General features: G+C 44.3%; 45 protein-coding genes (1 of these 45 running past the window's edge). 31 read left to right on the top strand and 14 right to left on the bottom strand.

Translation table 11 applies throughout. The features are described 5' to 3' along the window. The 3 genes in view from AC0J2X_RS12570 to AC0J2X_RS12560 are tightly spaced (at most 19 nt apart) and all read right to left on the bottom strand, a layout consistent with a single transcriptional unit that may run on beyond the window. Nucleotides 1–526, bottom strand: the 5' portion of a protein-coding gene (locus AC0J2X_RS12570) for a serine protease (RefSeq protein ID WP_278711994.1). Its footprint begins 386 nt before the window's first position; only the first 526 of its 912 coding nucleotides appear in the window; the start codon lies at nucleotides 524–526; its stop codon lies off the left edge, out of view. Between the two features lie 12 nt (nucleotides 527–538). Beyond that, nucleotides 539–2,269, bottom strand: coding sequence for a caspase family protein (locus AC0J2X_RS12565; RefSeq protein ID WP_278711993.1), 1,731 nt, complete (start codon nucleotides 2,267–2,269; stop codon nucleotides 539–541). Between the two features lie 19 nt (nucleotides 2,270–2,288). Continuing rightward, nucleotides 2,289–3,572 (bottom strand): hypothetical protein, encoded by a 1,284-nt coding sequence (locus AC0J2X_RS12560; protein ID WP_278711992.1) that lies wholly within the window; start codon nucleotides 3,570–3,572, stop codon nucleotides 2,289–2,291. A gap of 299 nt (nucleotides 3,573–3,871) precedes the next feature. Between AC0J2X_RS12560 and AC0J2X_RS12555 the strand changes: the two genes are divergently transcribed. Then, a complete protein-coding gene (locus AC0J2X_RS12555) occupies nucleotides 3,872–4,333 on the top strand; it encodes a helix-turn-helix domain-containing protein (RefSeq protein ID WP_278711991.1) in 462 nt (153 codons plus the stop codon). 897 nt (nucleotides 4,334–5,230) lie between these two features. On the opposite strand, the gene AC0J2X_RS12550 is transcribed toward AC0J2X_RS12555, so the two are convergent. Then, on the bottom strand, nucleotides 5,231–6,676 hold the full coding sequence (locus AC0J2X_RS12550; RefSeq protein ID WP_278711990.1) for a tyrosine-type recombinase/integrase: 1,446 nt from the start codon (nucleotides 6,674–6,676) through the stop codon (nucleotides 5,231–5,233). Nucleotides 6,677–6,747: 71 nt separating this feature from the next. Then, nucleotides 6,748–7,557 carry an HAD family hydrolase gene (locus AC0J2X_RS12545; protein ID WP_472996069.1) on the bottom strand — a complete coding sequence of 270 codons (810 nt, stop codon included), beginning with the start codon at nucleotides 7,555–7,557 and terminating at the stop codon, nucleotides 6,748–6,750. A 539-nt stretch (nucleotides 7,558–8,096) separates the two neighbouring features. On the opposite strand from AC0J2X_RS12545, the gene AC0J2X_RS12540 reads away from it, so the two are divergent. The 18 genes from AC0J2X_RS12540 (at nucleotide 8,097) to AC0J2X_RS12455 (ending at nucleotide 30,412) form a co-directional block, all read left to right on the top strand. Continuing rightward, nucleotides 8,097–9,059, top strand: a complete 963-nt coding sequence (locus tag AC0J2X_RS12540) for a methyl-accepting chemotaxis protein (protein ID WP_472996115.1) — start codon at nucleotides 8,097–8,099, stop codon at nucleotides 9,057–9,059. Nucleotides 9,060–9,115: 56 nt separating this feature from the next. Further along, on the top strand, nucleotides 9,116–9,481 hold the full coding sequence (locus tag AC0J2X_RS12535) for a response regulator (protein ID WP_014947933.1): 366 nt from the start codon (nucleotides 9,116–9,118) through the stop codon (nucleotides 9,479–9,481). 37 nt (nucleotides 9,482–9,518) lie between these two features. Continuing rightward, nucleotides 9,519–11,612: a chemotaxis protein CheA gene (locus AC0J2X_RS12530; protein WP_069943581.1), complete on the top strand. Its 2,094-nt coding sequence runs from the start codon at nucleotides 9,519–9,521 to the stop codon at nucleotides 11,610–11,612. Further along, on the top strand, nucleotides 11,609–12,112 hold the full coding sequence (locus tag AC0J2X_RS12525; protein WP_014947935.1) for a chemotaxis protein CheW: 504 nt from the start codon (nucleotides 11,609–11,611) through the stop codon (nucleotides 12,110–12,112). Before AC0J2X_RS12530 ends, AC0J2X_RS12525 begins: the two co-directional genes overlap by 4 nt. Nucleotides 12,113–12,163: 51 nt before the next feature. Beyond that, nucleotides 12,164–15,064, top strand: a complete 2,901-nt coding sequence (locus AC0J2X_RS12520; RefSeq protein WP_069943582.1) for a methyl-accepting chemotaxis protein — start codon at nucleotides 12,164–12,166, stop codon at nucleotides 15,062–15,064. Nucleotides 15,065–15,067: 3 nt separating this feature from the next. Beyond that, the gene (locus AC0J2X_RS12515) at nucleotides 15,068–15,898 is read left to right on the top strand and encodes a CheR family methyltransferase (RefSeq protein ID WP_472996067.1); all 831 of its coding nucleotides are present in this window, start codon (nucleotides 15,068–15,070) and stop codon (nucleotides 15,896–15,898) included. A gap of 14 nt (nucleotides 15,899–15,912) precedes the next feature. Further along, nucleotides 15,913–16,542 carry a chemoreceptor glutamine deamidase CheD gene (cheD, locus tag AC0J2X_RS12510; protein WP_014947938.1) on the top strand — a complete coding sequence of 210 codons (630 nt, stop codon included), beginning with the start codon at nucleotides 15,913–15,915 and terminating at the stop codon, nucleotides 16,540–16,542. Beyond that, on the top strand, nucleotides 16,517–17,563 hold the full coding sequence (locus AC0J2X_RS12505; protein ID WP_069943584.1) for a protein-glutamate methylesterase/protein-glutamine glutaminase: 1,047 nt from the start codon (nucleotides 16,517–16,519) through the stop codon (nucleotides 17,561–17,563). Before cheD (AC0J2X_RS12510) ends, AC0J2X_RS12505 begins: the two co-directional genes overlap by 26 nt. Before the next feature lie 201 nt (nucleotides 17,564–17,764). Further along, nucleotides 17,765–18,976: a methyl-accepting chemotaxis protein gene (locus AC0J2X_RS12500; protein WP_069943585.1), complete on the top strand. Its 1,212-nt coding sequence runs from the start codon at nucleotides 17,765–17,767 to the stop codon at nucleotides 18,974–18,976. A 66-nt stretch (nucleotides 18,977–19,042) separates the two neighbouring features. Further along, nucleotides 19,043–19,408 carry a response regulator gene (locus AC0J2X_RS12495; protein ID WP_014947941.1) on the top strand — a complete coding sequence of 122 codons (366 nt, stop codon included), beginning with the start codon at nucleotides 19,043–19,045 and terminating at the stop codon, nucleotides 19,406–19,408. 36 nt (nucleotides 19,409–19,444) lie between these two features. Continuing rightward, nucleotides 19,445–21,388, top strand: a complete 1,944-nt coding sequence (locus AC0J2X_RS12490; protein ID WP_472996066.1) for a chemotaxis protein CheA — start codon at nucleotides 19,445–19,447, stop codon at nucleotides 21,386–21,388. Then, nucleotides 21,385–21,888 (top strand): chemotaxis protein CheW, encoded by a 504-nt coding sequence (locus AC0J2X_RS12485; RefSeq protein ID WP_014947943.1) that lies wholly within the window; start codon nucleotides 21,385–21,387, stop codon nucleotides 21,886–21,888. Before AC0J2X_RS12490 ends, AC0J2X_RS12485 begins: the two co-directional genes overlap by 4 nt. 4 nt (nucleotides 21,889–21,892) lie before the next feature. Beyond that, nucleotides 21,893–24,199 (top strand): methyl-accepting chemotaxis protein, encoded by a 2,307-nt coding sequence (locus tag AC0J2X_RS12480; protein WP_069943587.1) that lies wholly within the window; start codon nucleotides 21,893–21,895, stop codon nucleotides 24,197–24,199. A 103-nt stretch (nucleotides 24,200–24,302) separates the two neighbouring features. Further along, nucleotides 24,303–27,212, top strand: a complete 2,910-nt coding sequence (locus AC0J2X_RS12475; RefSeq protein ID WP_472996114.1) for a methyl-accepting chemotaxis protein — start codon at nucleotides 24,303–24,305, stop codon at nucleotides 27,210–27,212. Then, the gene (locus AC0J2X_RS12470; RefSeq protein ID WP_061439173.1) at nucleotides 27,212–28,045 is read left to right on the top strand and encodes a CheR family methyltransferase; all 834 of its coding nucleotides are present in this window, start codon (nucleotides 27,212–27,214) and stop codon (nucleotides 28,043–28,045) included. The genes AC0J2X_RS12475 and AC0J2X_RS12470 overlap by 1 nt, the downstream gene beginning before the upstream one ends. An 8-nt stretch (nucleotides 28,046–28,053) precedes the next feature. Next, nucleotides 28,054–28,671, top strand: coding sequence for a chemoreceptor glutamine deamidase CheD (cheD, locus tag AC0J2X_RS12465; protein WP_014947947.1), 618 nt, complete (start codon nucleotides 28,054–28,056; stop codon nucleotides 28,669–28,671). Nucleotides 28,672–28,673: 2 nt separating this feature from the next. After that, on the top strand, nucleotides 28,674–29,720 hold the full coding sequence (locus tag AC0J2X_RS12460) for a protein-glutamate methylesterase/protein-glutamine glutaminase (RefSeq protein ID WP_014947948.1): 1,047 nt from the start codon (nucleotides 28,674–28,676) through the stop codon (nucleotides 29,718–29,720). Between the two features lie 431 nt (nucleotides 29,721–30,151). After that, nucleotides 30,152–30,412, top strand: coding sequence for a hypothetical protein (locus AC0J2X_RS12455; protein ID WP_014947949.1), 261 nt, complete (start codon nucleotides 30,152–30,154; stop codon nucleotides 30,410–30,412). A gap of 133 nt (nucleotides 30,413–30,545) precedes the next feature. Here AC0J2X_RS12455 and AC0J2X_RS12450 read toward each other — a convergent pair whose 3' ends face one another. Both AC0J2X_RS12450 and AC0J2X_RS12445 read right to left on the bottom strand, forming a co-directional pair. Beyond that, entirely contained in the window at nucleotides 30,546–31,217 is a 672-nt protein-coding gene (locus AC0J2X_RS12450; RefSeq protein WP_472996063.1) for a haloacid dehalogenase type II, read from the bottom strand. Nucleotides 31,218–31,497: 280 nt separating this feature from the next. Further along, a complete protein-coding gene (locus AC0J2X_RS12445) occupies nucleotides 31,498–33,756 on the bottom strand; it encodes a TonB-dependent receptor (protein WP_069943590.1) in 2,259 nt (752 codons plus the stop codon). A 306-nt stretch (nucleotides 33,757–34,062) separates the two neighbouring features. On the opposite strand from AC0J2X_RS12445, the gene AC0J2X_RS12440 reads away from it, so the two are divergent. The 3 genes from AC0J2X_RS12440 to AC0J2X_RS12430 all read left to right on the top strand — a co-directional run bounded on the left by AC0J2X_RS12440 (nucleotide 34,063) and on the right by AC0J2X_RS12430 (nucleotide 38,029). After that, nucleotides 34,063–35,097, top strand: coding sequence for a LacI family DNA-binding transcriptional regulator (locus AC0J2X_RS12440; protein ID WP_069943591.1), 1,035 nt, complete (start codon nucleotides 34,063–34,065; stop codon nucleotides 35,095–35,097). A 167-nt stretch (nucleotides 35,098–35,264) separates the two neighbouring features. After that, nucleotides 35,265–36,503, top strand: a complete 1,239-nt coding sequence (locus AC0J2X_RS12435) for an MFS transporter (protein ID WP_231513025.1) — start codon at nucleotides 35,265–35,267, stop codon at nucleotides 36,501–36,503. 2 nt (nucleotides 36,504–36,505) lie between these two features. Continuing rightward, the gene (locus tag AC0J2X_RS12430; protein WP_069943593.1) at nucleotides 36,506–38,029 is read left to right on the top strand and encodes a trehalase family glycosidase; all 1,524 of its coding nucleotides are present in this window, start codon (nucleotides 36,506–36,508) and stop codon (nucleotides 38,027–38,029) included. A 70-nt stretch (nucleotides 38,030–38,099) separates the two neighbouring features. Here AC0J2X_RS12430 and AC0J2X_RS12425 read toward each other — a convergent pair whose 3' ends face one another. Continuing rightward, entirely contained in the window at nucleotides 38,100–39,899 is a 1,800-nt protein-coding gene (locus AC0J2X_RS12425; protein WP_069943594.1) for a GGDEF domain-containing protein, read from the bottom strand. Nucleotides 39,900–40,058: 159 nt separating this feature from the next. Then, a complete protein-coding gene (locus tag AC0J2X_RS12420) occupies nucleotides 40,059–40,952 on the bottom strand; it encodes a DMT family transporter (protein WP_014947956.1) in 894 nt (297 codons plus the stop codon). A gap of 281 nt (nucleotides 40,953–41,233) precedes the next feature. Here AC0J2X_RS12420 and AC0J2X_RS12415 point away from each other — a divergent pair, with 281 nt between their 5' ends. Beyond that, on the top strand, nucleotides 41,234–41,752 hold the full coding sequence (locus AC0J2X_RS12415) for an HAD family hydrolase (RefSeq protein WP_069943595.1): 519 nt from the start codon (nucleotides 41,234–41,236) through the stop codon (nucleotides 41,750–41,752). Nucleotides 41,753–41,755: 3 nt separating this feature from the next. Here AC0J2X_RS12415 and AC0J2X_RS12410 read toward each other — a convergent pair whose 3' ends face one another. Further along, the gene (locus AC0J2X_RS12410) at nucleotides 41,756–41,911 is read right to left on the bottom strand and encodes a hypothetical protein (protein ID WP_014947958.1); all 156 of its coding nucleotides are present in this window, start codon (nucleotides 41,909–41,911) and stop codon (nucleotides 41,756–41,758) included. Nucleotides 41,912–41,988: 77 nt separating this feature from the next. Between AC0J2X_RS12410 and AC0J2X_RS12405 the strand changes: the two genes are divergently transcribed. Next, nucleotides 41,989–45,831 (top strand): hybrid sensor histidine kinase/response regulator transcription factor, encoded by a 3,843-nt coding sequence (locus AC0J2X_RS12405; protein ID WP_014975432.1) that lies wholly within the window; start codon nucleotides 41,989–41,991, stop codon nucleotides 45,829–45,831. An 18-nt stretch (nucleotides 45,832–45,849) separates the two neighbouring features. Here the strand turns inward: AC0J2X_RS12405 and AC0J2X_RS12400 are convergent, their stop codons facing one another. The 3 genes from AC0J2X_RS12400 to AC0J2X_RS12390 form a co-directional block, all read right to left on the bottom strand. Beyond that, nucleotides 45,850–46,173 (bottom strand): DUF3392 family protein, encoded by a 324-nt coding sequence (locus AC0J2X_RS12400; RefSeq protein WP_014947959.1) that lies wholly within the window; start codon nucleotides 46,171–46,173, stop codon nucleotides 45,850–45,852. Nucleotides 46,174–46,237: 64 nt separating this feature from the next. Beyond that, entirely contained in the window at nucleotides 46,238–47,176 is a 939-nt protein-coding gene (locus tag AC0J2X_RS12395; RefSeq protein WP_069943596.1) for a sugar phosphate isomerase/epimerase family protein, read from the bottom strand. 54 nt (nucleotides 47,177–47,230) lie between these two features. Continuing rightward, the gene (locus AC0J2X_RS12390) at nucleotides 47,231–48,235 is read right to left on the bottom strand and encodes a LacI family DNA-binding transcriptional regulator (protein WP_012516940.1); all 1,005 of its coding nucleotides are present in this window, start codon (nucleotides 48,233–48,235) and stop codon (nucleotides 47,231–47,233) included. A 376-nt stretch (nucleotides 48,236–48,611) separates the two neighbouring features. Between AC0J2X_RS12390 and AC0J2X_RS12385 the strand changes: the two genes are divergently transcribed. From AC0J2X_RS12385 to AC0J2X_RS12355, 7 genes are all read left to right on the top strand, one after another. After that, nucleotides 48,612–49,766: a Gfo/Idh/MocA family protein gene (locus AC0J2X_RS12385; RefSeq protein WP_069943597.1), complete on the top strand. Its 1,155-nt coding sequence runs from the start codon at nucleotides 48,612–48,614 to the stop codon at nucleotides 49,764–49,766. A 36-nt stretch (nucleotides 49,767–49,802) separates the two neighbouring features. Further along, nucleotides 49,803–50,870: a sugar phosphate isomerase/epimerase family protein gene (locus tag AC0J2X_RS12380; protein ID WP_069943598.1), complete on the top strand. Its 1,068-nt coding sequence runs from the start codon at nucleotides 49,803–49,805 to the stop codon at nucleotides 50,868–50,870. Between the two features lie 26 nt (nucleotides 50,871–50,896). After that, nucleotides 50,897–52,114, top strand: coding sequence for a nucleoside permease (locus AC0J2X_RS12375; protein WP_020745223.1), 1,218 nt, complete (start codon nucleotides 50,897–50,899; stop codon nucleotides 52,112–52,114). Continuing rightward, on the top strand, nucleotides 52,107–53,036 hold the full coding sequence (locus AC0J2X_RS12370) for a hydroxypyruvate isomerase family protein (protein WP_014947964.1): 930 nt from the start codon (nucleotides 52,107–52,109) through the stop codon (nucleotides 53,034–53,036). Before AC0J2X_RS12375 ends, AC0J2X_RS12370 begins: the two co-directional genes overlap by 8 nt. 44 nt (nucleotides 53,037–53,080) lie before the next feature. Further along, entirely contained in the window at nucleotides 53,081–54,766 is a 1,686-nt protein-coding gene (locus tag AC0J2X_RS12365) for a GMC oxidoreductase (RefSeq protein ID WP_014975438.1), read from the top strand. Beyond that, entirely contained in the window at nucleotides 54,766–55,383 is a 618-nt protein-coding gene (locus AC0J2X_RS12360; RefSeq protein ID WP_014947966.1) for a gluconate 2-dehydrogenase subunit 3 family protein, read from the top strand. The genes AC0J2X_RS12365 and AC0J2X_RS12360 overlap by 1 nt, the downstream gene beginning before the upstream one ends. Nucleotides 55,384–55,448: 65 nt before the next feature. Next, nucleotides 55,449–56,216 (top strand): 3-keto-disaccharide hydrolase, encoded by a 768-nt coding sequence (locus AC0J2X_RS12355; protein ID WP_014975439.1) that lies wholly within the window; start codon nucleotides 55,449–55,451, stop codon nucleotides 56,214–56,216. Here AC0J2X_RS12355 and AC0J2X_RS12350 read toward each other — a convergent pair. Next, nucleotides 56,213–57,361 (bottom strand): iron-containing alcohol dehydrogenase, encoded by a 1,149-nt coding sequence (locus tag AC0J2X_RS12350; protein ID WP_014975440.1) that lies wholly within the window; start codon nucleotides 57,359–57,361, stop codon nucleotides 56,213–56,215. The genes AC0J2X_RS12355 and AC0J2X_RS12350 overlap by 4 nt on opposite strands. Nucleotides 57,362–57,671: the final 310 nt, after the last annotated feature.

The raw sequence follows: 57,671 nt of genomic DNA, 5'->3' as shown, positions 1-57,671 counted from the left end.
GTATTAAGTTAGGATCATCATTCAGAACTATATGACTTATATACTTGTGTCTCTTCAATGGGCGCTCAAGCTTTAACAAAGCGATGTCTTTTCCATCTGTGGCATTTTTATAATCTTTTGCTATGTGTATAGAGCTCACGTTGACCTTGTCAGCCGGTCTATCGATGTCTACAGCTCCCGCCAGTACGTGAATATCTATTGGGTTCGCGTCATCCACACAGTGGGCTGCAGTTAAGACCCATTGTTGTTCTTCATCGATTATTGAACCGCCGCAAAAATGAGCATAGTAGGGGTCAGCAATCCATGAAAGGCTTAATGACACTTGCCATGGGAATTGGTTTAAGTTGGCGTCCTTTCCACCAACAATTTTTTCACCATTTTTTAATTGCCAATTCTTAATAGCCTCTTTCATCTTATCAGAGCCTTCAAAGTTGCCAACGTCAAGATTAGCTGCATCAGTTTGATAACTCGATAACAAAAAGGCTGAAAAAAGGATGTGTTGAATCAGCTTGTAATTAATTTTCATATTAGTCCCTATTTAATTTAATAGTTTGTATCCGAATATACGAGCTTTCATAGAGTCTTCCTCAACTGTGGGAGACTCTAATATCGATGTGATTCTCTTCGAATCTATGTTTAGTTGACTTAAAACTAATCTGGCGTGAATAGACTTTTCTGCAAGTTCATCAGGAGAAGTTTCTAAGGCTCTACCTGAAGAAATGCTCACCCAAGTTATTCTATACCCGTCAGATTTAACTTTATTAACGTCATTCTCTAACTTTTCCCTATTAATAAGACCTGGAAAGTTGTCTGGGTTATCTAGTATGTCTAATTCGAGAATCGGCGTACCGATTGATAATTCATCAACATAGTTATTGTCGGGAAAAGGGATGAATGAACTCCTATTACCAAACAAGTCATGATGATCTGTGTGTGTTGACCCCATTAACCAAAGCTGTTCTTTTTTTATAATTGGCTTGAGATTATCAACAGCAAATGTCGTATTTGGTTTAGCAAGTTTTGATGGGCTATGTTTGTGACTAGGCTTATCTCTCAAGTAGGCCTCAGATGTGAATACTGTTTTATCTACACTAGCTATTAAAGAAGCCATTTCGCAAAGTTCATTATTATCTCCACTTCTGTCTGCGTGACATGTAATAGGAGATCTATCATTTCTAGCAGTAAGTAAGCGTGGGAAAGCTATCGGCGAACCAGACTGAACAGCTTTGACATAAGCATTTTTTGAAGTGTCATGATTTAAAACCCAAGCTTTATCGACTTCCAAAGGAGATAACCGTGAAAAGGAAGTCGGAGAGCGCAAAGACTTTGCATCTTTTAGCCATCGCTTTGCAGCGTCCAAGTATGGACTTAGAGGATTCATTTTGACAAACAACCTTACAGCGTCGACGGAATTTGAATGCAATGCACCCGTCCATTTTTCCCTTTGCAATTTCCGTGTTTTATCTGTGGGGTTTAGATAGAGAGTAAGTAAGGTCCAGTCAAAAGTTGTGGGTTGTTGTTTATCCTCAGTCTCAAGTAGCACCATTGCAGAAGTCTGCTTGTGCACATCCTCAAATCGCAAATCTTCATGTGTGATGTGTTGAGCTAGGTGTTTGGTGTAGAAGCTGGGTTCATCTTGAAGTGAGCGAGTTAAAGCAGCCTGGCCAGGTCTCGATGCAAAACCAGCAATTAAATTTATTTGAAGGTCCACACTATTACTTGAATTATAAGGACCCTTTTGAGTAATTGTGGAGTTTCTTCGACCATCTTGTTGGATGATTCCAGGAAAAGAGCGACAAGCGTCTACTAGCATTAGTATTGCAGCAGGTTTTCTTTGTGAAATAGAAAGCGCGACTGATTCAAGAAGTAGAGCATCTAAAGGTACTCTAGATTCAGGAATTGGGCTATTCATATCGGCGGGAACAAAGAAATTGTAGCCGGAATGAGAAAATCCGTGCCCTGAAAAGTATAAAAGAACTAAATCACCTTCTTTGATTTTACTTCTGAAGGGGCTAATTCCTAAATCCTCAATATCCAAGATGTTTGTGAAATCACTGTCTGAATATATGTCAACTTTAAAACCCAGTCCTTCAAGAGATGATTTCATTCTTTCGCCATCCACTTGCGATGAAGGAAGTGGAGTAAAATTAACGTAATTGGACTGGGTTACAATTAGAGCTAGTTTATTAGGATGAGTCATTTCCATGTAGTCTGATGCGGTGGCATGTAAAGGAAATATCAATAGATAAAACACCAGTACTATTTTCATAACAAGTTCCCTCTACTAACTATAGACTTTTGCAATTTTCGAAAGCAGTTTTGCTCTCAATGAATTTAAAATTCGGGGGGAGTTGATCTAGACCATTTTGTATGAGGACCTTTTCTAATTTCATACTTTCAATATGAGCCAGATTGAATTTGGTCCTAATAGATAGTCTGTTTGCGTCAGGATCGGCAGAAGTAGCTTTTTTGCATTCCTCAAAAACTGCGGCTTCTGTTTCATAGACTTTCGCTCTAGCCTCATCGACTGCTATATTTGAATCAAGAGCTTCTGTTTTGGCGGTCGCTAGTGCTCGTTCCTTTTTACTTGGTACAAGAGTTTCCTGAACTTTTCGTTTTAATTCCTCCTCATTATCAGAAATATAGCTTGCGATAAACTGTAGAAATTTATTGGGGTCGCCCACTTCTCTGAGCTCAATATTTAGATTAACTGGCTGAAAGGGTGTACCAGCAGAAGCCTGAGGAAGTTTTTCAGGAGCTTTGGCGAGTGTAACCCAGCTAGAAATAGGAGTTGTATCTAATGCTGGGGTAAAATCATCAAAACTTCGAATAATCATATTTTTATCTGGTATAAATTTAAATAATGGGACGTGTATCGTACTCATCGCGGCCGAGCCGTCTAATGCAGTAACATCTATTTTAATAGACAAGTCTATTTTTTCTGCATTGCGAAATTTTTTGCTATTGTGAATAGTTCTTGGGTAATAAATTGATTTAAGCAGAGGAATTGCGGCAATTTTGTCGTTAGAAACATTTAATTCTATTTCTGCGAAAAAGCGTGGTGAACCAGTCTTCGCGGGGTATTTAATCCCCTTGGGAGATTTGAGTGCTTGAAGGAGCGGACTGCCAGACACTGTACACATCTTAGTGCTCTTTAATGGCTCGGCATCACACCACTTTTCTGGATCGGAATCTGAAATGGCAACAATAACACAGCCAGGTGTATTATAACTCGCTGATTTTACGTTTTTTATTGAGAATAAATATGCTGGAACTGATCCTTTTGTTGAGAGCCCTTCGATGTCTTTTTTAGCTGCTTCTTTTATGGCGCTGGTTGCTTTGTCAAAGACAAAATCGACGGTCCCTAACAAGAGGTCATCTAAAAATTTGGTCAACTTTTGGTATTCAATGCTTCTTTTACTTCCAGCTTTCTCAATCAGCTCAGCTTCAGTTGAAGGACAACGTTTAGCTAACCATGCATTAACCCGTTCACCCTCAATGTTAGCTAATGAACCTGATGAAGCGCAGCTGGTTATTAAAAGCGCAAATACCACACAAATATAGTTTTTCATAATCCTCATCCCTGAATATTATTACGCGAACATTTATTTTTCTTAGCGGCGCTAGAATGTACCGAAAGTGATGGCTGTTTGTTTTTTGACCAACTTTGTAACAATAGCACATAGTTGGTAATAATCAATGGAACCATATTCCAACTTTTTGTATAGCCATATGTGAACTTATTAAGCGCAAAACTTAACCATGGGCGGTTAAATATTGAACAGTTTCTTGTTTTGTACTAATATCCATATGTCAGTTACATAACATTTATTTTATTACCTTTTAACTTATTGAAATTTGAAAAGAAGATATGAAGTACTTTTCCAGTAAGCAGGTCATAGCAATTACAGGCACTACTCAAACAAGACTTTCTTACTGGGTGAGAGAAGGAGTCATAGTGCCAGCGGAAGTATCAGGCACCGGAAGAGGAAAACCTAAGCTTTACGGTTTTAAAGAGTTGGTAAATATTAGGGTTGTAAATGAATTAGTAGAAGCTGGTGTTAGCGTGCGTAAAATAAAAGAAGCTATTTTTCACTTACGCATGCTATTACCGCAGGCTATTGAATCGTCGTTAGCCTCAAAAAGAGTTTTTACCGACGGAAAAAAGATCTACATAGCTAATGAGAATGGTACTTTAGAGGAAGCATTCGCCACTAGGCAGTTAGCATTTCATTTTGAACTTTCTAAGTGCATTAAATATATCAAAGACAATATAGAGGACTTCAACTACCCTCAGCGGTACGAAAGGGATGTTGATAAAATTGTTGGTTAAATGGGTAGTATCTGTTTCAAAGGAATTCGAGATGCGTGCTAGTAAGCAAATACCACTGCAATACATTGCACTGGTAGCAATACTTGGTTTTTACTCAACGTATTTAATAAATAATGAGATATTTAGTGCACAATTGGCTATTACTCTTACATTGCTGTTAAATTTAATGTTGATATATGTCGAAAAATTAAACAAGATAAAAGAAAAAGTAAGAGCACTACTCGCGAGCTTCGTGATTGGAGTTTTTTTCGGGGTTTTGCTTCTTTAAAAGTATAATGAGTGACCGAGCGAAGATTATTTCATGGAAAGATACAATTACCAGAAAAACAAAGTCGAGAAGTATGTCAATTTGGTTTTTTCTCGAGATGCGTTACTAAAAGCCTCTCCCAGTATTATAAGGAAAAAACGTAGCCCGTTAGCTAGGGCTATAGCAAACCGAAATCTCAGTGCAATTACAAAAGCTGCATGTGACAGGATTCGCGGGTCATTACCACCAGAAAAGCTTAAACAGTTTTGCTCCTTGCTCTGCGAGTTCAGGCGAAAACTAAAAGACAAGGACAGTAAGGGTAGCAAGCGGGAAGTTGTTGCATGGATGGTATCTGGACTCATAGGTTTGGTTGATGCAGCATCTGGTCTTATGATAAGTTTCTTATGGATAATAAGAAAAAACCTGTTTGAATTTCTGTGTGGGTGTAAACTTGATGGAATTTGTGAATCGCTAGCGAAATAGTTTTTTACTAGCACTTATTGCTACGGTCTATTTCACGCAGATAAAGCTTAAGGCATTCAATCGAAATTGCTATGCTCATTTTGCTTAATGCCTTTCTAATTATTTTTGTTTATTTCAATGATCTCTTTTTTACCCTATGTCCTTATTAAATAGAGCTTTACTGCTACTCAAATACATCCCCGCTTCTTATACTCTTCTGCCCATTCCTTGAAGCGTTTTTCGTCGCGCTCTGCGGTCTTTGCGCGTCTATGTAAGGTTTTCTTAGACAATGCTTTTGGTTCTTCTTTATCAAAAGTAACTCCAGATAATGCATCTGCAAACATCTCGGGTTTTACATGACTGTAATGCTGCTCGATCATTTCTGTACTGGTTCCACATTGACGCGTAATTACGTCTATGCTGGTTCTGTTGAGAAGCTGCCACGTAATGTAAGTATGTCGGAGAGAGTATAGGGTTCGAGGTCCTCTGGGTGACTCTTTTAATCCCGAACTTTGAAGTGCTTTCTCAAATGCTTTACCTAGTTGCTTTGTGGGTTCACCATTTGCTAGTAAGAAAAGCTTTTGATTGGGTGTGCGCAATGGAAAGCGTTTTCGTAGATTCGTTAGGGCTCCTATCACATCACGTTTGCAAACTACTTTACGTGGTCCCGTATATTTTGTTGTCTTACCCTTGGAGACATTGATAAAAAACTGAGCCTTTGAACCTTGAGTTTTAATTTCAATATCTTTCCAAGTTAGGTGTTCCATCTCCGTGCCTGGTCTAATGCCAGTATTAACTGCTATTTCACAGTAATCGTAAAGTAACTCACGAATTTGACGGGTCTTTTCACTATGAGCGTTTTGCTCACCTTCATATATTTGGTTGAGGATAACGTCATATTCCTCTTCAGAAAAAGCCGCACGACGTGTGCCTGTTCCACCTTTCGAGGAAAGAACAGGTACTTGAGCGGCGATCATCCATTTTTGCTCAATAGCTTCTTTAAAAACGAGCTGAAGAGCAGCATTGTGAGTTAATAATGTAGAGGAGGCTGGAGACTTCTTCATTCGCCCCTTACGCCACTCATCAAACTTAGATATTTCTTCTTGGTCAATTGAGGTGATAAACGTACGCGAAAAGTAGGGGATGTGGTAGTTTTCTAACGCTCGAATATAGTCTTTATAGGTGCGTTTACCGCCCCCGTGTTCTAGTTGCTCTTCAAGCATTTCGATGACGCGGTCAGCTACGTCTTTGAATCGCTTACTTTGGACTAGTGTGTTATTTTCGTGTCTAATTTGGTGGTCTAAGAAGATTCGATGTGCCATAGCGATAGCTTCATCTTTATCTTTCTTCTTAGTTGATTTACAGAGCCATTTTTTGTGATTGGTTAGTATAAATCGCGCATACCAGCGTTCACTGTTATCTTGTTTAAAGATATACAGCTCATCGTTTATGTCGTGTCTTTCAGTCTGTTTGCCATTGCGCCAGTAAAACAGAAAAGAAATTTTTTGCAAAGAATTTGCAAAGAAATTAAAAGTTATTTTTTTCAATGCTTTAGAGTGGAAGTTTGCATTGAAAATCCGTGTGTCCCTGGTTCGATCCCGGGTCGAGGCACCATTATTCAGAAAGCCCTGCATGAAAATGCGGGGCTTTTTTGTTTCCGCTTTATGTCTTTCTAGCGCTAATCGCAGACCTAGTCCAACAGGCGCTAAGACATCTGTAGCAAACTTAAAAACTCTTGAAGCGAAGACACATGGAATTGTGCCTTGGGTGACTTTTTAACGCCTGGTCGAAGTATCTGAACCGTTTTCATACCTAAACTATTACCCGCACTAATTTCTGACTCCTCACTGTCTCCAACAACCCATACCTCACTCGGAGCTGTATTATATTTTTTGGCTATGATGTCGAAGTAGAATGCTTTGCCTTTTCTAGGCGGGTTACCTGGGTCATCGTAGTAAATGTCTTCAAAAGCACCTTCAACGCCCAATTGGCTAATTTTCGAATGTTGAAATTTTTGGAATCCAGAAGTTACAAGTAGCTTCACCCCTTCAAACGCATTAACTAAATGAGTGTCTTCATAGCCTTCAATAGGGTGCGCAATACTCAACTGCGAAAAGTAAGCATAACTCGCAGATTTTGAATGCTCAGAGAACTCATATTTTTCAACAATATAGTCCAAAGGTTTACGCCAAAAATCCAGACGCATTTCTTGTCTCATAGAGGGAGTTAAATCGTTACTCTTATCTGACTCGATGACATCGAATAGAGGTAGCAATATGTCTTCACCTACACTATTGCCCGGAGCTAAGCAGTTGTCGAAATCAAAAATAATTAATGGCATGTATGGATAAATTACTAGGGAGTGGTGTGCACCATAGTCGCACATGAATGTTTCGATTTCAGAAAGAGCAACCTGCATAGTCGCGTACTTGTCGCATAGTGGAATTACGCCAAATACTCTGAAAACAAGCTTGATAAGAACTAGTTTGCGCTTTTTAGGCGCAGTTAAAGCCAAAAAACGCTTTTTTAATAAAAAACTTATGCATGTTCTTGCCTACTTTTCAAAATGGGTACTACGCTTACTTCATATGTAAAAACGCAGCGAAATATAACGTTGTTACTTTTAAAAGAGGTAACGCGCCATTGCTCTGTGTTTTAAAGAGATAGTTTTTGGCTTAACACCTGTGATTTTAAGCGGAGTGAGAAACTTCGAACTGTTAATAATGATAGGAAGCTAGCTGCTTCGTTCAACTGCCTTGGTCTGAAAGAAGCAACCGGCAGTTGAATGTTCAGGGTGAATCTAAGCCGCGCGTAATTCTCAAGGAGAGTTTTTTGTCAGCTAACAACACATCTTCAAATCAGCAGAGCGCAGTAAACACCATATTTGCTATTTCAGGTATTGGAGTTATCGCTTCGTGGGTGCTCTACTTTTCAGTATCGGCGTTAGCCGCTCTCGCTGTGCTAACTGGCGCAGTGGTGATTTGTGCCCTTGTTCACTCAAAAAATAACAGAGAAAGCGACGAGATATACCCGACAGAGAATAGTGCTGCGGATATGGCGACAAGCAGAAATGCTGATATTGAAAAAGCCAGTGAGGGGTTAAGTGTTTCACTTGGCACTTGTGACGCCAATTTATCGGACATCAAATCAACGCAGGATGACGCAGTAGAAACTTTGTCTCACGCCTTTAGCAGTTTGAAATCACTAGTTTCTCAACAAATTGAGTGTATTGAAGATCTGCTAAGTGTGGACGAAGCGCATACGCAGTCTTACTCCGACCGAATGCGCAATTTCGCCCGCGAAACCGATGGAACACTAACGCAATTCATTGATTCTACAGAACAGATGTCGTCGTCGACAAAGCACCTAATGGAGCAAGTGCAAACCATTCAACAGGCCATGCCTACGGTAATTGAAGCACTGAGTGGTATTGATGACATCGCTGCACAAACTAATTTACTTGCTTTGAATGCGGCTATAGAGGCGGCGCGAGCAGGTGAGGCTGGTCGTGGCTTCGCTGTTGTTGCTGATGAAGTCAGGGCGCTCTCAACTCGCTCCACTCAGTTTAGTGATGTGATTAAAACCCAGGTCGAGAACATAAGAAGTCTGGTAGATAAGCTCACAGACACCGCTGAATTTGTAGCGTCGCAGGATATTTCTCAGGTGGTTAATGCTAAATCACATATCAGTGAGCAGTTGTCTGAGATTATCAAGAAAGCAGAGGCTGACCTTGTAACCACAAAACAGATTGAAGACATTGGCTCTCAGCTTGACGAGTCGATAAATGCGGCCATTCGGGGTATGCAGTTTGGCGATATCAACGGCCAACACATTCAGTATACCCAAGATATGATCAAGTTCATTTTAGAGCAGTTGGCGACGTTAGATGTCAACAATATCGAGCGTTTCGTCGGTGCATTAAACGAGTACCAAAAAGGACTCGCTGCGAAAGGGAAAAATGACCACAACCCTGTGTCTGCAACATCTATGGACGCTGGGGAAGTCGAATTGTTCTAGCTAAGCAAGGAACAGGAAGCACAGTCAGTAATGACCTACTTTGGAGAAGTGAGCATATGAGCAAACACATTCTAGTTGTTGACGATTCAGTATCCATTCGTCAGATGGTAGAAATGACCCTAAAAGGTGCGGGCTATACCGTTACGACAGCCCAAGACGGGCAAGATGCGTTAGATAAATGCAAAAGTCAGCAATTTAATTTTGTTTTAACCGATCAGAATATGCCAAGAATGGATGGCCTTACGCTTATAAAAAATTTGCGCGGTTTGGGGACTTACAGCAGAACGCCTGTTGTTATGCTTACTACAGAAGCAGGCGACGATATGAAAGCAAAAGGTAAAGCCGCTGGCGCCACAGGCTGGATGGTAAAGCCTTTTGATCCAAACAAGCTTCTTGATGTAACGAAGCGCGTGCTGGGCTAAATCGCCCACCCACTCCTAAAATCTGGAAGGATTCGGAATGAGCATCGATATAGAACAGTTTCATGGCGTGTTTTTCGACGAGAGCGATGAACATCTCGACGATATGGAACAGCTATTGATGAGTTTAGATGTTGAATCCCCTGATCCTGAAGAGCTAAATAGTATTTTTCGCGCTGCCCACTCGATTAAAGGTGGCAGCGGTATTTTCGGTTTTGATGCGTTGATGAATTTAACGCATGTGATGGAAAACTTGTTAGATAAAGCCCGCAACAATGAGCTTAGTGTTACCGCTGACATTGTAAATGTGCTTTTAGAAACTCTCGATGTTTTAAAAGACACGCTTAACGCCTACCGCGATGAGACCCCCGTACCAGAAGACAGTATTGCCGAGCGCATTAAAATTCTAAATGGCGTAATCAACGGTCAATCTACAGACCTAGCCCCAGGCGATGGTGACGATGCTTCAGAAGTAAGCGTGAATGCGCAAAACGAAAGCGCTCAGGACGACAGCTTTGGTTTCTTTGACGATGAGCCTAATAGTGCTATTGAAGCCGCTGACGACAGTTTTGGTTTTTTCGACAACGAGCCAGTTAACGAAGCGCTCTCTCACGGCGACAACACTAAAAGTGAGAATAATGACGATGACGGCTTTGGCTTCTTCGATGATGAAATATCGAAGAATACAGTCGACGCACAAACTGAAACGACTAATGCCGAAACAGCTGAAGTAGAGCAGGGTTTCGGTTTTTTCGAAGACGCACCGTCAGCTACCAATATCAATACTTCCCTAGAAATTGCGAGTAGTAATAACGCGCAAAGCGCCAGTACTCAATTAAATACAGCAACAACATCTAACAATGATAAAGCGCCAACAAGTGGCGTTGCTCCCACGACAACACAAGCCAAAACGCCACCAAAACCGCCAGCGAAAAAGAGCACCGCCCGTGAATCGGCCTCTATTCGTGTAGACACCACTAAAATTGATGCCATGGTTAACTTAGTCGGAGAGCTGGTTATCACCCAGTCAATGCTGTCTATGATAGGGCAAGACGTTGAAGGGCAAGTTGGCGAGCGGCTGCAGCTAGCCATTGATGAGTTGCAGCGAAACACTCGGGAAATTCAAGAATCAGTGATGTCTATGCGCATGCTCCCGCTAACCGCAACCTTTAATCGTTTTCCGCGTTTAGTAAGAGATTTGGCTGGTAAGTTAGGTAAGCAGGTAGAACTGGTACTCCAGGGAGGCAGCACGGAAATTGATAAAAGTTTAATTGAAAAGATTGTCGACCCCCTTACCCATCTCGTTCGCAACAGCATCGATCACGGCATAGAAATGCCCGACAAACGCGTCGCTGCTGGCAAGCCAGAAAAAGGCACAGTTATTCTAAGTGCCGAGCAGAAAGGCGGTAGCATTATTATCAGCATTATTGATGATGGCGGTGGTCTTCACCGCGACAAAATTCTCGATAAAGCGCGAAGTAACGGGCTCACCGTATCTGATGACATGCCTGATTCAGAAGTATGGCAACTTATATTCCAACCTGGGTTTTCAACTGCCGAAGCCATTACCGATGTATCGGGAAGAGGGGTAGGTATGGATGTGGTGCGCCGCAATATCGAATCGATAGGCGGTCGTATCGATATCGAGTCTAGCGCCGGTGAAGGTTCAGCGTTTTTCATTCACCTGCCGCTTACGCTAGCCATAGTTGATGGCATGTGTGTGTCGGTGGGTAAGCAAATCTTCGTGATCCCACTTTTAAATATTATTGAATCCTTCCAGCCTACTAAGCAGCAGCTGAAAACCTTGGGCAACGACACCGTTCTCTATATACGAGACCAATACTGGCCTTTGGTGCCCCTCTACGACTTCATGGAAGTAGAGGATGCCGCGCTTTCTCCCACAGAAGGCATTGTGGTGTTGCTTGAAAGCAGTAAAAAACGCTTTGGTGTTTTGGTTGATGCGCTCGTCGGTCAGCAGCAGGTGGTGATTAAAAGCTTAGAAGAGCATTACCGTAAGGTGGCTGGAATAGCGGGGGCAACCATTATGGGCGACGGAAAAGTCGCACTTATTATCGATGCAGACTCCATTGCTACAACGTATACCTCCAGTCAAATAGAGGAGTTACTTTCATGAGTGAAACTGCCTTGCATCAAGCGGTTACCGGCGGACAGGACAAAGAATATTTAAGTTTTGTGCTTGGCGATGAGCATTACGCCTTGGACATCACCACAGTAAAAGAAATTAGAGGGTACGAACAAGTCACTAAGATTGCGAATGCGCCAGCCTTCATAAAAGGCGTGATTAATTTGCGTGGTGACATCGTTCCTATCGTGGACTTGCGCATTAAGTTTAACGTAGGCGAGGCCACATATAACGACTTCACAATAGTGATAATGCTGAACATTCAAGAGCGTATTGTTGGCATCGTGGTAGATGGTGTATCCGATGTTATTCGCTTGTCTGAAGAACAAGTACTTCCGCCACCAGAGTTTGGCGTAGCTTTTGACAGCAGGTATCTACACGGTTTAGCTGATGTAGATGAAAACATGGTCATTCTGGTGAACATAGAAAGCTTAATAACCAGCGAAGAGCTGGGTTTAGTCGCACCTGAGAGCGTAAAAGACGACGCGTAGTTACAAGGTCCTTCACTAAACGGAAACACCTGACATTGGGAAATATTAGTTATGGGCGTATTTAATTTTCTGAACGGCGAAGAGTTAAAAATAGCGAAGCACGACTCGCTATTGAAGTCGAATATCCTAAAGGCCAGTGCCTCAAACTTGTTGGTCATCGACAAGTCGGGAGTTATTCACTACCACACTCCCGCATTCCTGCGAATGACAAGGGCCTACTCTAAGGACTTTACTGTCAACGATGGTGAGTCTTCACTATCAGGAAAGCACATAGACGACATTGCGAATGGGGCAAGCGCTTCAGAAAACCTGTCCTATTTACTTACCCATACTTCCGGCGATAAGCACCTCGTCTCTCTTGCTGAGCATGGCTTTTGTGTAAGTGCATCTACAATAACGATAGACGAGAATGGCACTCAGCTTTATGTCACCGAGTGGCAGGACAACACTGAAAATAAACGCAACAAAGGTATGGTCGATGCCATTATGCGAAGCCAGGCGGTGATATCGTTTACGACAGATGGCGAAATCTTGTCGGCCAACGATAACTTTTTATCCGCAATGGGTTATAGCGAAAGTGAGGTGGTGGGAAAGCACCATCGCATTTTTGTCGACAGTGATTACGCTCAAAGCGATGAATATCAGCAGTTTTGGAAAAAACTAAAAAGCGGCGACGTACACAGCGGTGAGTTTTGCAGAATAAACAAGCAAGGCGAAGAGGTGTGGATCCAAGCGACCTACAATCCAGTATTTGATGACAGCGGTGACGTAGATTACATCATCAAGTTTGCCTCTGATATTACAGCGCAAAAACAAAGAAATGCCGATTACGAAGGGCAGATTACGGCCATTAATAAATCACAGGCCGTTATTGAGTTCGATCTAGAAGGTAATATTCTTAACGCCAACGAAAACTTCCTCGCCGCAATGGGTTACAGCCTGTCTGAAATTAAAGGGCAGCATCACAGCATGTTTGTTGACCCAAGCTATAAGTTAAGCGCTGAATATGCTGCTTTTTGGCAAAGCTTAAAAGCCGGAGAGCACAGTGAGGGTGAATATAAACGCATTGCAAAAGGTGGCAGGGAAATATGGATCCGCGCATCGTACAACCCCATTTTCGACAGCTCGGGTAAGCCATTTAAAGTCGTTAAATTTGCCACCGATGTAACGCAAGACAAGTTAAAAAATGCGTATTTCGAAGGACAAATTAACGCTATCAGTAAATCTCAGGCTGTGATCGAGTTTGATGTCGACGGCACTATCATTACTGCTAACGACAACTTCCTCAACACCATGGGCTACCGACTAGACGAAATCAAAGGTAAACATCACCAACTATTTGTGGATGAAGAAACCAGACAGTCAGAGTCGTACCAGCGTTTTTGGTCTGAACTTAAAGAAGGTAATTTCTTCTCAGGAGAATTTAAGCGCGTAAGCAAAGCAGGAAAAGCCGTTTGGATCCAAGCTTCTTACAACCCTATAGAAGACATGAATGGCAACCCGTTTAGGGTGGTCAAATACGCGACTAACATTACCGAAGAGAAGTTGAAAAACGCCTACTTTGAAGGCCAATTAAATGCCATTAGTAAGTCACAGGCCGTCATTGAGTTTGACCTTGAGGGGGTAATTTTAAACGCAAACAGCAACTTCTTAGCCGCGATGGGATATACCCTAGATGAAGTGAAAGGAAAGCATCACAGTATTTTTGTGGACCCTGCTTTCAAAAACAGTCCTGAATACGCAGCATTCTGGGAGCAATTGCGCCAAGGCGTTTATGCTAGCGGAGAATACAAGCGTTTCAACAAGTCAGGAAAACCAGTTTACATTCAAGCCTCTTACAACCCAATCCTAGACCAAAACGGCACACCGTTTAGAGTCGTGAAATATGCCACGGACGTGACAGGAAGAACCTTAGCGGTAGAAAGTATTAAGTCTATTATGGCAAGTCTGACAGACGGTGATTTACTGAAAACGATAGAAGAGCCATTAGAAGGTGACTTCAAGGTGCTTGGCGAATCTATTAATCACTTTATTGGTGAACTGCGCGACACCATAGTGAAAATTCACACCGCTGTGGAAACCATCGATACGGCTTCAAATGAAATCGCCACCGGCAACGCCGATTTGTCTAGTCGTACCGAACAGCAAGCGTCAAGCTTAGAAGAAACAGCGTCAGCCATGGAAGAGTTAACGGGCACAGTGAAGCTAAATGCAGAGAATGCCGATCAAGCAAAAGGCTTGGCAAGCCAGGCATCAGAAGTAGCGTCAGAGGGCGGAAAGGTCATTGAACAAGTGGTGCATACCATGGGTGAAATTAACGACTCTGCTCAGCGTATATCTGACATCATCGGTGTTATTGATGGCATTGCTTTCCAAACTAACATACTTGCACTGAACGCAGCAGTTGAAGCTGCAAGAGCGGGCGAGCAAGGTCGCGGGTTTGCCGTTGTTGCCTCTGAGGTGAGAACGCTAGCGCAGCGCTCTGCCGAGGCGGCAAAAGACATAAAGGCGCTAATTTCTGCGTCGGTCGATAAAATTGGTGATGGCAACGTGTTGGTGAATAAGTCTGGGGAAACCATGGCCAACATCGTCACTGCAATTAAACGCGTTAACGACATTATGTCTGAAATTGCAGCGGCATCGTCTGAGCAAGCCACCGGAATACAGGAAGTGAGCAATGCGGTGGTTCAAATGGACGAAATGACTCAGCAAAATGCTGCGTTAGTTGAACAAGCAGCAGCGGCTGCAGACAGTATGAGACAGCAATCGGGTGAACTAGCCCAACGGGTGTCTGTGTTCAAAGTGGGAAGTAGTCGCAAGCCCACTCAGAATGCTGACCTTCAGTCGCTAAACGGCAGCAAAGCATTACCTAAAGAGCGTGAAGTGCCCAAGCAGCGAATGAAAGCGCTGAATCCAGCGGCACCAGATGCGTCAGATTGGGAGGCGTTTTAGTGTATGACCGCTCTACAAAGCACGGATGCGCAAAGGGAATTTCCATATAGCCGAAGAGATTTTGAACGGGTTAAAGGCTTGCTGTTTAAACAAGCCGGAATTAACTTAGCTGATTCAAAAGATGCGATGGTATACAGCCGCCTTGCCAGGCGGCTGCGTGCACTAGAGATACACAGCTTTAAAGAGTACTTAGCGTATGTAGGAAGCTGTAAAGATGAAATGGAACACTTCATTAATGCGCTCACTACTAACCTCACGGCATTTTTCAGAGAGCCACATCACTTTGACGCACTCGCCAATTACCTGACAAAGCGACCTCAAACCAAGCGTATTTGGTGTGCCGCAAGCAGCACTGGCGAAGAGCCTTATAGTATTGCAATGACAGTGGCGTCGGTGTTTGGCACCTTTACTCCCAATGTACAAATACTTGCCACTGATATCGACAGTAAAGTACTGCAAAAGGCTCGGGAAGGAGTGTATGCCCAAAACAGTATCAGCCAGCTGTCTTACGATTATAAAACGCAATTTTTCTATAGGGGAAAAGGCGCACAAACCGGAAGAGTAAGAGTAGTGGATGAGCTGAGAAAAATGGTGCAGTTCGAACCACTAAATTTGATGTCGCCAAACTGGTGTGTAGATTCGCCAGTGGACGTGATTTTTTGCCGTAACGTCATGATTTATTTCGATCGACCCACGCAGCGCAAAATTTTAGCGCGAATGGTTAAAATGATGTGCAATGACGGGATGTATGTCGCAGGGCACTCTGAGAACTTCACGATGTATCCTGAACTGGTCGCTCCCATGGGGAAAACCATTTATCGGCCAGTCGTTTAAAAGGAATTTGCAGTATGAGTCAGGACGAAAATCCCATTCGATACTTTGATAACCGCCTTCAAAAAGAAGCCGTTAAACTTTTGCCGGGTCAGTATTATGCCACTGCTTCAGACAAAGCGCTGGTAACCATTCTTGGTTCTTGCGTAGCAGCGTGTATTTTCGATCAAGAAAAGAAGATTGGCGGTATGAATCACTTTATGTTGCCGGACCTCAACTTCACCACCAATCTCGACGCCTGCCTAGCCACAAAGTACGGTGTACACGCCATGAACATGTTAATCGATCAGCTTGTACACCTTGGCGCACGGCGAAATAAGTTGATGGCTAAAGCATTCGGAGGAGGAAAGGTGCTTCCTGGGTTTGTGCAGCAAGACATTGGACGAGTAAACGCTGAATTTGTCTTGGAGTATTTGGATGACGCGAACATACCGTTAATAAGTAGTGATTTAATGTCCACTTATGCTCGCAAAATTTATTACTTTCCTGCCGACGGTAATGTTTATATGAAGCGTATTCGCGAGTTTAACAATGCTACCCTCTACGAGCGCGAATCTACCCACCGGGTTCTACTTTCTGAACAAGCTAAGACGGGTGTAATTTCATTTTCGGAACAGTCACATGCCTATAAAAGTCCTCGTAGTTGATGACTCTGCGTTAATCCGCCAAATTCTTTCAGAAATAGTAACCCGTGATCCAGGTTTAACGCTTGTGGGTGCCGCGCCGGATGCTTATGCGGCGAAGCGAATGGTGCAAGAGTTCAGGCCAGACGTTATTACTCTGGACATTGAAATGCCGAAGGTAGACGGGTTACGTTTTTTAGAAGTAATGATGAAGGCGATGCCGACCCCAGTTGTGATGATATCTACGCTGACTGAAAGAGGTGCCGACGCAACACTGCGTGCGCTCGAACTAGGCGCTGTGGATTTTATGGCAAAGCCAAAGCTCGGCGTAGCGCAAGGTATGGCTGAATACGCGGCGGTTATTGTTGAAAAGATAAAAGCAGCAGCGCATTCGAGGTTAGGCCAACCAACGCAAACACGCTGCACAAAACATGCTTCTATGCGCTACACAGGAACCGAAAAGTTAATTGGTATAGGCGCATCAACTGGGGGAACTGAAGCAATAAAAGACGTTATTATGCATTTTCCCCGCAATGCACCGGCCACCATTATTTCCCAACACATGCCTCTAGGGTTCACAACCACCTACGCCAAGCGGCTCGATAGCCTTTGTGAAATAACCGTGAGAGAAGCGCACGGAGGGGAGCGTTTATTGCCTGGATTTGCGTACTTGGCACCAGGTAATAAACATTTAAAAGTAGAGCGTAGCGGCGCTGACTATCGTTTAACCCTTGATGATGGCCCCAAGGTATCGGGACACAAGCCCTCCGTTGATGTGATGTTTGACTCGCTGGCTGAGCATGCTGGCGCAAACGCGGTGGGTGTGCTGCTTACAGGCATGGGACGGGATGGAGCAAAAGGCCTTAAAAGTATGCACACAAAAGGCTCTGTTACGTTTTGTCAGGATGAAAAAACCTGCGTTGTTTACGGTATGCCTAAAGTGGCTGTAGAAATGAAAGCCGCGAGTTTTATCAAGCCGTTAGAAGATATCTCAGATGCAATTCTAGATACGCTTGAAGCATTGGGCGCGGGCTCGCGCCTTTAATCTTAATGCAATGCCCACAGTGCTGAACTATTGAAGCTTTTTAGTCTAGCGCAATGCTGATGATTGGGTGTCACAAATGTCACCAAAGTAATAAGTTAACAAAAATATTCAAAAGTATAATTGTTGAAGCTGGAAACTTGACCATAATTTGATTGTGTTTTGTACATCCGTTAACGCGGTAGTAACAATTGAGGTGGGATTGTGGTCGCCATTGCAGCAAATTATCTGGATAACTTTTTCTCTAATAAGAGCAACGCGTTTATTATCGCGTTTCTTATGATGTTGGCGAGTTGGAGTCTGGCTTTCACCTCGATAGCGCACTTGGGGCTTGCTATCAGCTCTGTTTGCGTTTTATTTTTGCTTTTCGTACTTCTTAAAGTGACAGGGGGTAATCAGGACTCTGCAGCCAATAGCACAAGCAGGCCATCACAAGATTTTTCATATTCAAACACAAACTCGTTAGCCAATGACTCTATGGGTGTTGCTGTATCTGAAGCAAGCAGCATATTGACGATCACCTCATCAAACCTGGCCGACATATTCTCAACACAAAATGACGCGGTTGCTACATTAAGCGACTCGTTTATTTCGCTACAAACCCTTCTAGGCCAACAAGAAACTAGCATCAATAGTCTGCTGACAGATGATGACGACAGCGACTGTGCCTATGCCGATAAAATGCGGACATTTGCTTCTGATACTGACATCACACTAACGCAATTCATCGCCTCAACAACTGAAATGACCGAGTCTACAAGGGCGTTAGAAACCCAAGTACAAACCATTCAGCAGGCCATGCCTACTGTCATTGAGGCGTTAAGTGGTATTGATGATATTTCTTCTCAGACCAATCTTTTGGCGTTAAACGCTGCCATTGAAGCAGCGCGAGCAGGTGAAGCTGGACGCGGTTTTGCAGTTGTTGCCGATGAGGTCCGTGCGCTATCTACCCGCTCTACACAGTTTAGCGACGTTATAAAAACGCAAATAGAAAACATCAAATCGCTCATCGATAAACTAACGGAAACTGCAGAAGTGGTTGCTTCTCAGGACATTTCTCACGTGGTCAACGCGAAAGACGCCATTAGCGAGCAGCTAAAAGGCATTATCAAAAAAGCCGAAGCCGACATACAGGGCGCAAGTGAGCTTGAAGCTATTCGCCAACAACTTGCAGACTCAACTGCTGCCGCTATTCGCGGCTTACAATTTGGCGATATAAACGGTCAAAACCTTACCTACACCCGCGAGATTATTGATTTCATTGTGTTGCAGCTTTCAGAACTAAGCCCTGAGTCTGCGACAAAAGTGAAAGACAACCTAGCTAACTACCAGATTTCGTTGACGGAAAAAGGGCAAGCAGATCACAACCCTGTTTCGTCAACGTCAATGGACGCAGGTGACGTAGAACTTTTTTAACAGCAAAAATAAATAGTTACACAACGATGTGTGATTAACCCTGACATTTTTATAGGTGATTGAGTTATGAGTAAAAGCATACTGATTGTGGACGACTCTGTGTCCATCCGCCAGATGGTAGAAATGACCCTTAAGTCAGCGAACTACAACGTTACTACTGCACAAGACGGCCAAGATGCGTTGGACAAATGCCAAGGCGCGCGTTTCGACTTCGTGCTTACCGATCAAAACATGCCTCGCATGGACGGATTAACGCTTATCAAATCGCTCAGAGGTTTAGCGAACTTCAAGTCGACGCCAATTGTCATGTTGACCACTGAAGCCGGTGATGACATGAAAGCAAAAGGCAAAGCCGCGGGAGCAACCGGATGGATGGTGAAACCTTTCGACCCCAATAAGCTACTTGATGTGATGAAGCGCGTTCTAGGTTAACAGAGTCGGTTTGAATAGGGTAAATGGGAGTCAGTCATGACCATTGATGTAAACCAATTTCACGGTGTGTTTTTTGACGAGAGTGATGAGCATCTCCAAGATATGGAGCAGTTGCTCATGGCCTTGGATGTGGATGCGCCCGACCCCGAAGAGCTGAACAGTATCTTTAGAGCGGCGCACTCTATCAAAGGCGGCAGTGGGATTTTCGGGTTCGATGCACTAATGAATCTGACTCACGTAATGGAGAATTTACTCGACAAAGCCCGAAACCAGGAAATTCAGGTTACGGCAGACATCGTCGACATATTTTTGCAAACCCTTGATGTATTGAAAGACACCTTATCGGCATATAAAGAACAAACAGATCTTCCCCAAGAACAAATTGATGCAAGCATAAAAGTCCTTGAAGATACCCTCGCAAGTGCGTCAGGACAAATGCCACAAAACGCAGAAGAAACATGTGATCAAACTGCTCAAGGTGAAGCTAATACAGACAACGAGATTGATGAAGACGAGACTGAATCTCAAGAAACCAATTTAGAAAGTTCTCAAAGTCAAAATATCTCAGATGGCATTGAAGGCTTCGGACTTTTCGAAGATGAAGCAGCATCAGAAGAGACGCAGGCTAAAGGTGAAGCGAATACCAAGGTCGGCATAGCTGATGAGGGCTTTGGCTTTTTCGAACCCGACACCCTTCCTGTAAAAACAGACGCTACTGAATCTTCTTCGCAACAAGTTACACCAAAACAACCTATTGTGAAGCCCGTTAAAACCAAGCCAAAAGCAGCGACGAAAGAGGCAGCATCAATTCGTGTCGATACCACCAAAATCGATGCGATGGTTAATCTGGTCGGCGAACTCGTGATTACTCAATCCATGCTTTCAAACGTGGGGCAGGAAGTTGAAGGGCAAGTCGGAGAGCGCCTACAGCTTGCTATAGACGAGTTGCAGCGCAATACCCGTGAAATTCAAGAATCAGTCATGTCTATGCGCATGTTGCCGGTAAACATGACGTTTAATCGCTTCCCTCGTGTGGTACGTGATTTGTCTTCGAAGCTAGGCAAAAAAGTGGATTTGGTGATTCAAGGTGGTAACACCGAAATAGATAAGAGCCTAATCGAAAAACTGGTCGACCCGCTTACGCATTTAGTAAGGAACAGTATCGATCACGGTATAGAAAGTCCTGAAAAACGCCTTGAAGCAGGCAAAGCCGAAAACGGCACAGTTATCTTAAGTGCAGAGCAGAAAGGTAGCAGTATCATCATTGGTATTATCGACGATGGAGCCGGTTTAAACAAAGCTCGCATTGTAGAGAAAGCCACACAAAACGGTCTTACGGTTACGCCAGATATGCCAGACAGTGAAATTTGGCAGCTTATATTTCAAGCGGGCTTTTCGACTGCTGCAGAAGTTACTGATGTGTCGGGCAGAGGTGTAGGCATGGATGTGGTTCGCAGAAACATCGAGTCTATTGGCGGGCGTATTGAAATTGAATCATCGCAGGGTGAGGGCTCTGCGTTTTATATCCACTTACCACTCACGCTCGCTATCGTAGACGGCATGTGTGTATCGGTTGGCGATCAAATTTTCGTTATCCCACTACTTAACGTTATCGAATCATTTCAACCCACATCATCTCAAGTGAAAACCCTTGGCAATGACAAAGTACTGTGGATTAGAGACCAGTACTGGCCGCTGGTGTCACTTACTCAACTTATGCAGGTAGACGACGGCATCACTGAGCCAACCAAAGGCATCGTCGTGCTACTAGAAAGCAGTAAGAAGCGCTATGGCGTGCTGGTGGATTCGCTTGTGGGTCAACAACAAGTCGTAATTAAGAGCCTTGAGCAACATTACAAAAAAGTAGCAGGGATCGCAGGTGCAACCATTATGGGGGATGGCAAGGTAGCCATGATTTTGGATGCAGACTCGGTGGCTACTAACTGTACAAATGTTCCAAATGAAGAGGTTTCACTATGAGCGAAGCAGCCTTACAACAAGCCGTTAGCGCATCGAAAGAGAACGAATTCTTAAGTTTTGTCTTGGGCGAGGAGCACTATGCCCTTGATATCACAACCGTGAAGGAAATTCGTGGTTACGAACAGGTTACCAAAATTGCCAATGCGCCAAACTTCATTAAAGGCGTGATAAACCTTCGTGGCGACATTGTACCTATCGTCGACTTACGCATTAAGTTCAACGTAGGTGAAGCCACTTATAACGATTTTACTATCGTCATTATGCTTAACGTTCACGAGCGGATCGTTGGCATTGTGGTAGACGGCGTGTCTGACGTCATTCGCCTTTCCGAAGAAGACATGCTGCCGCCACCAGAGTTCGGTGTGGCGTTCGATAGCAAGTACCTTCACGGACTGGCCGATGTCGATGAGCACATGGTTATTTTAGTCAATATTGAAAGCTTAATTACAAGTAACGAATTGGGTTTAGTTGAAACAAAAGCACAAGTGGTTGAGGGCTGAGAAAATGGGAATTATGACGTGGTTAGAAGACTTCACAAAAGCAACGGACGTTAACCAAGCATTAAGAAACAAACAGGCACTTGATGCTACAACCTGTTGCATCATGATGGCCGATGCAGACAGAAATATTATCTATGCTAATCAGTCTGTAAAGTCGCTGCTCAAAGAAAATGAGAAGAAACTTCAGGCTGTCCTCCCCAGTTTTTCTGCTGACAACTTGGAAGGTCAAAACATCGACCAGTTTCATCGCAATCCTTCGCATCAGCGCAATATCCTTGCTGAATTGAAATCGACAATGACTTCTACGATTAGCATTGGCGACTTGAACTTCAAACTCACCCTTACGCCGTTTTTTGACCAAGAGAATAACAATATAGGCACCATGGTTGAATGGGTTGATCAGTCAGAATTACTCATTAAAAGCACGATGCTAAACGTATTGAATAATGCCCAGGCTGTTATCGAGTTTAACGCCGATGGTGTTATCCAAAATGCGAACGACAATTTTCTTAATGCGCTTGGCTACAGCCTCAATGAAATTGTTGGCAACCATCACAAAATGTTTTGTGACGCTCAATACATTCGCTCAGAAGAGTACGCCCAATTCTGGCGCGACCTCAAAGAGGGCAAGCCACAAAACGGCGAGTTTTGTCGCTTCGACAAAATGGGGACAGAGATTTGGATCCAAGCCACCTACAACCCGGTTTTCGATGGCGAAGGTAAGGTTATTCGCGTAGTGAAGTTTGCCACCGACATCACTGCATCTAAGTTACGCAATGCATATTTTGAAGGACAAATAGACGCAATAAACAAAGCGCAGGCCGTTATTGAATTTGACCTTGAGGGCAAAATTTTAAACGCCAACGAGAATTTCACAAACACGGTTGGCTACAGCCTGGATGAAATTAAAGGCAAGCATCACAGTATGTTTGTGGAAGATGAGTATAAGCGCAGTGTTGAGTACAGTCAGTTTTGGGAACAGCTGCGCCAAGGCGTACAGTTCACTGACGAATTTAAGCGCGTGGGTAAAGGCGGGAAAGAAGTTTGGATCCAAGCGTCTTATAACCCTATTTTGGATCAAAACGGTAGACCTCACCGTGTGGTCAAATATGCCATTGATATTACTGGTAGAAAACAGGCCATTAGCGATATCAAAACCGCCATGAATGAATTGGTTCAGGGTAATTTAGATTGCCGCATTGAGCATGAGTTCGAGGGTGAATTTAAAGAGCTTGGCACGTCAATCAACCGCTTTATCGACGATATGCGTCGCATTATCGGTTCTATCAGTGATGTTATGACCCGCTTATCTGGCGGTGATTTAACGGCAGAGCTTGATGAACAGTTCGAGGGTGAATTCCAAGTACTAGGCGATGCTATCAATCAATTCGTTAGTGAAATGTCTGGCACTATCGGTTCAATTTACCAAGCAGTAGAGACAATCAATACGGCCTCGTCTGAAATTGCCACGGGGAATTCAGACCTATCAAGTCGTACCGAACAGCAGGCGTCTAGTCTTGAAGAAACGGCGTCGAGCATGGAAGAGCTTACCGGTACCGTCAAGCTCAACGCTGAAAATGCGGAACAAGCCAATAGCTTAGCGTCTCAGAGCTGTGAAATCGCGTCGCGGGGCGGTGAGCTAATCCGTCAGGTTGTGGACACCATGTCGTCTATCAACGAGTCTGCGCAGGAAATTTCAGACATCATCGGCGTAATCGACGGCATCGCATTCCAAACTAATATTCTGGCATTAAACGCTGCCGTAGAAGCTGCACGAGCAGGTGAGCAGGGCCGTGGCTTTGCGGTAGTTGCGTCAGAGGTACGAAGCCTGGCTCAGCGTTCTGCCGAAGCAGCAAAAGAAATCAAAGAGCTTATATCAGACTCGGTAAGCAAGATTGATGGCGGTAACAAACTCGTCAATCAGTCAGGCGACACCATGGAAGAAGTGGTGACTTCCATTAAGCGAGTTAACGATATTATGTCGGAAATTGCAGCGGCGAGTTCTGAGCAAGCTTCTGGAATTGAAGAGGTAAGTAAAGCCGTTGTGCAAATGGATGAAATGACACAACAAAATGCAGCGCTGGTGGAAGAGGCTGCGGCTGCCGCAGAAAGTTTGCAGCAGCAAGCGGGAAGTTTATCTGAACGCGTATCAGCATTTAACATTGGTGATAAAGCGACGGTCAGTGAAGAAAAGCCAATAAAGGTTGCATCAGTAAACAAGAATAAACACGTTGCACCGGTTACAGCAATTAAAACGCAAAAGAAACTGGCTCCAAAAGTACCAAGCAGTGACGATTGGGAGTCGTTCTAAAAAAGCGAAGGCGAATTCTTGAAAAGGAATTCGCCTTTTTTATTACACGGCATTTAGTTTGACGCTTTTAGAACAGAGCGTCGCAAATCAGGTGGATGGAATAATGGGCGTATTTAATATATTTCATAATGAAGAGTTAGTAGCGGCACAAAGTCTTTCACGCTTTCAAGAGCAAGCGCTAAGCGAAAGTACCGCATGTTTGATGTTGGTCGATGCCGAGGGAACGATCACCTTCGCCAACAAAGCATTTTATGCTTTAGCCAACGAGCATCAAACGCAGTTCGAGCGTGCTTTACCAGGCATTAATTTTCAAGGCCTGACGGGCTCTACTATGGCCGCGTTTTTCGCCAACAATAGCGACCTGAATTTGCGTTACAAAAGCTGTGATAGCAGCGATACCTTTTTACTGCCTGTGGGCGACTTACTCTTTACCCTTAAGTTATCTACCATCAAAAGTGTTGAAGGCGACAAGCTCGGCACCATGGTGGAATGGCTTAATGATCAGGAGCTGCAATATAAAACCGGTTTATTGGCAGGGTTAGATCGTTGCCAAGCCATTATTTCCTTTACGCCGGAGGGAATAGTAGAAGACGCCAATGAAAACTTTTTGAAGGTTACAGGCTATTCGAAAGAAGACATTGTTGGTAAGCATCATCGCCTTTTTGTATTGCCAGACTACGGCGTGTCTGAAGAATATAAATCATTCTGGGAATCGCTGCGAAACGGTGAGCACAGCAGCGGTGAATATTGCCGCGTAGCGAAAAACGGCGACAAAGTATGGATTCAAGCCTCTTACAACCCTATCTATGACAAGCTCGGAAATATTGTTCGGGTAGTAAAATTTGCTACCGATGTAACGGAGCAAAAACGCAAAAATGCAGACTACGAAGGCCAAATAAATGCCATTGACAAGTCCCTTGCTGTAATTGAGTTCGACCTTGAAGGCGTTATTCAAAACGCCAACGCAAACTTCTGCGCAACAACGGGATATGAGCTGAACGAAATCAAAGGTCAGCATCATAGTATGTTTGTTGAACCCAACTATAAAATGAGCCCTGAGTATGCAGCGTTCTGGCGTGACTTAAAGAAAGGTGAGTTTAAGTCAGGCGAATTCAAACGGGTAAAAAAAGATGGCAGTGAGCTTTGGATCCAAGCGTCTTATAACCCTATTTTTGACGAGTTCGGCCAGCCAATAAAAGTGGTGAAATATGCGTCTGATGTGACTGAACAAAAGCTACAAAACGCGTTTAACACAGGGCAAATAGACGCAATAAGTAAATCACAAGCGGTGATCGAGTTTGATACAAAAGGCAATATTCTCGTCGCCAACGATAACTTTCTGGCAACGGTTGGCTATTCCCTAGATGAAATTGAAGGCAAACACCACCGCATTTTTGTGACTAAACAAGAGCGAGAATCTGAACAATACCAATCGTTTTGGAAAAAACTGGCAGAAGGCCAATTTTACTCGGGTGAATTTCACAGAATTGCGAAAGACGGCTCAGATATTTGGATTCAAGCGACCTACAATCCTATCTTAGACATGAGTGGGAATGTGGTTAAAGTGGTGAAGTACGCCAGTAATATCACCGAACAGAAAGTGAAAAATGCCTACTTTGAAGGGCAGTTAGCTGCAATAGGAAAGTCTCAGGCCGTCATAGAGTTTAATATGGATGGCATTATTCAGCATGCCAATGAAAACTTTCTAACTACGGTGGGCTACACCTTAGATGAAATCAAAGGTAAGCATCACAGCATGTTCGTCGACCCTGCTCACCGAGCTAGCCCTGAATATGCGGCGTTTTGGGATGCGCTACGCAGCGGCACTTTTTCTTCAGGCGAATATCGTCGATTGGGTAAAAACGGCAAAGAGATATTTATTCAAGCCACGTACAACCCTATTTTAGACCACAACGGTAAGCCTTTCCGTGTAGTTAAGTTTGCTACCGATATTACGGGTAGAACCCAAGCTGTTGATGAAATTAAACACGTAATGACCAAGCTGACTGAGGGCGACTTAACGGTCAACATTGAACATGCTTTAGACGGTGACTTTGCTGTGTTGGGCGAGGCCATTAATCAGTTCATCAACGAAATGCGAGGCACCATCACAAGTATTAACGAAGCAGTAGAAACCATTAATGTGGCGTCGGGTGAGATTGCAACGGGCAATGCTGACTTATCAAGCCGCACTGAGCAGCAGGCATCCAGTCTGGAAGAAACTGCATCGAGTATGGAAGAGCTAACGGGAACCGTAAAACTCAACGCAGAGAATGCAGAGCAAGCGAATGGCCTAGCCGCACAGGCGAGTAGAATTGCTTCAGAAGGGGGGCAGGTTATAGGTGAAGTGGTGAAAACCATGACCCAAATCAACGACTCGGCACAAGAGATCTCTGACATTATTGGTGTTATAGACGGCATCGCTTTTCAAACTAATATTCTTGCTTTAAACGCAGCCGTGGAAGCTGCTCGCGCGGGCGAACAGGGGCGAGGCTTTGCGGTAGTTGCTTCAGAGGTAAGAAACTTAGCTCAGCGCTCAGCCGAAGCAGCGAAAGACATCAAAGAACTGATTTCTGACTCTGTAACCAAAATAGCCAGCGGTAACGAGCTGGTTGTGAAATCGGGTGACACCATGGCTGAGGTAGTAACTTCCATTAAGCGCGTAAACGACATTATGTCTGAAATTGCCGCTGCGTCTGCCGAGCAAGCGGCGGGTATTGAAGAGGTGAGCAAAGCGGTCATTCAAATGGATGAAATGACCCAACAAAATGCAGCACTGGTAGAAGAGGCTGCCGCCGCCGCGGACAGTTTGAAGCAGCAGTCGTTGCAACTTAATGAACGGGTATCGGTATTTGAAGTTGGAAAGGGCTTGTCAATGGAGCAAAAGCACATCGCTGCGCTCTCTCACACCGACTTCAAGCAGCCACGTGTAGCCTCAGTGATTAACAACGCGCCTCAAGCACAAGCACTGAAACCCGCACTGCCTGATGAAGCCGAGTGGGAGTCGTTCTAATGACAACGGTTCTTTCATCACGCGATAGCACTCGGGAGTTCGCCTTTGAAAAGGCGGACTTCCACAAAGTGCAAAACATGCTTTTCAAAAAAGCAGGTATAAAGTTGTCAGACGCTAAAGAAGCGATGGTATACAGCAGATTGGCTCGGCGTATCAGAGCCCTTCAGCTCACAAGCTTTAACGATTATCTAGGCGTAGTTGATAAGTCTGAACCTGAGCTAGAGCAGTTTATCAATGCATTGACGACCAATCTTACGTCGTTTTTTCGCGAGCCACACCACTTCACTGCACTGGCCGAGCACTTAAAACAACATCCAGAAGTAACCACTATCTGGTGTGCTGCCAGCTCAACCGGAGAAGAGCCTTACTCTATTGCCATGGTCGTCGCAGAGGCGTTTGGAAGCTTCAAAACGCCTGTGAAAATCATTGCATCAGACATAGACAGTAAGGTACTGCAAAAAGCCAAAGCGGGTATTTATCCTTTAGCATCTATCGCGAAAATACCCATCCAAAGACAAAAACAATTCTTCCATAAAGGTAAAGGTGCAAACGAGGGAAAAGTGAAAGTAGTGGATGAGTTAAGACACATGGTGCAGTTCAAAAAACTCAATCTTACCGATGCAAAGTGGGATGTAAAAGGTCCACTCGATATCATTTTTTGTCGAAACGTAATGATTTACTTCGACAAGCCCACGCAATTAAACGTGTTACAAAGAATGGTGGGTATGTTAAAGCCTGCAGGACTTTATATGGCAGGGCATTCTGAAAACTTCAATATGTGTACTAATCTTGTGAGACCGGTAGGTAAAACTATATATCGCCCGGTTCATTAGGAGCACGTGTGGAATCTTGTAATTTCGAAGTACCTATTAGCTATTACGACAAACGTTTTTCTATCGACGCAGTAAAGCTATTACCTGGACAATACTTCGTAACAACACAAGATAAAATGCTGGTAACGGTATTGGGGTCTTGTGTGGCGGCATGTTTATACGACCCTGAAACGGGCATTGGCGGCATGAATCACTTTATGTTGCCTACAGTAAATAAAACTGCCAGTGAGTTCGAAAAAACACAAGGTATGGCTGCCAAATACGGCGTGCATGCCATGGAAATTCTTATCAACGACTTAGTGAAAGCCGGTGCCAATAAAGCCCGAATAAAAGCAAAAGTGTTTGGTGGTGGAAAAGTGGTGCCGTCCTTCGTGCAGCACGATGTGGGGAAGTTCAACGCAGAATTCGTAACAGACTTTTTAAGCACGGAAGGCATACCGATATTGGCCAGTGACTTATGTGATGTTTACGCGCGCAAGGTTTACTTTTTTCCAAGCAACGGCAATGTCTTTATGAAGCGAATTCACGAGCTTAATAACGCCACTATTATTGAAAGAGAAAGTCAGCATCGGTGGGAACTGTCTAGACGTGCACCTACTGGTAGCGTAGATATCTTCGAGGACTAACAATGACGATAAAAGTTTTGGTGGTAGATGACTCGGCACTGATCCGGCAAATTCTAAGTGAAATTATAAAAAGTGAGCCAGACATGGCATTAGTGGGTGCTGCTCCCGATGCTTTCGTGGCAAAAAAGCTGGTTCTAGAAAAGTCGCCAGATGTTATTACGCTTGATATAGAAATGCCTAAAGTGGACGGATTACGCTTTCTAGAAGTACTGATGAATGCGAGGCCAACGCCCGTAGTCATGATTTCTACGCTAACCGAAAAAGGCGCTGATGCCACGCTGAGGTCCTTGGAGTTAGGAGCTATCGACTTTGTTGCAAAGCCCAAAATAGGTGTGGCGCAAGGCATGGCAGACTATCACCAGTTGATTGTTGAGAAAATACGTACGGCTGCGCGCTCTAAAGTAAAAAAATCAGCGCCTTCGAAAGTGTCTACCGTGAGCAAAGTCAATTATTCGGGCACTGAGAAAATCATTGCAATTGGTGCCTCGACCGGAGGGACAGAAGCCATAAAAGAGGTGTTACGTACCTTTCCGGCGAACGCTCCTGCCACCGTGATCACACAACACATGCCAGCAGGGTTTACTTCGACTTACGCTAAACGACTAGATGCCGTGTGCCAAATGCAGGTCAAAGAAGCGAAAGGCGGAGAACGTTTACTACCAGGCCAAGCCTACCTTGCACCTGGCGATAAACACATGGAAATTGAAAGAAGCGGGGCTGATTACCGGATTAGATTGACCGATGGCGCGCGCGTATCGGGTCACAAGCCCTCGGTGGACGTGTTATTTAATTCTATCTGTAAAAGTGCTGGTAGCAATGCGTTAGGCGTTTTACTTACGGGCATGGGTAGCGACGGCGCAAGCGGCCTTCACGAAATGTTTAACGCGGGCTGCGAAACATTTTGTCAGGACGAAGCTAGTTGTATAGTTTTTGGTATGCCCAAAGTAGCCATAGAAAAGGGCGCCGCTAAGCGCGTAATAAGCCTAGATGATATGGGCAGAAGTGTTATGCAAACCGTAGAAAAGCTCTCGGCAGGTAGTCGCTTGTAAGTATAGTGAGTAAATACTTACAGAATGCAATTTCTGTCCTAAAACCTGTAAAAGGATTGTTATAACTTTTCTTGTTCCAGAAAAGCTAAGGTGTTTTAATAGCAACGCTTAATAGTGAGTAATGCTGCTGCAGAATGCTGTTGCTGTAGCCGATACTATGGATAGGCTCACTATTTAGTGCGTAAAAATATAAAAATCGATACGTAAGTGGAATGGTAAGGTAAATCATTGTCGACATAATAATATAAAAGACAATGGCTTATGTGCGTTAGCAAGAACAAGGTAGGCAAAGTTTTATTACTGCGTATGTTTTGTAGTACCTAACTAGAATAAAAGGCCTGCTATATTCCTTACAGATTTGAGAGCAAATATATGCTCATTCTTACGGTATGACACTAACCCGGGATTATAACGAGTAGTTGGGGACTCTTATGAAACAGCAAACGCTTATAGCAGTATCAGCTTTAATGTTTTCTTCTTCTGTTTTGGCTAATGGCGGCTTTGAACCGAATAAGAAAGCATGCGTGAACGTCGGAAAAGAAATCACTCGCGTAAGCACTGAAATGGACGCAGCTAAGTCAGGTATTCAGAAGTCATGGCTTAAGCGTCAATTAAGCGCACTAGAAACGAAACGCAATTCTTGCAGCACACAAGGTTTTAAGCCAAACCAGCCCGAGCTAGCAAAAGTTTAATTGTTTTGTATTTCGATTTGAAAAAAGTCTTACTTCGGTAAGACTTTTTTGTTTGCGCCTAACTATTTTGCAACTACGCTAGATTTATAGCGGTCAGGCACAGTGAGGTCGTTGTGCCCTCACACAGAACACGTTACGAACTTATCATTTCGATAAGCGCAGTAAGCGAAGCAATGCTGTGATCGGGAGCAAGACCTAACGGGTACATCATTTTCCCCGAGCGTTCTACGAATGCGGTTTGCATACCTGTCGCCTTAGCACCACTTACATCCCAACCATGAGCCGCCACCATCATGGCATCTTCGTTCTTTACGTTAGCCTGCTGACAGGCCCAGTGATAAACCGCAGCATGTGGTTTGTAGGTACGTACACTTTCCACACTTAATACATGGGAAAAATAGGGCTTAATATTGGCAAACTCAAGCTGTGCGTCTAGTCCGGCTTTAGATGAGTTTGAAAGGGCGACCAAGGTTACACCAGCACTTTGAAGCGCCTTTAATGTAGGAACAACATCGTCGTGCGCTGGCAATCGGGTAATATGCTTTTTGATGATATCTTTTGCGGTAGCCTCATCAACAGAGATATCCTTACTGTGAGCTACCATGGTAAGCGCTGCGGCTCCAATATCAATGAAATCGTGAAACTGTCCAGACGCAACATCCACTAAACTGTGATGCAATAAGTTAGCAAACCATAAGTCTACCAGTGTCTCATCGCCGTTTAGCACCGACGCTAAGCCTGTTTTTATGGCCTGCATGTCTAGTAGTGTTTCATTAATATCGAAGAAAATAACCTTTGGCGTCACGATTCACCCTCCTATAGTTGATGATAGTAAACGGTACGTTTCGTTTTTAGCTTGTTCGTTGCTTATACCACTGTAAAACAGAATTGGTTTTGCTAAAGCACATTACGACCAATGTCGATGAATTAACGCTGACAGGATGTAAGAAGAATCTAACAAGAAAGGGGTGCAAGAAAAGGCTGCAATAGCGTCATAAACCCTGAACGAAATATATTGAGAGAAACGAACAACAAAAAGCCGGCACTAAGGCCGGCTTTATTTTTAGGTGTTACGCTTTTTGTTCTTAGAAGAACAAGTAAGAAACGCTAAGCTTCATGCTACGAGGCATAATGTAGCGGCCGTTTGGTGAATCTGGATTACGCGGGTCACCCTCGGTAATACCTTGTTCGTCGGTCAGGTTATCAACAGAGAACTGAAGACGAAGTGATTCAGTTGGCTCTAGCGTTAGACCTACATCAATCTTCTCGTATCCCTCTAGTACAACTGTGTTTTCGTTGTTACCAAAGCGATCATCAACCGCTGATAATGTACCGTATACCGTGGCATACATATCGCCGATATCGAAGCCGTAGCTTGGTGTTACACGTACTTGCCAACCAGGCTGACGCTGAGACTCATTGCCTTCGTTATTGGCGCTGGCAGTAATTTCAGTTTCCTGAATAGTTCCGTTCACGCTCAACGAGAAGCCTGAATCGTGGCTATAGCGACCGTCAAGTTCTATACCGTAAGCTTCGTTAGTAAGAATTTCAGCCGGTGCGCCTGGACGGCGTACAAACGTATCGCCTTTTACTTCGTTTGCGAATGCAGTTGCAAAGAACTGGATGCTGTCATTCATGAACTTATAACCAAGCTCGCCTTGAGTAACTTCTTGAATCAAGTCGTTACCGCCAGTGTAGGCACCCCAGTTGTCTCTGAAGTCGTCGAAGTAAGGCATTTTATAGCCTCGGTTCATGCGAACGAATACACCGCTGGTGTCATTAAGCGCGTAATTTGCGCCCACTGTCCACGACGTTTTGGTTTCGTCGTACTCAAGCGCTTTAGTTATTTTGCCATCAAGATCTTCATCTACTGAATAGTTCACTTCGTGATTTTCACGGCGTAGCCCTAAGTCGATGCTCAGGTCTGTGGTTGCGTACCACGTACCCGTTGCATAAAGTGCGAGCGTGCTTGCATCACCTACAGAGCTAATGTCGTAGTTCCAATCGCAGCCTTGTGCGTCAGTGTTACATTCGATCCCGTCTAGCAATTCGCCGCCTGGCTGTAACACGTGGTAAGCCGTGTTACCAATGCTCCACCAGTCATTGGCTTTGGTTGATGCACTGTAAATACCAAATGATGTATCGAAGTCTTCCCAGCTTTTCGACACAGCAAGGTCGTTAGTGAAAGCTTCAATATCTTTAAGTACTACCCAACGGCCGATTTGCTGAATAGGCGTATCACCGTCATACACTGTGCCAGTTACTGCACCAGTGGCTGATTCGCCATTGTCGGCAACATTCGCAACGGTAGTTGCAGAACCATTCGGTACAAGACCAAAAGTATTGGCTTCACCTTTGGTAAGGTTAAAGCGGTCAACTAGCTGCCAGTCGTTTCCTAAGTCAAGCTTAATGCTACCGCCACTTACGTGTCCGTCCCATCCACGACCTTCACCAAAGTCGAATGACTCAGTGGTATCATTAGGGCCATACGTAATGGTGCCTTGGCGATTCAATGGACCAATTTGCGTATAGTTTGCGTCGATACCTTCAACGTTTAAAGGTGTAGGTAAGTACCAAGTACCGCGATCGTCAGTTTGACGGGTATAAAGGTTAAGCTCGCCTTTTTCGAAAACTTTAGTGATGTTAACGGTGAACTGGTTACCCTGCTCAGAGTTAAAGCCGGCATCACGAATACCTTCTGAGCTCTTAATGTAGCCACCTACCATGTAGTACAAGTCGTCATCTAGTGCGCCGCTTGCAACCACGTCAATACGGTTTAGGCCGTAGTCAGAGATAGTGTACTTCGCTGACGCTTCTGTCGACTCGCCACCACGTTTAAGGCGGAAGTTTGTTGTAAGGCCTGGTTGACCGTTGCTTACTACTGGGTTTGGTCCACCGCGTAAGCCTTCAACCATTTCAATGGTATCGTCTATGCGAAACAGCTGAGAGTTCTCAAGGAAAGATAGCGTAGGTGCAGGGTAGATAGGAGAGTTCTCAAGCGCAATCGTTAAGAACGGCGCATCGCCACCACCTGGAAAACCACGCACAAATACGTTCGCGCCTGACTCACCGCCTGAGCTTTCAACCCAAACACCTGGAATGGCCTTAAACAAATCGGCCGTAGACTTAGGTGCCAATTTTTCAATGTCGCTAGCGTCGATATTCGTTACCGCGAAGCTTGCGTCAATCTTTCTAATCCCTGCGCCGCCTGGCGTACCGCTGACAACAATGATCTCTGCGTTGTCTTTCGCTTGTTGTTTTACGTCTTCTTGTGCCATGGCAGGCTGCGTTAGTGCTACCGCTACTGCACTCGCCAGCATTCCTTTTGTAAACAACGTTTTCATGGTGTGTGCTCCCGAAAATGTTCTATTGCGTTGTTAACTGAATGCGTTAAACAGGTTTAAAAATTGTTATACGCATCACGATTGCGAAACAAAATAGATCTGTTTGCAAACGATTGCAAGAATAAAATGCAATCGTTTGCAAATTTTTTGTTTATTGTTGTTAACATGGTTTTACGCCAAGACGATTCGCGCTATATTGTGAATTCGGCTGTAGAGTCGACGATTTATCCGGTTTAGGTAGCGGTTTTACGCTTATATTTTGTAGTGCTATCACGGGTAACCCGGTATACCGAAAATTATTAGAGAATGGTCACATTGGTTTCTGAAACAAAACTCACCTTAGCGAAGCTGGCTGATATTGCTGGTGTATCAACATCGACAGCATCACGGGCACTGAAAGACAACCCGCTTATTAAGCAGGAAACCCGAAGCAGAATTCAGGCACTAGCTAAAGAGCACAATTTTAGTATTAACGCGGCCGCTAGCCGCTTAAGAACACAGAAAACTCACGTGATAGCGGTGATTTTAAATCTAATCGACAACACCGAACAAAGCACTACAGACCCATTCCTGCTCAAGTTGGTGGGAGAGCTAAATCAGGCGCTAAATGCCAAAGGCTACGAGCTACTGCTGTCTAACTCATTTATGGCATCTGACGATTGGGCGAACTACTTTATTCGCAGCCAACGCGCCGACGGTATTATTGTCATTGGGCAAGGCAAATCTACGGCCAAAATCGACCGAGCAGCACAGTCGGGCATTCCCATTGTAGTGTGGGGCGATGCAAAAACAGACGCGCCATATCCCATTATCGGCGGCGACAACTATCTGGGGGGCTATACGGCAACCCAGCATTTGCTGAGCCACGGCGCCAAACGCATTTTGTTTCTTGGAGACTCTGAACACGCGGAAATGCAGGAACGTCACAAGGGATATTCGCAAGCCCACCGCAATGCGAATGTGCCAATAGACACGCAGTGCACCTGCGCCATCGATATTACGTCGAAAGCAGCATACCAATACATTAACGAGCGTATAAAGGCGAATGGGTTAGATTTCGACGGGATCGTTTGTGTAAGTGATATGGTGGCATTAGGCGCGTTAAAAGCGTTAAAAGAGCGCTATGTAGGTATTCCAAGCGATGTAGGCATTGTGGGTTACGACGATATTTCTTTAGCTGAACTTATGCACCCGTCGTTAACAACGGTGCGTCAGAATACTCAGCAAGCCGCAATAGAGATGGTTACGCAGCTATTAAACCAGTTTGAAAACAAACCTACAGAAAGCCAGGTAGTGGAAACAACCTTAATTGCCCGTCGCTCTACGCAGCACAGCGACTAATATTTCGCTTTTTTATCAGCTTTTTAACGCATAAACGCTATTATTTAACGGTAACAGGGTGTCGATATTAAGCTCTAACGAAAAAATAATAGCGCTTTGCAAACGTTTGCATTTTTATTTTCTTACGACTACACTCCTGCATAATTCAGTTAACAGAGTGTTTACACATGTCCCGATTCATGGTCATTGCAGCCATTGCCATTAGCTACTACGTATTTGCCATACTACTTAACAGTGTGGGGACTGTTATTCTGCAATCGATCAATAGCTTCGACATTAGTAAGCCAGAGGCAAGCACATTAGAAGGCTTTAAAGATCTTTCTATTGCTGTTGTCTCGTTCCTAGTGGCCAGCTTCATTCCTAGAGTTGGTTACAAGCTTTCAATGCTACTTGGGTTAGCATTAGTGGCCGTTGCCTGTGCGCTGACGCCTTCTATCGCAAGTTTCTGGTTCATTAAAGTGTTGTTTGCCTGCATAGGTACTGCATTTGCGCTAGTGAAAGTGTCGGTGTACGCCATTATTGGGCAGCTGTCGTCTACCACTAAAGCGCACTCATCGTTAATGAACACCATTGAAGGTATTTTTATGTTGGGCGTGTTGTCTGGCTACTGGGTGTTTGCTGGGTTTATCGACCCCAATAACGACGCTTCTTTATCTTGGCTGAACGTTTACTACTTACTAGCTGCGCTGGTTGGTTTTACGTTAATCGTTGTGGCATTGGCTCCTATAAAGCCTGTGGAAAAAGCGCAATCAGAAGGCCTTGCAAGCGAGTTCTTCAGCATGCTGAAATTGGCCTATAAGCCTTTAGTGCTGGTGTTTATCTTCTCTATTTTCTTATACGTGTTAATAGAGCAGGGCATAGGTTCGTGGCTGCCAACTTTTAACAAAGAGGTGCTGGGCTTACCTACTCAAGTCAGCATTCAAATAACCAGTATCTTTGCGATAGCGCTGGCCGTTGGGCGCTTAACTGCGGGCGCAGTACTTACGCGAATGAACTGGTATCCCTTCTTAAATATCTGTTTGGCGGGTATGGCTACGGTAATGCTACTAAGCTTACCGCTTGCCGAAAACGTGGCTGACAGCACAATAGCCAGCTGGGCTGATGCACCAATAGCTGCGTTCCTTATTCCATTAATTGGATTGATGATGGCGCCTATTTACCCCGTATTAAACTCGGTAATGCTAAGCGCGCTACCTCAACATCAACATGCACCTATGACAGGGCTAATTGTGGTATTTTCGGCTCTTGGAGGAACCACAGGTTCTATCGTGACTGGGTTTATTTTCGACGCAGTAGGGGGCCAACAAGCATTTTATCTATCGCTTATTCCAATCGGTGCATTAGTGGTAACCCTATTCTTCTTTAAACGAGCGTCTTCTTCTCTATCGCCTAAAGGTGCGCAGTAACTATGAGTTCTTCTTCACACAACTGGCGCGACAGCTTGTCGTTTTTTGCCAGCGACCTGTTTAAACATGTGCAAATGGCACAGCTATTCCCAGACAGCAAAACCTTCGCTGACGCTATTGTTAAAACCGATCTCAACACCGTTTTAGCGGCTTATGAACAAGCGTGTTTAGATGCTGAGAAAAGCGGCGAAGCAGTAGACTTAGCTACGTTTGTTAATACCCATTTCGATATTCCAGAAATGATTAGCGCAACATCGCAAACCAAGTTTGAAAATGTAGCCGATTATATTGAGCATATGTGGCAGGTGCTAACGCGTACCCCCGACACTGAGCAGAAAGACAGCTTAATAGCGCTTACCCGCCCATACATAGTGCCGGGTGGACGCTTTCGCGAAATCTATTACTGGGATACATATTTTACCGCGTTAGGTCTAATTGACGCGGGGCGCACCGACATGGCAATTAACATGTTGGTGAACTTTGTAGATATTTTAAATGAAGTAGGCTGCATTCCTAATGGCAACCGCGCCTATTACTACTCTCGCAGTCAGCCTCCTATTTTGGCGTTGTTTTATAATTTGCTTAAAGACGCACTAAGCGACCAGCAAAAAGAATACGTTATCTGGGGCTTAAAGAAAGAATACCAGTTTTGGATGAATGAAGCGGGCGAGAACGCGTCACAGAAGGGCGTAGCACAACTGCGCACGGTTACCATGCCGTGTGGTGCTACACTTAATCGTTACTTCGACACCGAGCCTACGCCTCGCCCTGAGTCTTATCGAGAAGACATAGAAACAGCAGAGCACATAGGCGCTGACAAAAGTCAGTTTTACCAGCATGTTCGCGCGGCTTGCGAATCGGGTTGGGACTTTAGTTCGCGCTGGCTAGCTAATCCCAATTCACTGGCAAGTATTCGTACAACTGAAATTATTCCCGTAGATTTAAATGCGCTTTTAGTAACGCTTGAACAGACTCTGGCAAGCGTGACTAAAGGTGCCGAGCAAGCGCGCTACAGTGCGGCATCTACAGCGCGAATTAACGCAATAAACACCTATTTGTTTAATGCTGAAAAGGCGGGCTATTTTGACTATCACTTCCCCACACAAACTCAAACCAATGTAGTGTCAGCGGCTATGTGTGTGCCGTTGTTCGTTGGTATTGCAAATGAACAACAGGCAGAGGGAGTGCGCGCTGCGGTAATGAATACCTTGTTAAAAGAAGGTGGCGTGGTAACCACTTCAAACGCGACGTCGCAACAATGGGATGCGCCAAATGGCTGGGCACCGCTTCAACTGTTTGCCGTTGAAGGGCTGCGCAACTATGGGTTTGAAATGCAGGCTCAAACCATCATGCTGCGCTTTTGTAAAACCATTGAGCGTCACTTTGCATCAAGCGGTGTGCTACTTGAAAAGTACAATGTGTGCGAACCGGAAATAAAAGCAGGTGGCGGTGAATACGACGTTCAGCTAGGTTTCGGGTGGACTAATGGCGTGTATACCCGCTTTCAGACATACCTGAACCAGTAAACACGCTTCGGTTAAAACAAAAACGCGCGGTACCGTAACAACGGGCCGCGCGTTTTTGGTTGTGTAGATATTAATTGTTGCCTGAGCGGTTACCCATATCAATCGACATGGCAATATCATCGAGTATGTCGTTTAGTCCCGTAATTTTCTCGTTAGCGATAAATACGCTCATCTGCGACTCAACCACAATATGGTCGGAAGTGGCATCGTTTTCAAAGGTATTGTCTAACGCGCTCTGTACGCGGTCGAAAAACTGTCGTGCACTTCGTTCTTCAATATTGTGCAGACACAAAATAAATTGCTCGGTACCAAATCGTCCTAAAATATCGTTACCGCGGGTAACATTTTGAAGCGTTTGTGCAATTTGTCGTAATACTAAATCACCTTTTGTTGACCCCATTTTCCGCGTTATTTCACGCAGGTTGCTAATGTCGAATATAGCAATGGCAATGGCCCGGCCTTTTTTCGGCGCATCAAGCTTGTTAATGCGGGCTATCGCCGAATTCGCATTAAGCAGCAGAGTAACGGGATCGATGGCTTTGCGCGCAAGGTGTTTTCTACGAAGTACGTAGCCAGTAATACCGCTTACCAGAAGGAAAATAACAATAGCGGTATACAGCGTGTTCTTTCGTTGCTGTTCCGCTTGTTCAATCGCAGATTCCAAATCATAAATGCGGGTATACAAGTTAGCAGCACCAATAATTAAGGCCGAGTCTTGAGTAACTTCACGGCGCTTAGTCACTTCTTTAGAATAGATCTCGTGCGCCTCTTTCGCCTTAGCTAAGTCCTGCAGTGCGATATACATGGACACATTGAAGCTAAGGTAATCCAAATTTGAACGAAAGACCGGCGGTATCGCGTCATCATTTAACGCTTCAATACCTGATATATACTGCTTAATACAGGTGAGATCGTTGTCATGTAAGCAAATCTCAGCTTTGTGCCAGTTAACAAGAAGCTCGCCTAACGAACTCGAGATGTTCGAAGACGCTTTTTCTAAATCGGGAAGGGTGTAGGTAAGTCGGTTGTAGTTTTCTGTTTTTCTATAGTAAATAGACAGTGCATACTGATACAAGAAGTTGGTTAGCGGTGTGTCTATTTCGCTATTGAGTACACCTAGTTCTAGAATGCTTTGGTAGGCGCGCTCAGTTTGACCGCTGCTTAGCAATGACACAATGGCGCTGATAAGAATACTTACCTTATTACTGCCTTCATATACAAGCAAGCCCATTTCATGTGCTTTTAGATATTGCTCTGCTGCTAAGGCATGTTGCTCTAAATCGCCATATAGTAAACCAATTGCGTTGTGAATATGCGCTAACTCACCGGGGCTGCCGTCGTTTGAATAACGCTTAAGCACACCAAACATCTTACCTAATCTTATTTCAGGTGAAGTGGTTTCTGAACAGTAGTTAATTAGGCCTAAAGAAGAGCTGGTAAAAATATCGCTGTGGCGCTCGGGCGATGATAGTTCTTGGGCTTGTTGGTAGTACTTACAGCGTGCAGGGTTTTCTCTGGCGTCATAAGAAAAGCCAATTTGATAAATAGCCGATGCAAACGCATAAGAGCTTTCATCAATATTGCTTTGCATAATGGCTTTAAGCAGCATAGTTTCAGCTTCTTCGTACTTACCACGGCAAATTAAAAACTGCCCTTTGGCTACGGTTAAGGCAAAACGTTGTTGTGATGTAAGCGACTCAAGAGCAAGTGTGTCTTCAAGTTCTGGAAGTAGAGACTGATTAGGGCAATCATACGAAGGCGTGCGTACCTTTTCGATAACGGCATCAATGTTGTCGTTTGCCAACGCGCCAAAAGAAGTTAGCGCAACGCTCAAAAAAGAGAATACTGTTAAAGATAACCTTTGAAACATGAGAAATAACGTTTTTGTTTTTTCTTCATAATATCGATTTGAGCCCAGAACTACTACACGGGGCACCTAAAAGTTACGTATTTTTTGTATCTTAATGCGTCTACTATTCTCTAAAACGTTGGGCTATATAAGCATGTGTTAGGTATTTACCCTACATTGCTAATGGGTAGGCGAACCAAAACTAACCAATATAGCTACTCCAACCAAGGCAACGGCAGACCATACAATAGTTGCTTTAGTCGCCCGTTCACCAAGTACCCATGCAACCCCTAGCGACATTAATGCGCTTGTAGCAATAAGGGTTTGAACCACGGCCGCTTTCGCATAAGCGAATGCAAACATTTGTAGGTAAATAGCGGCAGTAGTGCCAAGTAACGTGGCTAACACAAAAGCAGGCCATACACGTTTTCCACTGTTGCTTTGGTAGTTAATAACGGGCATGTAGCGCGTTTTGGTTATGGCTATAAATGGCACCACAAAGATCATACCGCCAACTAATCGTAAGAACGCAGCGCTGGCAGCGTCAATTTCACCGGCACTTAAAATGTCGCGGCTAACTACGGCACCAACCGCCTGACATAACGCCGCGCCCACACCATACAAATAGCCACTGGTTGCAAACACGTGTGTAGTGCTGCGTTTGCGTACCTTTATAACCATATCTACCGAAAACAGTACTACTGCAACGCCAACCCACTGCTGCCAGGTAATCCATTCGCCAATAAAAGCCATAGCAAAAAGGGCAGTGAATAAAGGCGCAAGGGTTTCGGCGACCAACACCGCTTGGCTATCGCCAATGCTTTGTAAGGCTTTAAAAAAGCAGGTGTCGCCAATGCCTATACCAATAAGCCCGCTAAGCAATAGCCACAAAATAGCATGAGTACTAAGCCCTGTTGGCTGAACCACTACTAAAACCACTGCCAAAATGGCAATAGAAATAAGTCCCTTCCAAAAGTTCATGGTAAGCGGCGAAAATGCGTTACCCGTTCCACGGAATAAACGCGCAGCAATTGCCCAACAAAGCGCTGTACCTAGCGCAGCAAAAACACCCATACATTACCTGTTATAACTTTGCCCAAAAACGCTGGGGCAAATAAGTAGCTTGCCAAAATGAGCGGCTATGCTAATGCAAGGTGTGGGCGGGGTAAACTTAAATCACATCAGTAGTTTTTACCTAAATATATTGAAGCCTTAAGTAAACGTAACTGAAGGCTAAAGGCTTTCGTGGCATTATGTTGGCGATAAGATTAGTGAGTAAGTTAAGCGCTGTACTCAATTAAGTGGGCGTTAACCGAACTTTAAGAACAACAGTGAAGTAAAAGGACGAGAAAAGCGTGAGCGTAGAGCAGATGAATTTAACCGGTATTAAAGGTGTAATATTCGATTTAGACGGCACCTTGGTAGAGTCTAGCCTTAACTTCACGCAAATGCGCGCCGACGTAGGCTGCCCACAAAACGAAGATATACTTACCTTTGTAGATGCCCTTAGCTGCGCCGAAGCCCAAGCGAGTGCACACCGAGCTATATTGCAGCACGAACTAGACGATGCGCAAAATGCTAAGTGGTTACCCATTGGCAAAGCCATGGTGGAAAAGGTGCAGGCACACAAGCTCCCCATGGCAATAGCTACCCGCAACTGCCGACAAGCCACCGCAATTAAGGTAGCCAATAACGGCATTCCCATCGATTACGTGCTAACCCGCGAAGATGCCCCAGCCAAGCCCAACCCAACCGCATTACTGATGGTGGCGAACACATGGCAGCTTCAACCGGAAGACTGCCTGTATGTAGGCGACTTTATTTATGACCAGCAAGCCGCCGAGAATGCTGGGATGAAGTGGTTTTTGGTTTAGGTATTAACTATTTACATCCGGTTTCTTTGGCTTGATAGGCCCAATTGGTAATATAACGTAAAAGTCTATTTCCAACGTTGGTGCATTAGTTCCAGCATATACTTTAGTATACTCTGCCTCGGCAAGCTCTTGCATGTTTGTTTTTTGTTCGATATTCATGTCTTTTCCTTTTTGTTTTTTGATTCTCAAGCTCGAATGAGCACACATAAAGTAATAATTAAACAGGGATGCAAGACATGTTTACTGAGACAGTTTGTCCTTATCGACAGAAAATCCATACTTGTGTCCCAATATTTCTTATTTTTTTCTTAGTTATTCCAAAATTGAGCCATGCTATCGGTATTAACTTAGAGGGGAGGACATCATTTGATGGAATTCCATCAGGTGTAATTCGAGACTTAGAGGTTTCAAACAAAGTAGTTTATGTAGCGGCAGAAAACGGGGTGTTTGAAGTTATTGGACACGAGTCTGAGAAATTAGACTTCAACACTTCTAATCACGCCACAGGGGTTATCTCTGATATTCAACTGAATGGAACGGACCTATGGGTTGTTGAATATGGAGTTGGTGTTTTTAAAGTTAATCTAGAAAATAAAAACTCGCAGCAAGTATTTAGTGATCGTGAATGGTCGAGTTCTATTTGGACTATGGCAATGACATCTAGTCATTTATATTTCTCAGTCATTGACGATGTCATTGCAGTAGATAGAACTACAGGGCAATCGACAAGCCTAAATTCCAAATTAGAATCTTTCAAGTTAAACGGCACTTACTCGCTTTTTGCAAACAATCACAATGCGTATGTAGCATCTAATAAGGGCTATCTTTCAATTGAAGGGGCATTAGATAATCTGCAAGAATTTAAATTGAGTAGCAAGCTACCATTACTATCAAATGCAACGTTTATTAAAGTAATTGATGATGAATTATATATCGGCGGTCCACAAGGGGTGTACATATTAGGAAGTAACGAGCGCTTCGTTCCAACCGAGGGAATTAGTGGCACCTACATCCAAGATGTGGTTAAAGGTGAAGATGGGGTGATCTGGGTTTCCGACGGTCGCCTTTTACTGCTAGAAGATGAAAAACTATCGGCTCCCCCTTTCATGAATCCTATATTGACGTCTGAAGCGATAAGGTCAGTAACCAAAATAGCTATAGACCCCTACAATTCCATCCTTATCGCCTCCTCACAATTAGGCTTAGTTTCATTACCTAAAACAAAGCTAGTGACAAACCTAGTGTCATTTAATGGGAGCGTTGTAAGGGAAAACATTCAAAAGACATCAATAAATGAAAACGGAACTATAGTTCGAACTGAAAAAGGTCTCTTTCAGTTAAACGAGAAGAGTGGGGAGTTAGTCAATACTCATTTGGATAAAGACAAGGCAGAGTTTTGTACCTCTTGGCAGGAAAGAACTTTTATACGTCTCAATGAAATAGACCCTTCTGTTCTCTGCAATAGCGAGTTTTCCCATTATATAGAAGCCGGCAAAAATGCCTTTTATTTCTACTTTGATGATGGACTCGATGCCAATTACTACTATATCGCTAACAACACCATACGTGACACAATTAAAGCCCCTAAAAAAGTGGTCTTCAGCTCTTTGTTGAGTGGTGGAGAAATCGTTGCGATTGATGAATTTGATGACGTTCATTTTCAATTGTCCAAATTCAACTGGCGTACTGTTACCTCTAAAGAAGGTGGCTGGTTCGGGCTTCAATGTTTAATAGAGTTCCAAGAAAACTATTTGGTATGTACATCAGGTGCTGGACTAAAAGAAATCAACAAGAAAAATGGAAAAGTTAGCTCTTCCACGATATTGGGCCTAGAGAAACTAAGGTTCATTAGAGGTGCCATGGTTACCGAAGGGAAAAATCTCTGGGTAGCGTCTAACATGGGCCTGTTTGTTAAGCCCAATATAAGCAACTCAGCTTCTAAAGTGGGTATTCGTTATGGACTCTTCGATACAGACTTTGAGTATAAGAGCCTTGAAGCGCTTGGTGAAAAAGTGCTAGTTAAGGGGGATAAATATAGTTACCTGTTGGATGAAGAAAAGTTAATTGAGAGTCTCAATGCAAATTCAATTGGGGAGATGTCTACTATTCTTAGTTATGTTCAATGGGGAGATGGAGAAGGACGACATATCACATATTTTCCTGAGGACTTTGACTTCAAGTTTAAAAGTAGCTTTAAGGAAGTAACATTCAACTTTATCGTCAGTGATTTCTACAATGAAAGCAGCAGTATTGAATTTAAATTAGATGATGACGCTTGGGTTTCTCACAATAAACCTGTAATGAATTTAACATTAAGTGATATGAACGTTGGTGTGCATACTCTTAGAGTCCGTGTTCCAGCAGATAAAAGTACTACAAATGAACTGACAATTAGTTTTGATATAGATCCACCTATTTGGGCTTCTTATATCGGCTTTACTATATATTTATTTATATTGGCTGGGGTTTTGAGTTTGTGGAGAATAGGGGTTTTAGGCAGGCTATATAACAAATTCAAAACTACTAAACTCTACAACCATCTTACCCGCTATGAAATAACCGATGGGCACTCTAAATTTGAAAAGATGCTTCGCAGCAAAGAGCGTTTCATTAACGAAATCACCCACGAACTTCGCACCCCAATTCAGCTCATCAATGGATCGTTAGAAGGCATATCCAAAACAGCTCATGCAGCGAGCAAAGAACTGATATGTGTTCAGGACAATATGAAAAGGGTCGAACAGTTGATTAATCAAATGAGTCAAGATGTCCCTAAAGCCTTGGCGGCAGCCGACTACTACAGATCCTACTCGTCAGATAACATAAAGTTTATCGTCCTATCGCTAGAGCCATTAGCCAAGCAGAAGCGGCAGAATTTAGAGTTACGTATTAAAGGGAAAAAAGAAATTTCGCTCATTAACGACAGCTTAGAGAAAATCCTGGCAAATCTAATTCAAAATGCAATTAAGTTCACACCAGAACTTGGCACAATAAAAGTAGCCGCTATACAAGATAGTAAAGTGCTTAAAGTTATCGTTAGTGATGACGGAGAAGGAATTGATGAGCACTTTCACAAAAAAGTATTCGAGCGATTCACTAAAGGGAGCAGTGAGCATGAAGGTCATGGTGTTGGCTTAGCAATGGTGAAAACCTTAGTTGAACTGAACCAGGGCGACATTGCGTTAGAGAGTCAAAAAGGCATTGGAACTAAAGTTACCGTAACGTTACCCATTGATGACATTGAGTATGTAAATTCGCATGCTGAAAAATTGTCACCCGCAAATGCCAAATCGAACAAGAAATCACTATTAATAGTTGATGACAGCAGAGAGTTCCGCTCTTATCTATTTGATTTGTTTTCTAGCAAATATCGCTGTTTAGTTGCGCGAAATGGTGTGCAGGCGTTAGACGTTATGCAGCATTACCTTGTCGATCTAGTTATCACAGATCAAATGATGCACGAAATGGACGGGCTGAGTTTAATAAGAGAAATTCGCGGTAATGTAAGCTATGCCAGTATTCCCATATTGATGTTAACTGCGGAAACCGGAACTGAATTAGAAAAATCAGCGCTAGAAGAAAAAGTGGACTACTTTTTGGCAAAACCTGCATCAAAAGAGGAAATTACTCTTAGGGTTGAGCATTTATTGTCGGTCAGAGAGGCAAAAGAGCGCGAGGAAGAGGAAAGCGAAGAGCCTGCATTTAAATTTGGATGCTTGAAAATCCCCGAGTTTGATAACGAAAAGGATATGGCGTTCTTTTTGAACTTTATCGCAGTATTGGAAAAGAACTACCACAATGAATCATTCAATAGAGACCAAGCTGCCTCGCAGTTATTGATAAGTCCTAGAAGTTTGAACCGAAGAATGTCAGAGTTGTTTGAATACAACTTCAGCGAGTTTCTTTCACGCTTCAGAATCGAAAAGTCTATTCCGTTACTGTTAGAGGGAAATAGCATTCTAGATACCTGCCTAGACGTTGGCTTCGGCACCGCAGCTTATTTTTCGACGTCCTTTAAAAAGGTTATGAGCTTACCACCCAAAAAGTTTGTGGAGCAATACAATAAAACAGTAGCGTAAAGGTAGTATCTAAAAGAACTAAATATACCTACGTCTCTCCGCCAAAAAGCCAATCAATAGAAATGATGCCACATAGCCTGCTCCTTGGTACTGCCAGGGCAAGTAGGCTAGGGTGTGTTTTAAAAAAGGTGCGCCGTACAAGGTTAGAGCGCCATAGCCAAAGGCACACAGCACTACAAACAAACTAACGCGAATGGTGAAATGGTAAGGTGCCAGTATGCGTTTTACATGGCCGTTAATCAGGTCGCCGTACACCACTAAAATAGTGGCCATAAGCATAATGCTCATTTCGGTGTAATAGGGGCTTAGGGCGCGAGAAAGGGCACTGAAAAGTTCACTCATAAAATTACTACTATTATGACGTTTTTACTGTGTGCCCATTATAACCACGGTAAGGTCAAAAGCGTTAGCTAACGCCTTTATTAAGTGCGCTTACTGCTTTAAAGCCTTGCTCAATAGTGGCAATGCGGTCGGTGGTTTGATCGCGCTCTACAAATTTATGTTCAATACCGGCTAACTTGCCGTGCGCGAATATCTCTTCAAAGTTAATTGTGCCTGTGCCCACATCAGCAAAACTGCCGTCTTCAGCCAAATCTTTTACATGCCAAAGTTTAAAGCGGCCTGGGTACTGCTTAAAGTAATCAACGGGGTTTTTACCTGCTTTTACCGTCCAGTATAAATCCAGTTCCATGGCAACAAGGTCTGGGTCGGTCTGAGTTATAAGCACGTCTAATGGTGTCTTACCGTCGCGCACTTCAAATTCAAAATCGTGGTTGTGGTAGGCAAGAGTAATACCTTCCTTCTTACAGGCTTCACCAATGGTATTTAGCTTATCGGCAAGGGCTTGGTATGGCGCAATGCCCGTACCACGTTGGGCTTCGCTAAGCCAAGGAACTACCAAGTACTTGTGACCAACGGTTTGTGCGTCATCTAAAATTTGTGACAGGTTGGTATCGAACGCGTCTAACTGAATATGAGCCGAAGGCGCAGTAAGGCCATTGTCATCAAGCAGTTGCTTAATTTCCTTTGCGCTGTGGTCAAAGTAGCCTGCAAATTCCATTTCCGAATAACCAACATCAGCGACCAGTTTAAGCGTAGCCGGCACACTTACTTTCATAATATCTCTAAGCGTGTAAAGCTGCAGACCAACAGCACTTTTGTGCATGCCCTTCATCATAGCTCCTTTATCACTACCATGCCCGTGCGCCAAAACAGCAGGAGCGCTCATAGCCGCCAGTAAACCAGATGAATATTTAATGAACTGTCGTCTTGAAACGCCAGAGCCAATATTACTGGCCGCGTCTAAAATTGCTGTCTTACTTAAGTTTGTTTTACTTAAATTCACTGCTTGCTCCTTTTCTGTAGTGGTACATAGGTGATGACGCATCGCTATCATCAATTAACCCAAAGCTTTGCCCGTGCTCTCTCGCACAATAAGTTCAAACGGCATAATAACTTTGGGGGCCTTGCGAATTTTTCCGTTAAGAAGGTCCACCAGTAGCGTAACCGCCGTTCTACCAAATTCTTCTGCAGGTTGGGCAATAGTGGTTAGCGGTGGGTCGACAAATGCTGAAAACGCAATGTCATCGAAACCTGCCACCGATATGTCATTAGGAACATGTAGGTTGGCTTGCTTGAAGGCTTGCATGGCACCAATAGCCGTTTCGTCGTTCTCACAAAATACGGCGGTGGGTCTACTTTCAAGGTGACTAATGGTTTCCCCTGCGTTGTATCCGGCCTGTAATGTAAAATCCCCCGGGAACAACAAGCTCTCATCAAAGGCAATATTGGCTTGCGCTAATGCGTCTTTATATCCAACCAAGCGTTCTTGGGTAAGCGGGCTTGAATTAGGTCCTTTGATCATGGCTATACGGGTATGGCCTAATGAAATTAAGTGCTCGGTCATTGCTTTGGCTGCAGCACGGTTGTCTAACGACACAACAGGATATTGGCCATCGTCAATCACCTCACAGGCATTCACCATGGGAAGTAGGCCATTGTCGTTGATCATCGTGGCATCAAATGGGTTGTGCGCACGTAACTGTATAAGCCCATCAGCCTGAGAAGTACTTACCATCTTGGCGTAATGGCTTTCTATTTCACTATTACCAAGCGTATTGGCAAGTAAAATGGAATAGCCCAGTTCGGCTGCCGCTTCCTGCATACCGCTAATAACACGGGCAAAAAATACGTTTGCTACCGTAGGCACCAGTACCACTAAATTGTGCGTTTTTCCCGAACGAAACTTAACTGCCATTAAGTTAGGTTTATATCCAACTGCCTGAACAGCGGCCATCACCTTATTGCGCGTTTTAGGAGAAACACGCTCAGGTTGTTGCAATGTTCTTGATACGGTAGCGACCGATACGCCGGCACTATCTGCTACATCTCTAATATTTGCCATTTACGTTATTGTTGTTTGTTAATTCACTCGCGCATTGTAAACCTAACCCAGTAGAGGTGTGGTCTATACGATGGTAGCGAATTCAAAATTTACGTGAAATTAATATGTAACCGTTTTCATTTTAAGCAAAAGAATACGCACTTTCATTAAAACGTCAAAGGTTATTTGTAGGATTTATGTAAATTTGAGCTAGTGTTATGTTCAAATTTGGTGCAGGAATAGGCGGTTAAAGGTAGTAAAGCCCCGGTATTACCTCGCCATTTGTAAACTTTAGATTAATAAAATGCTGTTTTTTGTATTGACCATTAAAATGTAACGGGTTACATTTTGTGGCATTAGTAACACCAATAGTGCGTTTGCACACAGAGGAATTTCAATGCAACCAATTCGAATGGGAATGATCGGAGGCGGGGAAGGCGCGTTTATCGGTGCCGTGCATCGTCATGCCGCAGGGTTAGATGGGAACTACCAGTTGGTGTGTGGCGCATTTAGCCGCAACGAAGAAAATAATACGCGTACTGCTTCTGCATTGAACTTATCAACATCGCGTACATACGATAGCTGGCAGTCAATGTTAGAAGAAGAAGCCAAATTACCTGAGCAGCAGCGCATGCAGGTTGTGGTTATCGTAACGCCTAATCATCTTCACGTACCTATTTCACTTGCCGCAATAAAGGCGGGCTTTCATGTCTTCTGTGAAAAACCAGCAGGCGTTAGCTTTGCAGAAGTAAAAGAGCTTCAAGATGTTATTCACGCCAGTGAATCGCTTTACGGCTTGGCTCATACCTACCTTGGTTATCCTATGGTTTGGCAAGCACGTCATCTCGTTGAAAGCGGTAAGCTGGGCAAAATTCGAAAAGTGTATGTTGAGTATCCGCAAGGCTGGTTGTCTGGCGAAGAAGAAACGCACAATAAGCAAGCGCAGTGGCGTACCGATCCAGCAATTTCTGGCGCAACGGGCGCAATGGGCGACATCGGCACTCATGCGTTTGGACTTGTTGAGTTTGTATTAAACGACAGTGTTACCTCGTTATGTGGCGAGTTAAACACCCATGTTGAAGGGCGTCGTTTAGATGACGACGGCGCCGCGCTTATTAAAACTAAGAAGGGTGCGTCGGGCGTGTTGATTGCTTCGCAGGTATGTGCTGGTGAAGAAAACGCGTTGAAGATCCGCGTCTACGGTGACAAGGGCGGTTTAGAGTGGCGTCAAATGGAGCCAAACTCCGTTATCTATCGCCCTGTTGATGCCCCTTATCAAGTGTTTAGAGCCGGCCAAGGTCAAGTTGGGTTATGTGATGCTGCATCTGCACGTTGTCGTGTTCCAGCTGGCCACCCAGAGGGCTACTTAGAAGCAATGGCAAACTTGTATACCGATTTTGCAAAAGCGGTACGCGCGAATCAAAAAGGCAAAGCTGACGGCGTTCCAGGAATAAATTCAGGCATACGCGGAATGGTATTTATAGATGCCATGCTTGCCAGTACTGACAGCGACACTAAATGGGAGTCGGTCAGTCAGGAAGGAACGCAGTAATGCAATTAAAACATACAATGAAAAAGGTGAGCGCTTATGGCTACTAATCAACAACCTATAAAAGGGCCGGCTATCTTCCTTGCTCAGTTCATGGGAAAAGAAGCGCCGTTCGATACGCTCGAAAATATGGCGAAGTGGGCAGCGTCGCTTGGTTACAAGGGAATACAGGTACCTACTGACCCTAGTCTGTTTGATTTAGAAAAAGCAGCCGAGAGCCAAGAGTACTGCGACAACATCGCTAAAATTTGTAAAGACGCAGGCGTAGAAATCACTGAGCTTTCGACGCACTTACAAGGTCAACTAGTGGCGGTTCACCCCGCTTACGACGAGTTATTTGATAACTTTGCGCCGGCACACTTACACGGCAAGCCACAAGAGCGAACCGAATGGGCAGTTAATCAGCTCAAATGTGCGGCTATTGCCAGTAAGCGCTTGGGATTGAAAGCTCACGCTACCTTTTCTGGTGCATTAATGTGGCACTTGGTTTACCCGTGGCCTCAGCGTCCTGCTGGCTTGGTTGAGCAAGGCTTTGCTGAATTAGCCAAGCGTTGGAAACCCATTCTCGATGCATTCGACGATGCGGGTGTTGACGTATGCTACGAAATTCACCCTGGGGAAGACCTGCACGATGGCGCTTCGTTCGAACAGTTTTTAAAAGCTGTAGATAACCACCCACGAGCAAATATTCTTTTCGATCCAAGTCACTTTGTTTTACAGCAGCTTGACTACCTTGACTTTATTGACCGCTACCACAGCCGGATCAAAATGTTTCACGTCAAAGATGCCGAGTTCAATCCGAACGGTAGAAACGGTGTGTACGGCGGCTATCAAGACTGGCAAGACCGCGCGGGACGTTTTCGTTCCCTTGGCGACGGCCAAGTCGACTTCAAAGGTATTTTCAGCAAGCTCACCCAGTATGGCTTCACAGGTTGGGCAGTACTAGAGTGGGAATGCTGCTTAAAAGATAGTGCGCAAGGCGCGGCAGAAGGCGCACCGTTTATCGCTTCACACATTATCGAGCCAAGCAAATATGCGTTTGACGACTTTGCTGGTGGAGACGTTAGCGAAGCGAAGAATAATCGTATTTTAGGCCTTGAGCGCTAAGCGCCATCAATAGGATAACAATAACTATGATAACCCTACGCCTTAGTTTGATGATGTTCCTTCAGTTCTTCATTTGGGGAGGCTGGTTTGTAACATTAGGCACGTATTTATCGAATACCTTGTCTGCCAATGGTGGGCAAATTGGCATGGCCTTCTCAACCCAAAGTTGGGGCGCCATCATTGCCCCCTTTATTGTGGGCCTTATTGCTGACCGGTTCTTTAATGCAGAAAAGATCCTCGGCTTACTACATATTGTCGGCGCCGTGCTTATGTACTGTATGTACCAAGCGAATGATTTTGCCAGCTTTTACCCTTATGTGTTGGCATACATGATTGCATACATGCCTACGCTTGCATTGGTTAACTCAGTGTCATTCGGACAAATGGTCGACCCGTCAAAAGAGTTCGGAAAAGTTCGTGTGTGGGGCACTATCGGCTGGATTGTGGCAGGCCTTATGATTAGCTATGTCTTCTCATGGGATTCTGCACAGTCTATTGCCGATGGTATGCTCAAAAACACGTTCTTATTGTGCAGCGTTGCCTCGCTAATGTTGGGCGTATTCAGTTTTACACTGCCAAACACGCCACCTCAATCTAGCGGTAAAGCGGTAACTATTCGCGACATTCTTGGCTTGGACGCGTTGGCACTGTTAAAAGACAAAAACTTCTTTGTATTCTTTCTTTCATCTGTACTTATTTGTATTCCGCTGGCGTTTTACTATCAGAATGCAAACCCTTTCCTTACTGAAATAGGTGTTGAAAATGCAACGGGCAAAATGACACTAGGTCAAGTTTCCGAAGTGTTGTTCATGTTGGCTCTGCCAGTATTTTTGAACCGTTTCGGTATTAAAGCCACGTTGGTGATAGGTATGGCGGCGTGGGTTGTTCGTTATGCACTGTTCGCATTCGGGAACGCTGACGAAGGCTTGTTCATGCTTATTGTTGGTATTGCACTGCACGGTATTTGTTACGACTTCTTCTTTGTATCAGGGCAAATCTATACCAATGCAAAGGCGGGAGAAAACGTAAAAAGTGCAGCGCAGGGGCTAATTACCTTAGCGACTTATGGGGTAGGTATGCTGGTGGGCTTTGCAGTGGCAGGCGCAATTACCGACACCTACACGATGGAAACCGGTGCGCATAGTTGGCAGCAGGTCTGGTTATTCCCAGCAGGGTTTGCCGCGGTTGTGTTAGTGCTATTCGCCATTCTGTTCAGAAAGGAAAAGGTGAACGCAGATGCATAATATTACCCGCAGAAAATTACTTCAAAGTATGGCTATGACAGGGGCAGGCATTGCCGGAACAGGGTTAGCAGCAGCTGGTTTAGCCACTGCGATGCCTGCTGTAGCGAGTACAAACGGCACGAAAGGTAGCAACACCATGAATACGCCGCTTAAAGGAAATGTAAATCATTCGGTAAGCCGATGGACTTACGGCGATTTAAGCATTGAAGAGTTGTGCCAGACCGTTAAGCAATTAGGATTTGGAGCCATTGACTTGGTAGGCCCTGAAGATTGGCCTGTGCTAAAGCAATACGGCATCGACTCTTCTATGTGTAACGGCGCCGAGATAAGTCTTGAAGACGGCTTCATTCACAGTGAGCTCCACGACGAACTAGAAGCGCGTTATATAAAGCACATCGATTTGGTCGCTGATGCAGGTTATACAAACCTTATCTGCTTTAGCGGCAATGCCCGAGGCATGTCACGAGAAGATGGACTGGAAAATGCGGTTAAAGGGTTAAAACGCATTTTACCTCATGCTGAAAAACGCAACGTAGTGATTTTCATGGAGCTGTTTAACAGCAAAGTCGACCACCCTGATTACATGGCCGACAATTCTGCATGGGCGATAGAACTTTGCAAACGCCTAGGTTCTAAGCACTTCTCACTGCTTTACGATATCTACCACATGCAAATTAATGAGGGAGATATCATCCGAACTATTCGAGATAACTATCAGTACTTTGGCCATTACCATACGGCCGGCGTACCTGGGCGTCACGAAATAGATGCTTCACAAGAACTCAATTACGAAGCAATTGCTAAAGCCATTGTCGAGACCGGATTTAAAGGCTACTTAGCACAAGAGTTTATACCCACACCGAAAACCAAAGCCAACAGAATAGCGTCGCTACAACAAGCGATCCATATCTGTGATGTGTAACGTGCGAACAGGCACAGCGACGAATTAAGTTTTAAGGACGTGTTATGGCGAGTAACGAATATGATGCAATAGTTATTGGATCTGGTATCAGTGGCGGTTGGGCTGCTAAGGAGCTAACTGAGAAGGGCCTAAAAGTGCTCATGTTAGAACGTGGCCAAAATATCGAGCACATTAAAGATTATAAAAATGCGCACAAAGAAGATTGGGATTTTCCTCACCGAGACTTGCCTACTCAAGCAATGAAAGTGGATTATCCCGTGCTTAAGCGCGACTACCCGCTAAATGAAAAAACGTACGGTATGTGGGCAAATGAAAAAGAAAATCCTTATACCGAAGACAAGCGCTTCGACTGGTACAGAGGTTACCACGTAGGTGGACGCTCACTGTTGTGGGGACGCCAAAGCTACCGTTTGAACAAAGAAGATTTCGAAGCCAATGCTAAAGAAGGCATTGCTGTCGACTGGCCTATTCGCTACGACGATTTGGCGCCATGGTATGACTACGTAGAAAAATTCGCGGGTATCAGTGGTAATCGCGATGGCTTAGATGTATTGCCTGATGGTGTATACCAGCCACCAATGCCAATGAATATTGTAGAGGAAAGTGTCGCGGCGCGGGTGAAAAAGGCCTATGAAGGCGCGCGGCACATGGTGCATGGCCGCACTTCAAACATGACACAAAGCAAGCCCGAAGAAGGGCGTGTTCATTGCCAATACCGCAATAAGTGCTGGTTGGGTTGTCCTTTCGGTGGCTATTTCAGTACACAAGCATCTACGCTTCCAGCTGCGGTTAAAACAGGTAACTTAACCCTTCGACCTTTCTCGATAGTAAAAGAGATCTTGTTCGACAAAGACAAGAAGCGCGCGACTGGCGTTGAAATTATCGATGCAGAAACCAACGAGACCTATATATTTAAAAGCAAGATCATCTTTGTAAATGCGTCAGCACTTAACTCGGCGTGGGTACTGATGAACTCTGCCACAGACGTATGGGACGGTGGTTTAGGAAGCAGCAGCGGCGAGTTGGGTCACAACGTTATGGATCACCACTTTAGAGTCGGTGCTTCAGCTGAAGTTGAAGGTTTTGACGACAAATATACCTACGGTCGCAGACCGAGTGGCTTCTATGTGCCAAGGTTTAGAAACTGGGGAAGTGATAAACGAGACTACCTGCGTGGATTTGGTTATCAAGGCGGCGCAAGCCGTTCAGGTTGGCGCAAAGACATAGCTGAGCTTGGTATAGGTGCTGGACTTAAAGATGCGATAACCGAGCCTGGTCCATGGACAATAGGCATGACAGCGTTCGGTGAAATTCTTCCGTATCACGAGAACAAAGTGTACTTGAACAAAAAAGTCACCGACAAATGGGGCTTACCAGTACTCGCAATGGATGTCGAGATTAAAGAAAACGAGCTTAAGATGCGCAAGGACATGCAGCAAGACGCGATTGAGATGTTTGAAGCAGCAGGTCTTAAAAATGTTCAAGGCTGGGATGCTGACTACGCACCTGGCATGGGCATTCATGAAATGGGCACGGCGCGTATGGGAAGAGACCCAAAAAGCTCTGTGCTTAATGCGCATAACCAAGTGTGGGATGCACCGAACGTATTTGTGACCGATGGTGCGGCAATGACATCGGCCAGCTGTGTTAACCCTTCACTGACCTACATGGCATTAACGGCAAGAGCCGCAGACTTTGCCGTAGAAGAGTTAAAGCGAGGAAATCTATAATGGAACGCCGAGAACTACTTAAACTCATCGCTACTGCTACAGGCACAGCATTGTTCGCAGGTAATGTACTTGCCTACACAGATGTGCCCGCTGTACCGCTTAGCGACACATTGTTTAATGAAAAAGATGTGGCCTTGCTGAATGAAATGGGTGAAGTGATCATTCCTCAAACTGACACGCCTGGAGCAAAAGCGGCTAACGTTGGTGCCACAATGGCTGTGCTGGTAACCGATTGCTACACACCTTTGCTTCAGAAGACCTTTCTTGATGGCATTAAGAAAATATCTTCGTTAAGTCAAAGTCGTTTCAACAAACAATTTGTTCAGCTTACCAAGCAAGAACGAGAGGCTTTATTTAACGACCTGGATGTAGAAGCGAAAGCGGCGAACCTTGCTAACGGTGTTTATCAAGGCGTTGAAACAGGAAAGCCAAGTCAGTGGGAGCCAGGTACCGATGAGCCAACCCCTCACTACTTTACGCTATTAAAACAGCTAACACTTTATTGCTTTTTCACGTCTCAAGTTGGCGCGACTAAAGTGCTTCGTTATGTGGCTATTCCTGGACGCTACGACGGTGCATTCCCTTACAAGAAGGGCGACAAAGCGTGGGCCACCTGAGCCTGCGCTATCGAGCTGCCAAACACAACACAGTTATATAACGGATAAAACAAGGTACTGACACTATGAATAAAACATTCGTCGCTTCAACAGTGGCTTTACTCATGCCACTTTGTGCATGTGCTACAGCAGATGCACAAACTGAAAAAAGCGAATCGCGTTTAACCCGCGAACAGCAGGCTGCTAAAACGGAAGTATGGGAGCCTGTTCCTGAAGTGGTTTCTTTTGATAAGGCGGGCGTGCCCTCTGATGCCATTTCTTTAATTGGTGATGACCTGTCTAACTGGACTTCAGTAAAGGAAGGTGAGGCTAAGTGGACGCTAGAAAACGGTGTACTAACTGTGAAGCCGGGAACAGGCGATATCAAAACGAAAGCAGAGTTTTGTGATGTACAGTTGCACGTAGAGTGGAAAGCGCCGCAGCCAGAAGCGGGAATGGAAGGACAGCAGCGCAATAACAGCGGTATCTTCCTGCAGCAGCGATATGAAATTCAAGTCTTGGATTCATATCAGAATAAGACCTATCCCAATGGTCAAGCGGCAAGTGTTTATAAACAAACCATTCCTTTAGTTAACGCTATGAAGGCGCCTGGCGAATGGCAAACTTACGACATCATATATAAAGCACCAACCTTTAACGGTGAAGAACTAGCAACGAAAGGCTATGTTACGGTAATACATAACGGCGTAGTGGTTCAGAACCATACTGAAATTCAAGGTACAACAGAATGGATCGGTGCGCCTAAGTACAAAGCTCACGGATGCGCACCGCTTCAATTACAAGATCACGGCAACTTAGTAAGTTTTAAGAATATGTGGGTAAGACCACTTTAAAAAGCTAGCCGATAGATATCTTCAATCTCTTCAATACTCAATTGCTTGGGATTATTGCGAAGAAGGCGAGTTACTTTACTCGCCTCTTCTGCTAATTCACCTACACAAGAAGGCGGAATATTGAAGTGGGTGAGCGAAGCGGGAATATCTACATCGCGACACAGTTTTTCTATAGCAACTAATAATAGTTTAATTGCTTCCTCTTTTGAGTGGTGGCGCTCACATACCTTTAAAAGCTTAGCCACACAATAAAGTTTGTCTTGGCAGAACGGCGCATTTACTTTCAACACATGAGGTAACATTACCGCGTTACTCATGCCATGTGACAGATGAAACCGTCCCCCCAGTGGATAAGCCAATGCATGTACTGCCCCTACGCCTGCGTTTCCAAACGCAAGACCCGCCATTAAACTGCCGGTGGCCATATCTTCACGTGCAGATAAGTTCTCACCATTGTTATAAGCGTGAAGTAATGAATTGAAGATAAGCTTGAGTGCATTCTCTGCCAGAGCGTCGGTTATCGGACTAGCATTTACACTTATATAAGCTTCAAGCGCGTGAACGAATGCGTCTATACCGCTCGCTGCTGTAATGGACTGGGGGCATGTTTTTGTCATTTCAGGTGCAACGATCGCAACATCGGGTAGCAAGCAGTGGCTAACAATTCCTTTTTTCATCTGTGCTATCGGATCTGACAAGATAGCAATATTGGTAACTTCTGAACCTGTACCGGCAGTAGTGGGGATAACAATAAGAGGCAAACGCCGTTTTGAAAGCGTATTTTCACCGAAGAGTTCACTGAGGGGGCCAGTATGATCGTATGCAGCTGCAAGTACTTTTGCACTATCAATAGCGCTACCTCCACCAAGAGCAATAATTCCGTCTACTTGCTTCTCACGAAGTATCGCTAACTTATCTTCTATGATATTCACTTCAGGCTCTGGTGGAATGTCATCAATAATAAGTAAGGGTGAAGAGGGTAATAGTGTGAGTAGTTGATCAAGAAGACCAGATGAAGAAACGCCTTTGTCAGTAACGATGGCACATTCCTTTATAGATAATCTCGACATTTCATCGGGGAGAGCTTTTATAGCGCCAAGACCCGTTACGAGTTTTCCTGCGGTTTTGAATTCTGAAACCTTCATGCAAACCCCTCAATAATCCACGTACACGTTCAAATATCGTCTTACTAATTTATAGTACACAGCGTGACTTACCAATTAACTAACCTTATAGATCGTGAAAAGCGCGGTGAATTAGTGGTTTTTATGAACGTATTGCACATTGTTTATGCAAACGATCGAAAAATAAGGATTTTTTTAAAATACTTGTTGACGTGAGCGCTCATTTCCCTAAAATGCGCATCCGCTTCGGGGGGAAAGCAAAACAGCAAGCCTCTTGGAGTAAGTCTCTACTACCTTTATAGGCCAGTAAAGACGGGAGTTTAGAAGAAAC

It is taken from the genome of Alteromonas sp. R7, from assembly GCF_055755235.1.
Note: the sequence above shows the minus strand (reverse complement) of the source record. Positions and strands in the feature narration are given on the sequence as shown.

Bases quoted from the DNA above. Each gene is read 5' to 3' on its own strand.
- AC0J2X_RS12385 (WP_069943597.1), top strand. From the start codon at position 48,612: ATGCAACCAATTCGAATGGGAATGATCGGAGGCGGGGAAGGCGCGTTT.
- AC0J2X_RS12430 (WP_069943593.1), top strand. From the start codon at position 36,506: ATGAGTTCTTCTTCACACAACTGGCGCGACAGCTTGTCGTTTTTTGCC.
- cheD (WP_014947938.1), top strand. From the start codon at position 15,913: ATGAGTCAGGACGAAAATCCCATTCGATACTTTGATAACCGCCTTCAA.
- AC0J2X_RS12460 (WP_014947948.1), top strand. From the start codon at position 28,674: ATGACGATAAAAGTTTTGGTGGTAGATGACTCGGCACTGATCCGGCAA.
- AC0J2X_RS12475 (WP_472996114.1), top strand. From the start codon at position 24,303: ATGGGCGTATTTAATATATTTCATAATGAAGAGTTAGTAGCGGCACAA.
- AC0J2X_RS12365 (WP_014975438.1), top strand. From the start codon at position 53,081: ATGGCGAGTAACGAATATGATGCAATAGTTATTGGATCTGGTATCAGT.
- AC0J2X_RS12555 (WP_278711991.1), top strand. From the start codon at position 3,872: ATGAAGTACTTTTCCAGTAAGCAGGTCATAGCAATTACAGGCACTACT.
- AC0J2X_RS12550 (WP_278711990.1), bottom strand. From the start codon at position 6,676: ATGCAGGGCTTTCTGAATAATGGTGCCTCGACCCGGGATCGAACCAGG.
- AC0J2X_RS12390 (WP_012516940.1), bottom strand. From the start codon at position 48,235: ATGGCAAATATTAGAGATGTAGCAGATAGTGCCGGCGTATCGGTCGCT.
- AC0J2X_RS12565 (WP_278711993.1), bottom strand. From the start codon at position 2,269: ATGAAAATAGTACTGGTGTTTTATCTATTGATATTTCCTTTACATGCC.
- AC0J2X_RS12530 (WP_069943581.1), top strand. From the start codon at position 9,519: ATGAGCATCGATATAGAACAGTTTCATGGCGTGTTTTTCGACGAGAGC.
- AC0J2X_RS12350 (WP_014975440.1), bottom strand. From the start codon at position 57,361: ATGAAGGTTTCAGAATTCAAAACCGCAGGAAAACTCGTAACGGGTCTT.
- AC0J2X_RS12400 (WP_014947959.1), bottom strand. From the start codon at position 46,173: ATGAGTGAACTTTTCAGTGCCCTTTCTCGCGCCCTAAGCCCCTATTAC.
- AC0J2X_RS12455 (WP_014947949.1), top strand. From the start codon at position 30,152: ATGAAACAGCAAACGCTTATAGCAGTATCAGCTTTAATGTTTTCTTCT.
- AC0J2X_RS12560 (WP_278711992.1), bottom strand. From the start codon at position 3,572: ATGAAAAACTATATTTGTGTGGTATTTGCGCTTTTAATAACCAGCTGC.
- AC0J2X_RS12505 (WP_069943584.1), top strand. From the start codon at position 16,517: ATGCCTATAAAAGTCCTCGTAGTTGATGACTCTGCGTTAATCCGCCAA.
- AC0J2X_RS12435 (WP_231513025.1), top strand. From the start codon at position 35,265: ATGTCCCGATTCATGGTCATTGCAGCCATTGCCATTAGCTACTACGTA.
- AC0J2X_RS12470 (WP_061439173.1), top strand. From the start codon at position 27,212: ATGACAACGGTTCTTTCATCACGCGATAGCACTCGGGAGTTCGCCTTT.
- AC0J2X_RS12445 (WP_069943590.1), bottom strand. From the start codon at position 33,756: ATGAAAACGTTGTTTACAAAAGGAATGCTGGCGAGTGCAGTAGCGGTA.
- AC0J2X_RS12370 (WP_014947964.1), top strand. From the start codon at position 52,107: ATGCATAATATTACCCGCAGAAAATTACTTCAAAGTATGGCTATGACA.
- AC0J2X_RS12535 (WP_014947933.1), top strand. From the start codon at position 9,116: ATGAGCAAACACATTCTAGTTGTTGACGATTCAGTATCCATTCGTCAG.
- AC0J2X_RS12425 (WP_069943594.1), bottom strand. From the start codon at position 39,899: ATGTTTCAAAGGTTATCTTTAACAGTATTCTCTTTTTTGAGCGTTGCG.
- AC0J2X_RS12490 (WP_472996066.1), top strand. From the start codon at position 19,445: ATGACCATTGATGTAAACCAATTTCACGGTGTGTTTTTTGACGAGAGT.
- AC0J2X_RS12405 (WP_014975432.1), top strand. From the start codon at position 41,989: ATGTTTACTGAGACAGTTTGTCCTTATCGACAGAAAATCCATACTTGT.
- AC0J2X_RS12360 (WP_014947966.1), top strand. From the start codon at position 54,766: ATGGAACGCCGAGAACTACTTAAACTCATCGCTACTGCTACAGGCACA.
- AC0J2X_RS12410 (WP_014947958.1), bottom strand. From the start codon at position 41,911: ATGAATATCGAACAAAAAACAAACATGCAAGAGCTTGCCGAGGCAGAG.
- AC0J2X_RS12375 (WP_020745223.1), top strand. From the start codon at position 50,897: ATGATAACCCTACGCCTTAGTTTGATGATGTTCCTTCAGTTCTTCATT.
- AC0J2X_RS12495 (WP_014947941.1), top strand. From the start codon at position 19,043: ATGAGTAAAAGCATACTGATTGTGGACGACTCTGTGTCCATCCGCCAG.
- AC0J2X_RS12355 (WP_014975439.1), top strand. From the start codon at position 55,449: ATGAATAAAACATTCGTCGCTTCAACAGTGGCTTTACTCATGCCACTT.
- AC0J2X_RS12515 (WP_472996067.1), top strand. From the start codon at position 15,068: ATGACCGCTCTACAAAGCACGGATGCGCAAAGGGAATTTCCATATAGC.
- AC0J2X_RS12480 (WP_069943587.1), top strand. From the start codon at position 21,893: ATGGGAATTATGACGTGGTTAGAAGACTTCACAAAAGCAACGGACGTT.
- AC0J2X_RS12520 (WP_069943582.1), top strand. From the start codon at position 12,164: ATGGGCGTATTTAATTTTCTGAACGGCGAAGAGTTAAAAATAGCGAAG.
- AC0J2X_RS12485 (WP_014947943.1), top strand. From the start codon at position 21,385: ATGAGCGAAGCAGCCTTACAACAAGCCGTTAGCGCATCGAAAGAGAAC.
- AC0J2X_RS12525 (WP_014947935.1), top strand. From the start codon at position 11,609: ATGAGTGAAACTGCCTTGCATCAAGCGGTTACCGGCGGACAGGACAAA.
- AC0J2X_RS12540 (WP_472996115.1), top strand. From the start codon at position 8,097: ATGGCGACAAGCAGAAATGCTGATATTGAAAAAGCCAGTGAGGGGTTA.
- AC0J2X_RS12420 (WP_014947956.1), bottom strand. From the start codon at position 40,952: ATGGGTGTTTTTGCTGCGCTAGGTACAGCGCTTTGTTGGGCAATTGCT.
- AC0J2X_RS12440 (WP_069943591.1), top strand. From the start codon at position 34,063: ATGGTCACATTGGTTTCTGAAACAAAACTCACCTTAGCGAAGCTGGCT.
- AC0J2X_RS12380 (WP_069943598.1), top strand. From the start codon at position 49,803: ATGGCTACTAATCAACAACCTATAAAAGGGCCGGCTATCTTCCTTGCT.